Below are 57,671 nucleotides of genomic sequence, written 5' to 3'. Positions count from 1 at the left end.
ACGGTAGGCGATACAGGGTGGTCATGGGCACTTCCAGCTCATACCCCAACCCGTTTACATCCAGAATCAGGTGCGGCGGCTGTTTCTCAGCCAGGGTGCCGCGCAAGCGTCCAATCACGGTTCAGATCCTTAAAGCTTGAGGTCAGATCGAGGCCCGACCATAACGATTGCGCTGATGCTATCAGAGACGCAGGCGCCCGCCACGACTGCGTGCCGTACCAAGGCCGTGGGGCAGCAGGCTGGAACGGGTGTGGGCATGGCAAATGGCGATGGCCAACGCGTCAGAGGCATCGATCTGTGGTTTTGACGTGAGCTTGAGCATGTGCATGACCATCATCTGCACCTGCTCTTTATTGGCCGCACCGGTGCCGACCACAGCCTGCTTGACCTGGGTCGCGGTGTATTCAGCGATTTCCATACCCTCCTCCGCCCCGGCAACAATGGCTGCGCCACGGGCCTGGCCCAGCTTCAGGGCCGAGTCGGCGTTCTTGGCCATGAACACCTTTTCAATGCCCATGGTCACCGGCCCGTAGGTCTGGATCACTTCGCGCACACCGCGATAGACAATCTGCAAGCGCTCGGCCAGCTCGCCAGCGCCGGTACGGATACACCCCGAGGCGACGTAGATGCAGCCACGCGGCGTCTGCTGCACCACGCCAAAGCCGGTGATGCGCGAACCGGGGTCGATACCTAGGATTAAAGTCATAACGCCTGCGGGTTGGGTAAACACATTTTTTGATACAGAGAAGATCCCATGTGGGAGCGGGCTTGCTCGCGAAAGCGGTACTTCAGTCACGCATGTACTGATTGACAGACCGCTTTCGCGAGCAAGCCCGCTCCCACATTTTGGCCTACACCAGCCTTCAGACTAGCTGTTCGGCGACGGATTCCGGGATGTCGGCATTGGAATACACGTTCTGCACATCATCCAGGTCTTCAAGCATATCCAGCATCTTGAGCACCTTTTGCGCGCCATCCAGGTCCAGTTCGGCGCTGGTGGTCGGCAGCATGACGATTTCCGCGTCGGTGCCCTTGAAGCCAGCAGCTTCCAAGGCGTTACGCACCGCGTAGAAGCCGGCAAACGAGGTAAACACGTCGATGGAGCCGTCTTCGTTGGTCACCACGTCGTCGGCATCCGCCTCCATCGCGGCTTCCATCAGTGCATCTTCATCCGTCCCCGGCGCGAAGCTAATCTGCCCCTTGCGCTCGAACAGATAGGCCACCGAACCATCCGTACCCAGGTTGCCGCCACACTTGCTGAACGCATGGCGTACGGCAGCTGCAGTGCGGTTGCGGTTGTCGGTCATGCACTCGACCATTACCGCGACACCGCCCGGGCCGTACCCTTCATAGGTCAGTTCGACCATATCGTCGGTATCCGCCGCACCCGCACCACGGGCCACGGCGCGGTCGATGATGTCGCGACTCATGTTGGCGCCCAGGGCCTTGTCCAACGCCAGGCGCAGGCGTGGGTTGGAGCCTGGGTCACCGCCGCCCTGGCGGGCTGCGACGGTCAGTTCGCGAATCCACTTGGTGAAGATCTTGCCTTTCTTGGCATCCTGACGCTCTTTGCGGTGCTTGATGTTCGCCCACTTGGAATGGCCAGCCATAACACAACTCCGAAATTCTCTAGAAACCTTTCAATCCCACCCCAGGCAGGATTTCCCTCTTTTAAACGCAAAGGCGCATCCGAAGATGCGCCTTTTTGACTGCGTACAACCTTATTGCGCTTTCACGCCGCAGCCTTACTCAGCCTTCGGCGCCTCGCGCAGACGGATGTGCAGCTCGCGCAGTGCCTTGGCATCCACCACACCTGGCGCCTGGGTCATGACGTCCGCAGCACTCTGGGTTTTCGGGAAGGCAATCACTTCACGGATCGACTGGGCACCGGTCATCAGCATCACCAGGCGGTCAAGGCCGAAGGCCAGGCCACCGTGGGGTGGAGCGCCGTATTTCAGGGCGTCGAGCAGGAAGCCGAACTTCTCTTCCTGTTCCGCTTCGTTGATACCCAGCAGGCGGAAGACCGACTGTTGCATTTCTTTGCGGTGGATACGGATCGAACCGCCACCCAGCTCAGTGCCGTTGAGCACCATGTCGTAGGCACGGGACAGAGCGCCAGCCGGGTTGGCTTCCAGCTCTTGCGGCGTGCACTTGGGCGCGGTGAACGGGTGGTGCAGGGCGCTGAAGCTGCCGTCGTCGTTCTCTTCGAACATCGGGAAGTCGACGACCCACATCGGGGCCCACTTGCAGGTCAGCAGGTCGAGGTCATGACCCAGCTTGATCCGCAGCGCGCCCAGGGCTTCGCTGACGATCTTGGCCTTGTCGGCGCCGAAGAACACGATATCGCCATCAACGGCACCGACGCGATCGAGGATCACATTGAGCTTGTCTTCCGGGATGTTCTTGACGATTGGCGACTGCAGTCCTTCAACACCCTTGGCACGCTCGTTGACCTTGATGTAAGCCAGGCCCTTGGCGCCGTAGATGCCGACGAACTTGGTGTAGTCGTCGATCTGCTTGCGCGGCATGCTCGCGCCGCCAGGCACACGCAGTGCGGCGATGCGGCATTTCGGGTCGTTGGCCGGACCGCTGAACACCTTGAAGTCGACTTCCTTGAGCTGATCGGCAACGTCGACCAGTTCCAGCGGGTTACGCAGGTCTGGCTTGTCGGAACCGTAGCGGCGCATGGCCTCTTCGAAGGTCATGTGCGGGAACTCGCCGAATTCCAGGTCCAGCACTTCCTTGAACAGGTTGCGGATCATTTCTTCGGTCAGGCCCATGATCTCTTTTTCATCGAGGAAGCTGGTCTCGATGTCGATCTGGGTGAATTCAGGCTGGCGATCGGCGCGCAGGTCTTCGTCACGGAAGCACTTGGCGATCTGGTAGTAACGGTCGAAACCGGCAACCATCAGCAGTTGCTTGAACAGCTGCGGCGATTGCGGCAGGGCGAAGAAGCTACCGGCGTGGGTACGGCTCGGCACCAGGTAGTCACGTGCGCCTTCTGGCGTAGCGCGAGTCAGGATTGGCGTCTCGACGTCCAGGAAGCCATTCTCGTCGAGGAAGCGACGGATGCTGGTGGTCATGCGCGAACGCAGGCGCAGCTTCTCGGCCATTTCCGGGCGACGCAGGTCGAGGAAGCGATAACGCAGGCGGGTTTCTTCGCCAACGTCAGAGAACTCGTTGAGTGGGAACGGCGGGGTTTCCGACTCGTTCAGCACTTCCAGTTCGTAGCCCAGGACTTCGATCATGCCCGACGCCATGTTGGCGTTGGTGGCACCGGCCGGACGCAGGCGAACCTTGCCGGTGATTTTCACGACGTACTCGCTGCGCACGCGGTCGGCGGCGGCGAAGCTCTCGGCGCGATCCGGGTCGAATACCACCTGGGCCAGACCGTCACGATCACGGATATCGAGGAAAATCACCCCGCCATGGTCGCGGCGACGGTGAACCCATCCGCAAAGGGTGATTTCCTGACCTTCCAGGGTCTCGTTCAGTTGGCCGCAATAGTGGCTGCGCATCATGGTAGTGGTTTCACTTCTCGTAATTCGAAATTCGGTGGAGTTCCTGCTCGGGCACCGCACCTGTTGAGTCAGGCCACGGATAATGCAGGAGCTCGCGCGTAGAGTTCAACTCAGTCTGCTTTGTCGCCGCCCGCCAGATTCTTCTTGGCGCCGGTCTTGAAGTCGGTCTCGTACCAGCCGCTACCGCTCAGGCGAAAGCCCGGCATGGACAACATCTTTTTCAGCTCGGGCGCCCGGCAAGCGGGGCAATCGACCAACGGCGCGTCGCTGATCTTCTGAATGGCTTCCAATTGGTGACCACAGGAAGCGCATTGGTAATCGTACATGGGCATGGAGTATCTCGGCGATCACGTCACTGCTGCGCCACGCCCCGTACCAGCCGGGTGCGCAGCAAAGGGCGAGATTATATCCGTTAAATCGAGGCTGTGCAGCCGTAGCAACGTGCAGCGCACTATATAGAGAACCGCCCAGCCCCTGCACTACCGCGCAACCCGACTACATGAGGCCGGCCTGGCTTGTGGCCGATGCCTGCCCTTTGAGCGCATGAACCACACACACCACCCGGACCAGCCCGCTGAAATTCTTGACTCCGCCATAACGTAAATGCACTTCGCGATCCACGTACGACAGCAGCGCACTGATCGAGCAGGTATTGATCCTGGCAATCTCAGCAAGAATATTCCAATAGACTTCTTCAAGCCGCAGGCATGTCGAGAAACCATTTAATCGGACAGACCGCGACAATGGCCGCGCCAGCGCCATATCAAACCCTTTGACAAAGGGATCAATCTTGATCTTTTGAAAACCGGAAGTTTCCATCACACCATTACCCATACCACGCGACATACACTTGACACTCCCTTGCCAAACGGCTGTTGAATGAACTGCTCTTAGTTGCCGTTGAGCCTATAAAACATCAAGCAGCCACGAGCAGCCAGAAGACGGGGAGTCGGTGTACGTAGGACAAGCCAACGTGAGTATCCGGAAGTGATCAGGCCAAGCCAGTGGCGCCTGCCAGGCACCACTGGCCCGTAGGGTTTATTTGCCTTCGAGCAGCGAGCGCAGCATCCAGGCGGTTTTCTCGTGGATCTGCATGCGCTGGGTCAGCAAGTCCGCGGTCGGCTCGTCGCTGACCTTATCAAGCAACGGGAAGATCCCGCGCGCCGTCCGGGTAACGGCTTCTTGCCCATCGACAAGTTGCTTGATCATGTTTTCAGCGCTGGGCACGCCTTCTTCTTCCTTGATCGAGGATAAACGGGCATAGATGGAATAAGCGCCCGGCGCAGGAAAGCCCAGGGCACGAATACGCTCGGCAATGGAGTCAACTGCCAGCGCCAGCTCGTTGTATTGCTCTTCAAACATCAAGTGCAATGTACGGAATTGCGGCCCCGTGACGTTCCAATGAAAGTTATGGGTTTTCAGATAAAGTACATAGGTATCTGAAAGCAGCCGTGAAAGTCCGTCAACAATGGATTTACGATCTTCTTCACTGATACCGATATCGATTGCCATGTCTATTCCCTTCAATTGATGAAAATTCATTGATCAGGTGCTTACCCACTCTAGCAAGAGTACCCGCCTTGCGCAGCCCTGGTGCCGCAGCAGGCCTGCGGCAAATCGCCGTGTTACAGCGCGCGTAACCACGAGCAGCAGGGCGTGGCGTGGCAAAAAGCAGCCTGACCTGTCTAGGACAAGGGTTTGCCGCACAAATGCCATGATCTTCGCAACGCCTTGAAACGCTTGATTTGAGAAGGCACAGGCTTTGCTGTTAAATAGGCAGCGTGTCGCCACCGCTATTTCCTGCGGCAAGCGGCATAGGCTGATAACCGCGCACGTGCCCAACGCCTCCCATTGTTCAGAAGCGAACCGTGCCAGTCAGCTCTTCCTTGTGATCCGTCTTAACGTGAGTTAATCAAAATGTTGAAAATCGTCCACCTGCTAACGGGCGCTGCAGCTTTGCTGCTGTCCTTTATCCCGAGCCTGCAACCAGAAAGCCTGCCGTACCTGCAACAACACGACGCGCTGTACCTGGCTCTGTTCGGCCTTCTCAACCTGACGCTGGCGCCAGTGATTCCCTACTGGAACAAAGGCACACGCCATCAACTGCAAAACCTGGTCAGCGCATTGCTGGTACTGACTGTCGTCGTACAAACCCTCACCCTCCTGGCCCCCATGCCTGAAGTCGGCGGCCATCCAGCCATCCTGCTCAGCCTGGCCATCGCTGTGGTCGCTATCGTTCTTCACCTGGCCATCAGCTTCTACCGTTCGTCTGCTCCGGCCACTTCGCAAAACTACGACATGACCAACCGGGATACCGGGACCGTCAAGTGGTTCAACACCTCCAAAGGCTTCGGCTTTATTTCCCGGGACTCGGGCGACGATATCTTCGTCCACTTCCGGGCTATTCGCGGCGAAGGCCATCGCGTTCTGGTAGAAGGCCAGCGCGTGGAGTTTTCCGTCATGAACCGTGACAAAGGCCTGCAAGCTGAAGACGTGATCGCCGCCCTGCCGCGTCGCTGATTCAGACCAGGCCCGAAAAAAAACCGCGATGCAGTTGAAACTGCATCGCGGTTTTTTATGGCCGCAAGTTTTCCCCTGCCCTCAATAATGAGGCGGCGGCGCCTCCTCCTCGGAGGATTCGAACTGCCCGCCCATTTCTTCCTGACGCTTGAGCAAGGCAGCCATCTGCAATTGCAGGCGCTCGACCGCACGCTGCTGGGCAACCAGGATGTCATTCAATGTCTCGATGGTGTCGTCCTGGAAAGCCAGGCGGCTCTCAAGGTCCATCACGCGGTCTTGCAGGTCCATGGTTCAATCCTGGGCAAAAGTGAATTCGGGCGGCATCAACTCCCGCAGGCGGGCTCGAATCAGCGCTACCTGGTCGTCGGAATAAGGTACCGCCGGGTGCCTGCCCCAGACCGGTGCGGGCCAGGCCGCATCGTCGCGCTTGCGCACAATCACGTGCACATGCAGCTGGTTGACCACGTTACCCAGCGCACCGATGTTCATCTTATCGGCGCCGAATCCGTCATTGAGCAGTTGCGCCAACGTGGTGGTTTCGTGCCACAACCGGGACTGGTCGCCAGCATCGAGCTGGAACACTTCGCTGATACCGGCAATGCGCGGCACCAGGATAAGCCAGAGGTAGTTAGAGTCGTTGGACAGCAGCAGCCGGCACAGGGGGAATTCCCCGATGGGCAAGGTGTCGTTTTGCAGACGTGGATCCAAGGCGAACACCGCAGGCACTCCGTTCGGCTAGTCAGTTTCAGGCGCCCAGCATACCTGCGAATGACGGCTGCTTCACGGGGCAATCGCCGCACACCCCATGGGCAATCTGCCGACCGCAAGCCAACGCACCAAAATGAGTCTTTTATGCCCCGCATCGGGCAGGACCTATCCGCCGATTACTCACTGCGCAGGGTGAACCGGTAACATTTCTGACGGAAACGTATTTTCACCCGTTCGAAATCCCGCACAACCAACGCCCCGAATTCCAAAAAAAACCACGCAAAAGCCCCGCATCCAGGCGGTTTTCACAGACTCACCACATTTTTCACGAAAAAATGACATCTGCCTGGCAGTTTGAGCACGCTTGTTGCATTCACTCCCATATCGTCGACAACGGCACCTGCCAGGAAGGCGGTGCTTCACGATAAAAAGAACAGTGAGTCAATACACAAACAGGAAGTTTTAAAACTTTGAACAGGGTACTTTGCACCTCTGTCCAGGGTATTAAAAACAGTATTGAAGTTGTCAGTCTGGCTACAAACAGACTGTAGATTTGCGACATGGATCTAGCAATTTACGACAGCCTCGTAAAGAAGCTGAAAGGACAGATGTGCAAGTATCGCCAATTATTGCCAGCGTGCTATAAGTTTGCGCTGTCACAAAAAAGAAAGAGCCGCCCAGACAAAAATACAGGTGGGACGGCAGTACTCTTCCTAAAACCAAAGGAGCAAATCACGATGCGCGTGATGAAGTGGAGCATGATCGCCCTCGCTGTTTCAGCAGGCACCTCACAGTTTGCAATGGCGTCCGCCCAAGATGATGCCAAGGGCTTTGTCGAAGACAGTACGTTCAGCATCAATACCCGCACCCTGTACTTCAGCCGAGATAACCGCAACAACAAGTCGGGTACGAGCTACACCCGGGAAACCGGCCTGGGCTTCAACGGTTTGTACCAGTCGGGTTTCACCCAGGGCACCATCGGTGTGGGTGTTGACGTTATCGGCTTGCTGGGCGTGAAACTGGACAGCGGCAGAGGCCGTAATGGCACCGGCCTGTTCCCGGAAGGTTCGGATGGCCGCTCAGAGGATGAATACTCCAAGGGCGGCGGTGCCATCAAGTTCCGCCTCTCCAATACCGTGCTGAAAGTCGGCGACCAGTACACCACCGCACCGGTATTCGCATCCGACGACAGTCGCTTGCTGCCAGAGCTGCCACAAGGTATCTCGATCGTCAGTAACGAGATCAAGGACCTCAAGCTGGAAGCCGGCCACTTCACTTCCAGCGTTGCCCAGGCGCAAACCTTCAAGGACAGTATCCTCGACTTCCCTGAAACCTCCCGAGGCATCAAGCAAGCCAATTTCGTGGGCGGCACCTACGGTTGGACGCCTGAGTTCACCACCAGCCTCTACTACTCGAAAGTCGAAGACTACTGGCGCAAATACTACGCCAACGTCAACTGGACCCACGCCCTTAGCGATGACCAGTCGGTGGCCGTAGACTTCAACATCTACGACACCAAGAGCGACGGAGCCGGCCTGCAACGCGCCTTCAAAGACGACGTTACCAAACTCGACAACCGCGCGTTCAGCTTGCAGGGTGCCTACACCATCGGTGCACACACCTTCACCCTGGCTGCACAGAAGGTTACCGGTGACGGCGATTACGGCTACGGCATCGATGGCGGCGGTACAGTGTTCCTGGCCAACTCCGTGGCCCGTTCCGACTTCAACGCCGAAGGCGAGAAATCCTTCAAGGCCCGTTATGACCTCGACATGGCCACCTTCGGCGTACCTGGCCTGAGCTTCCTGGCTGCGTACGTCACTGGTAGCGGCGCCAACACCGCCCTGACCTCGAACGGCAAAGAGTGGGAACGCGACCTCGAAGCCAAGTACGTGATCCAGAGCGGCCCGGCCAAAGACCTGAGCCTGCGTATTCGCCAAGCGACTTATCGTTCGTCTGACGGTGTTTACTACGGTTCTTCGTCCATCGACGAACTGCGTTTGATTGCGCAATACCCGCTGAACATCTTGTAATCAAAGATGCCCGAGGGCTTCGGCTCTTAATGAAAAAGCCGCTCACTTTTAACCAGTGAGCGGCTTTTTTATTACACTTTTATTTCTGCGACCTTGATAACTAGCAAGCTAACTATCAAGTTTATTGCCGAGACGAAACCTGACTCTTCAGCCAAGTTAAATCCCTGTACCCGTTTATTTGGCAGGCGCGTCTTGCATCACGCGAATAACACGCTGCGGGAACGGGATATCAATTCCCGCCGCTTTCAAACGGTCACGCGCCAGTTCATTGAACATGAACATCACATCCCAATAATCCGCCGTCTTGGTCCATACGCGCAGGGAAACAGTGATTGAACTGTCGCCCAGGGTCGAAACCACAGCGACCGGCTCTGGGTCCGCCAGAACCCGTGGGTCCTTGGCCAGTTCCAGCAGCACTGCGCGGGCTTTCTGCAGGTCGGCTTCGTAGTCGACACCCACATCAAACACCACCTTGCGGGTTGGCTGGCGGTTGGTGTTGGTGATGATGCCGTTGGACAAGATGCCGTTAGGCACGATGACCGTCTTGTTGTCGCCGGTACGGATCACCGTGTGGAAGATCTGGATGCTATCGACGGTGCCCGCCGTGCCCTGGGCTTCGATCCAGTCACCAATACGGAACGGACGGAACAGCAGGATCAGCACGCCACCGGCGAAGTTGGCCAGGCTGCCTTGCAACGCCAGGCCAATGGCCAGGGTCGCGGCACCAATCGCGGCAACAAACGAAGTGGTTTCGACGCCAATCATCGAGGCCACGCTGACGATCAGCATCACCTTGAGCACGATGTTCGCAAGGCTGGTCACGAAGCCCTGCAACGCCAGGTCGGCATTGCGCAGGGCCAGCAGGCGCCCAACCTTGTGGGTCAGCTTGTTGATCAGCCACCAGCCAATGGCCAGGGTCAATACCGCCAGCAGCACCCGGCTGCCGTATTCCATGATCATCGGGACCCAGGCTTGGGAAGCCTTGATCAAATGATCCACTTCAGCATTCAAGTCCATCTAGATTCTCCTGTTTACCACTGCATATATAGGTCGCCACAGCAATTGAGCCCCGAAGGGCTCAATCGTTTCTGCAGGTGCTGGGGCGTGGGACGTCGAAAAGCCCCGCGGGTTCCCCAAAACCGGGTCAGTCGCGGAAGTTATTGAACTGCAGCGGCATATCGAAGGTCTTGGCGCGCAGGGCGGCAATCGCGTCCTGCAAGTCGTCGCGCTTCTTGCCGGTGATACGCACCTGCTCGCCCTGGATCGCGGCCTGGACCTTGAGTTTGGCATCCTTGACGTGAGCGACGATTTTCTTCGCCAGCTCCTTGTCGATACCTTCCTTGAGCACCGCTTCCTGCTTCATCAACTTGCCCGACGCATAGGCCTCCTTGACTTCAAGGCACTGCACATCGATCTTGCGCTTGACCAGGGCCAGCTTGAGGATCTCGATCATCGCTTCCAGTTGGAAGTCGGCTTCAGCGGTCAGGTTGACCGTCAGTTCCTTTTCCTTGAACTCGAAGCTGCCTTTGCCTTTCAAGTCATAACGACGGTCCAGCTCCTTGACGGCGTTCTCGACGGCGTTGGTGACTTCGTGCTTGTCCAGTTCAGATACCACGTCGAACGACGGCATGTAGTTTCTCCAATAAAAAAGGGGCGCGGCTCAGTAGAGATGGAGCGCGCCTGGCTTGCGGGTAAAATGCCGGGGCATTATAACGATTCTTTACCCTGAGCTGCTTGGCTCACCCAAAGGCCGACGGAGCAAAATTGATGTCCACCACCTGGCATGTCCTCGGCGCCGGCAGTCTCGGTACATTGTGGGCCGCACGCCTGGCCCGCGCAGGCTTGCCTGTCACTCTGATCCTGCGCGACCAGGCACGCTTGGCCCGCTATCGGACAACGCCCGGGCTGGCGTTGATCGAGCAGGGGCATGCCCAGTCGTACCCGGTTAGTGCACAAACATCCGACAGCCCCGAGCCGATTGATCGCCTGCTGGTCGCGTGTAAAGCCTACGACGCACCTGGCGCCGTCGCACAGCTAGCCCGACGCCTGACACCCAATGCCGAGGTGATCCTGCTGCAGAATGGCCTGGGCAGCCAGGATGCGGTTGCTACGCAACTGCCCCAGGCCCGGTGTATCTTCGCCTCCAGCACCGAGGGTGCGTTTCGCCAGAGCGATGGCAGTGTGGTTTTCGCCGGCCATGGCTTTACCTGGCTCGGTGACACTACCCATCCCACGGCGCCGCTGTGGCTGGACGACTTGGAGGCCGCCGGCATTCCCCACCAGTGGAGCACCGATATCCTCACGCGCCTCTGGCGAAAACTGGCACTCAACTGTGCGATCAATCCACTGACCGTGCTCTATCAATGCCGCAATGGCGGGCTACAGCAGCACCAATGCGAAGTAGCGACCCTGTGTACCGAACTCGCTGAACTGCTGGAGTACTGCGGCCAGCCAGCGGCGGCGCAGGACCTGCAGACCGAAGTGGCGCGGGTGATCCAGGCGACGGCAGCGAATTTTTCGTCGATGTACCAGGATGTGGCCAGCGGCCGACGCACTGAAATCCGCTACCTGCTCGGCCATGCCTGCCAGGCGGCCTTGCGCCATCGCCTGAGTCTGCCGCACCTGCAACAACTGCATGTGCGCCTGGCCGGTTACCTGGACGCACGCGGATTGCCCAGCGACTGAAGCACGCGCTACCCTGCCCACTTGATCCTTGCCTGCGAACAACCTGATGCCACTGCGCCAGCGTCTCGAAAATCTCCCCGTTGGGCAGAAACTGCTGGCGGCCCTGCTGGTACTGCTGACCACCGTGCTGCTGGTGGCCAACCTGACCTTTATCAGCGCCGCCTACTGGATCTCCCAGGAAAGCATGGCCCCCCAGGCCCTGCAGGCAATTGGCCGACTGGTTTCCAATCCGGCCCTCGCCGCGCAAGCCCTGGACTCTCCCGCCAAGGCCGACGCCCTGCTCAACGAGCTGACCAGTTACTCGCCACTGCGCGCGGCGGCCCTCTACGACGGCGAAGGCAGCCGCCTGGCGCAGTTGCAACACGGTGACCGCCTGCAATTGCCGGCGCACTATCGTGACATCGAAGCCTGGCGGGTCACCGAGTTTCGCAGCAATCAAATCATCACCCTGCCCCGCCCCGGCCTGCCCTCGGGGCACCTGCTGCTGGTGGCCAGCAGCGAACTGCCGGTGGCCTTCTACACCGGCACCCTGACCGCCAGCCTCGGCATCCTGGTTTTCAGCATCCTGCTGTGGATGGTGATCGCCCGGCAGATCAAGCGCCTGATTACCCGGCCCATCCACGAGTTGGAAGAGTTGTCGCGCCAGGTCACCCGCGAGGAGAACTACGCGTTGCGGGCCGGTCGCGGCAACCATGACGAAATCGGCAGCCTGGCCGAAGCGTTCAATACCATGCTGTCACGCATCGAAGCCCGCGAGCAGCAACTCAAGCGCGCGCGGGACGACTCCCAGGCCGCCTATGACCAGGCACAGGGCCTGGCCGAGGAAACGCGCCATACCAACCGCAAGCTGGAACTGGAAGTCCAGGTGCGCAGCAAAATCGAGAAAAAACTCACCGGGTTCCAGAATTATCTCAACAGCATCATCGACTCCATGCCCTCTGCCTTGATCGCCCTGGACGAGCAGCTTTACGTTACCCAATGGAACCAGGAAGCCAGCGCCCTTTCCGGCACACGCTTGGACCAAGCGCTGAACCAGCCAATCTTCCTCGCCTTCGAACCGCTCAAGCCCTACCTGCCCCAACTCAAGGCCACGGTGGAGCAACATACGGTGGAGCGCATCGAGCGCGTCACCTGGATCAAGGACGACGAGCCCAAGCACTACGCCCTGACCTTTTACCCGCTGATGGGCGGTGCCGGGCGCGGGGTGGTGATCCGCATCGATGACATCACCCAGCGCCTGTCCCTGGAAGAAATGATGGTGCAGTCAGAGAAGATGCTGTCCGTCGGCGGGCTGGCCGCCGGCATGGCCCACGAAATCAACAACCCCCTGGGGGCGATCCTGCACAACGTGCAGAACATCCGCCGACGCCTATCGACAGACCTGCCGAAAAACCTGGAGCACGCCGAGCAGGTGGGCGTGGAACTGGAAACGGTGAACCGTTACCTGCAAAGCCGCGAGGTGCCGCAATTGCTCGACGGTATCCAGCAAGCCGGGGCCCGCGCGGCGAAAATCGTCACCCATATGCTCAGTTTCAGCCGCCGCAGCAACCGCCAGATGGCGCCTTGCGACCTGCCAGCCCTGATCGATCAGGCTGTGGAGATCGCCGGCAATGACTTCGACCTGGCAATCGGCTTCGACTTCAAGGGCCAGGCGATCATTCGCCAGTTCGACCCAGCGCTGGGCCCGGTGCCCGGCACCGCCAACGAGCTGGAGCAGGTACTGCTCAACCTGCTGAAAAACGCCGCCCAGGCCATCCACCTGCGCGAAGACGACAGCGAGCCAGGGCGCATCATCCTGCGCACCCGGCTCAACCCGCCCTGGGCCGAGATCCAGGTGGAAGACAATGGCATCGGCATGAGTGAGAGCGTACGCAAACGCACGTTCGAGCCGTTCTTCACCACCAAGGAAATCGGCCAGGGCACGGGGCTGGGCTTGTCGGTCTCGTACTTCATCATCACCAACAATCACAAGGGCCAGATGGAGGTTCACTCCACCCTGGGCCAGGGCACCTGCTTTACCTTGCGCCTGCCGTTGGCCGGCAGCCAGCTTGCCCCCCTCGAACTGACTCAACTGGAGCACTGACCATGGGCTTTCGCCTGTCGAAAATTTACACCCGTACCGGCGACAAAGGCGAAACCGGCCTGGGTGACGGTCGCCGCGTGCCCAAGGATCACCCCCGGGTGGAAGCCATCGGCGAAGTGGACAGCCTCAACAGCCAATTGGGCCTGCTGTTGGCCGGGCTCGAGGAGCAAAGCGGCCAGCATCCTGCGTTGAAGGATGTGGTCGAAGTACTGACACCTTGCCAGCACCGACTGTTTGACCTGGGTGGCGAGTTGGCGATGCCGGTCTACAAGGCACTGAATGCAGGCGAAGTGGACCGCTTGGAAGCCGCGATCGATCGCTGGAATGAAGAAGTGGGGCCTTTGGAAAACTTCATCCTGCCCGGCGGTTCGGCACTGATTGCCCAAGCCCACGTATGCCGCAGTCTGGCCCGCAGCGCCGAGCGCCGCTGCCAGCAGTTGAATGCACTGGAGCCGTTGGAAGGCGTGGGATTGGCGTATATCAATCGGCTATCGGATTTGCTGTTTGTCGCAGCGCGAGTAATTGCCAGGCGCCAGGGGGTTGCGGAGATTTTGTGGCAGGCGGCGGCTAAGCCGCACTGAGGTTTTGTAGAGCTTTATCGGGCCTCATCGCAGGCAAGCCAGCTCCCACATTTGAATGTACTCACCAATCAAATGTGGGAGCTGGCTTGCCTGCGATGGGGCCATCACTGACGACTCAAACCTCAGGCCAGAACGCCCGAATCCCCGCCACACCCTGCGCTCCGTTCTGCCAGGCCTTCTCCCGCTCGTCAGGCCCAACCCCACCCAACAGAAACACAGGCTTGCTGAAGCCCTTGATCAACTGCGCGGCCTCTTCCCAACCCAATGGTTGAGCATCAGGATGAGTCTGGGTCGGCTGCACCGGCGACAAAGTGACAAAGTCCACGTCCATCAATTCGGCCAATGCCAGCTCCTCGGCATTGTGGCAAGACGCCGCCAACCAGCGATCCTTGGGCAATGGCCGGCCTTTGCTGGCGTATTTGCGCAGTTGCGCCGAAGTCATGTGCCAGCCCGCCGCCGGAAAATCACCGAGCCATTCAAACGGCCCCTTGAGCATCAACTGTGCCTTGCCGGCACACAACCCCACGGCATCCACCGCCAGGTCGCGGTACTTGGGGTCATAGCCATTGGGTGCGCGCAATTGGATCAGCTTGATGCCACCGGCAATGGCTTTCTGAATACCGCGCAACAACACTGGGGTTTCCAGTTCACCTGGGGTGATCAGGTAGTCAGCGGGCAAGCGCGCGGCAGCGACGATTGGCGCGTTGGCGGCTGGAAACTCGTAGTTCTGCAAGTCCCGTGGCGCCACCCATTCGAGGGGTTGCCCTTCTGCGCCATGGGGCTCGCCGGTAAACGCCGAGACCTCCCAGACATCCAGCAACACCTGCTTGTCCGGGTAATCATGCTGCACCTGGATCAACGGCCGCGCCGTGGTGACCTGGATACCCAGTTCCTCCTGCAGCTCTCGGCCCAGTGCGGTGAAAACCGATTCATCGGCCTCCACCTTGCCTCCGGGAAATTCCCAGAGGCCGCCCTGGTGCTGGGTATCTGCACGACGCGCCAGCAAAATCCGGCCATCAATACCGCGAATAACTGCGGCTGCTACATGAACTCGTTTCACGGTATTACGTCCTCTAAGCCGGCGTCTGCCGGGGCAATGCCAATGCCCCGGACAGGTATCAAGTGCGGTATTCGGCGTTGATTTTCACGTATTCGTGGGACAGGTCGGTGGTCCAGATGGTTTCGCTGCACTCACCGCGCCCCAGTTCGATGCGGATGGTGATTTCTTCCTGCTGCATCACCGCCGAGCCCTGGGCTTCGGTGTAGGTTTCGGCACGGGCGCCATGGCTGGCGATGCACACATCACCGAGGAACACGTCGATCTTGCTCACGTCCAGGTTCGGCACGCCGGCACGACCCACCGCTGCGAGGATCCGGCCCCAGTTCGGGTCGGAGGCAAACAGCGCGGTCTTGATCAGCGGCGAGTGGGCCACGGTGTAGCCGACATCCAGGCATTCCTGGTGATTGCCGCCGCCATTGACTTCAACGGTGACGAACTTGGTCGCGCCTTCGCCATCACGCACGATGGCCTGGGCCACTTCCATGCACACTTCAAATACCGCCTGCTTCAACGCCGCGAACAGCGGGCCGTTGGAGGAGGTGATTTCCGGCAGGTTGGCTTTACCGGTGGCAATCAACATGCAGCAGTCGTTGGTCGAAGTGTCGCCGTCGATGGTGATGCGGTTGAACGACTTGTTGGCGCCATCGAGCATCAGGTTCTGCAGCACATCGCGGGAGACTTTGGCGTCAGTGGCGATGTAGCCGAGCATGGTCGCCATGTTCGGGCGGATCATGCCCGCACCTTTGCTGATGCCGGTCACGGTGACAGTCACGCCTTCATGCACGAACTGGCGGCTGGCGCCCTTGGGCAGAGTGTCGGTGGTCATGATCCCGGTGGCCGCGGCCGCCCAGTTATCCACCGACAGGTCGTCCAGCGCGGCCTGCAGGGCGCCTTCGATTTTTTCCACGGGCAACGGCTCGCCGATCACCCCGGTGGAGTACGGCAGCACCTGGCTGGCGTCCACCCCGGTCAACTCCGCCAGCTTGGCGCAAGTGCGCGCAGCCGCAGCCAGGCCAGGCTCGCCGGTACCGGCGTTGGCATTGCCGGTGTTGGTCAGCAAGTAGCGCACCGGGCCTTCGACACGTTGCTTGGCGAGGATCACGGGGGCTGCGCAAAACGCGTTCAGGGTGAACACGCCAGCGATGGTCGAGCCTTCGGCACAGCGCATCACTACCACGTCCTTGCGCCCGGGGCGCTTGATACCGGCCGAAGCGATACCGAGTTCAAAACCGGCAACCGGGTGCAACGTGGGCAAAGGACCAAGACCAACAGCCATGAATGCGCTCCTTAACGATGTGATGTCTGCACCGTCGTCGTCGACGGTGAATAAATGGCAAAACGCCGCGACGGCTGATGCCGGTCGCGGCGCGGGGTATTGCAGCGTCAGGCAAAAATCTTAGTTGATTTCGCCATGGCAGTGTTTGAACTTCTTGCCCGAACCGCACCAGCATGGCTCGTTGCGACCCAGCTTCTGCTCGTTGCGCACAGGAGCCTGGGCCAGGGCCACATCGACCTCTTCACCCAACACTTCCGGCGACTCAAGGCCCGGCGCTTCGTCATGCTGGAACTGCATGCGCGCGGCCAGGGCTTCGGCTTCCTGGCGCAGGCGGGCTTCTTCTTCGATCGGGTCTTCGCGACGCACCTGAACGTGGGACAGCACACGAATCGAATCGCGCTTGATCGAATCCAGCAACTCGGAGAACAGCGTGAACGACTCGCGCTTGTACTCCTGCTTCGGGTTCTTCTGGGCGTAGCCACGCAGGTGGATACCGTGGCGCAGGTGGTCCATGGTCGACAGGTGGTCTTTCCACAGGTCGTCCAGCACACGCAGAACGATTTGCTTCTCGAAGGTGCGCAGTGCTTCGGCACTGGCTTGCTCTTCTTTCTCGTTGTACGCGGCCAGCAGTTCGGCCATCAGTTTTTCGCGCAGGGTTTCTTCGTACAGGTGATCGTCTTCGTCAAGCCATTGCTGGACCGGCAGGTCGACACCGAAGTCGCTCTTCAACGCAGCTTCCAGGCCGGCAACATCCCACTGCTCAGGCAGCGACTGTGGCGGGATATGGGCACTGACGGTGGCGTTGAGCACGTCCTGGCGGAAGTCGGCAATGGTTTCGCCAATGTTGTCGGCGGCCAGCAACGTGTTACGCATGTGATAAATCACTTTACGCTGTTCGTTGTTGACGTCATCGAACTCCAGCAGTTGCTTACGAATATCGAAGTTGCGGCCTTCGACCTTGCGCTGGGCCTTTTCGATGGCGTTGGTCACCATGCGATGCTCGATCGCTTCGCCAGACTGCATGCCCAGGGCCTTCATGAAGTTCTTCACCCGGTCAGAGGCGAAGATGCGCATCAGGCTGTCTTCCAGGGACAGGTAGAAACGGCTGGAACCGGCGTCGCCCTGGCGACCGGCACGGCCACGCAGCTGGTTGTCGATACGGCGCGATTCGTGACGCTCGGACGCGATCACCTGCAAACCACCGGATTCCAGCACGGCCTGGTGGCGCTTCTGCCAGTCGGCCTTGATCTGGGCGATCTGCTCAGGCGTCGGGTTGTCCAGGGATGCCACTTCCACTTCCCAGTTACCGCCCAACAGGATGTCGGTACCACGACCGGCCATGTTGGTAGCGATGGTCAGTGCGCCTGGGCGACCGGCCTGGGCAATGATCTCGGCTTCTTTTTCGTGGAACTTGGCGTTGAGGACCTTGTGCTCGATACCTTCCTTGTTGAGCAGGTTCGACATGTGCTCGGAGGTTTCGATGGTTGCAGTACCCACCAGGACCGGACGGCCTTGGGCCATGCATTCCTTGATGTCGGCAACGATTGCAGCGTATTTCTCGTCGGCGGTCAGGAACACCAGGTCGTTGTAGTCTTTACGCGCCAGCGGCTTGTTCGGCGGGATGACCATCACCGACAGACCGTAGATCTGGTGGAATTCGAACGCTTCGGTGTCAGCAGTACCGGTCATGCCGGACAGCTTGTTGTACAGGCGGAAGTAGTTCTGGAAGGTGGTCGAGGCCAGCGTCTGGCTCTCGGCCTGGATGTTGAGCACTTCCTTGGCTTCGATGGCCTGGTGCAGGCCTTCGGACAAACGACGACCGGGCATGGTACGGCCGGTGTGTTCGTCGACCAGCACGACCTGGCCGTCCTGGACAATGTATTCGACGTTGCGATGGAACAGCTTGTGGGCGCGCAGGCCGGCATACACGTGGGTCAACAGGCCCAGGTTGTGTGCCGAGTACAGGCTTTCGCCTTCAGCCAGCAGGCCGATCTGGGTCAGCATCTCTTCGACGAACTGGTGACCGGCTTCGTTAAGCTCGACCTGGCGGGTCTTCTCGTCGATGGAGTAATGACCTTCTTTGGTCACGACGCCTTCCACTTCCTCGATATGTTGCTCAAGGCGCGGGATCAGCTTGTTGATTTCGGTGTACAGGCGCGAGCTGTCCTCGGCCTGGCCGGAGATGATCAGCGGAGTACGGGCTTCGTCGATGAGAATGGAGTCGACTTCGTCGATCACGGCAAAGTTGAGTTCACGCTGGAATTTTTCTTCCATGCTGAACGCCATGTTGTCGCGCAGGTAGTCGAAACCGAATTCGTTGTTGGTGCCGTAGGTGATGTCGGCGGCGTAGGCGGCACGCTTCTCTTCCGGCGGCTGGAACGGCGTTACCACGCCGACGGTCAGGCCGAGGAATTCATACAGCGGGCGCATCCAGTTGGCGTCCCGGCGAGCCAGGTAGTCGTTCACCGTCACAACGTGCACGCCCTTGCCGGACAGTGCGTTGAGGTAAACGCCCAGGGTTGCCACCAGGGTCTTGCCTTCACCGGTGCGCATTTCGGCAATCATGCCTTCATGCAAGGTCATGCCGCCGATCAACTGGACGTCGAAGTGGCGCATACCCATTACACGCTTACCGGCTTCGCGGGCGACCGCAAAGGCTTCGGGCAGCAGTTTGTCGAGGGTTTCACCTTTGGCTATGCGGGCCTTGAACTCTTCGGTCTTGGCGCGCAATTGCTCGTCCGACAAAGCAACCATCTGCTCTTCGAAGGCATTGACCAGCTGCACCGTCTTGAGCATGCGTTTGACTTCGCGCTCATTCTTGCTTCCAAAAAGTTTCTTTAACAAAGGCGCAAACATATCGGCAGGTTCTTCCACACATTAGGGATGAAGGGGCGCCCCGTAAGTCGCCCGAGCAGCCCTCACGGCCGCATGCGAACGAGCATTCTACCCGGAAACGAGGGTGAGGAAAGTGGCGTTGTTCCACGATGCAGGCACAGCGTTCCGGGAGGGCTTGTTTAAAATAAGGGCTTTTTGCTGACTTTCAACCCATTGGAGCGAGAAGTTACTTATTGATTTAATGGATAAACTGCTGACAAAGCAATGACCACAGTGCCGCACACGCTTTCTGCTACCATGGCGGCTCTGTTACCTAAGGTGTCTAGACCATGGCATTTCGCCCTCTTACGGCCCGAGCTCCCGCCGTGCTGCTGCGCGAAGCCAAGCCTTTAAAAGCCATCTTCGGCCATGCCCAGCGCCTTGGCCACCTGCAACGCCTGCTGGAAAGCCAACTGCAACCGGCGGCCCGCGAGCACTGCCATGTAGCATCGTGGCGTGACGGTACGCTGCTGCTGATTGTCACAGATGGGCATTGGGCCACCCGCCTGCGCTATCAGCAAAAACGCTTGCAGCGCCAGCTCCAGGCATTTGAGGTCTTTGAGAGCCTGCTGCGCATCCAGTTCAAGGTCCAGCCTCCAACCGTGCAGCAAGGTGCGGTGGGGCATACCATGGATTTGTCGGTGAATGCCGCCGAAACCATCCAGGCGACAGCGGACGGCATTACCGATCCGAAGCTGCGCGCGGCGCTGGAGCGGTTGGCCGCTCATGCCAAGCCCAAAACCTGAGAGCGGCACAACCTAATGTAGGAGCGAGCTTGCTCGCGATTGCGAGAGGTCAGTCGATACAGGTATCGACTGAAACTCCCTCATCGCGGGCAAGCCCGCTCCTACAGTTGATTCCATCTGCCGTAAGAACTACTTACGCTTGCTACCGCCCAGCAAAGAACCCAACAGCCCGCGCACCAATTGGCGGCCCATCTGATTGGCAGCCTGCTGCATCGCCGACTTCAAGGCCTTGCCCGCTGTAGTTCCCAGGAACGCCCCGGCTTTGTCGGTGAAACTCGGCTCTTCTGCGGCAGGCGCAGCACCCGCCTCCGGCCCCAGTTCCTTGCGCGCCATCAGCACTTCATAGGCCGACTCACGATCGACCGGCTTGTCGTAGCGCCCCAAGAGCGACGAACTGCCGATCAAGGCCGTGCGCTCAGCGGCGGTCAATGGCCCGATCCGCGATTGCGGCGGCGCTACCAGCACCCGCTGGACCACCTCGGGCGTGCCTTTTTCCTGCAGCGTGCCCACCAGCGCCTCACCGGTGCCCAGCTCGGTCAACACCGCCAGTGCATCGAATGCCGGGTTCGGCCGAAAACCATCCGCCACCGCCCGCAGGGATTTCTGCTCCTTGGTGGTGAATGCCCGCAGGCCATGCTGGATACGCAAACCCAATTGGGCCAGCACGTTGTCCGGCAGATCGCCCGGCGACTGGGTGACAAAATACACACCCACCCCTTTCGAACGAATCAGCCGCACCACTTGCTCCAGACGGTCCTGCAAAGCCTTGGGCGTATCGGCAAACAGCAGATGCGCCTCGTCGAAAAACAGTGCCAGCAACGGCTTGTCGGCATCCCCGCGTTCCGGCAACTGCTCGAACAACTCCGCCAACAACCACAACAGGAACGTCGCATAGACCTTGGGCGACTCGTGCACCAGGCGGCTGGCGTCCAGCAGATGAATGCGCCCTCGCCCATCGCTGGCCGGTTGCAGAATATCTTCCAACTGCAGCGCCGGCTCACCGAACAACGCTTCGGCGCCCTGCTGTTCGAGCACGGCCAAGCGCCGCAGCAAGGCCTGGCTGGAGCCGGTGGTCATCAGGGCGGCGTCATCGCCCAGCAGTTCGGGGTGGAACTTGAGGTGGTTGAGCAGAGCCTTGAGGTCCTTGAGGTCCAGCAGCAGCAAGCCTTCGCGATCCGCCACTTTAAAGGCTGCATACAACGTCGACTGCTGGCTGTCGGTCAGTTCCAATAGGCTGCCCAGCAGCAATGGGCCCATTTCGCTCAAGGTTGTACGAAGCGGATGACCGGACTGACCATGGATATCCCACAGAGTTACCGGATAAGCCTTAGGCGCGTAATTCAGGAACGGCATACCGGCAATACGCTCGGCCACCTTGCCCTGGGGGTTGCCTGCGGCGCCGAGGCCACACAGGTCACCCTTGATATCAGCGGCGAACACTGCGACGCCAGCATCACTGAACGCCTCCGCCAGCCGCTGCAGCGTCACAGTCTTGCCCGTGCCGGTGGCACCAGCGATCAAGCCATGGCGATTAGCCAGGCGCATGGCCTGGGCGATGGGCTGACCTTCGAGATCTGCGCCAATAAGAAGTTGCGAGGAGTCAGACATTTTGTCACCCATGGTTAATCTTTAGCGCTGCACGGTCGATACAGACAAAGCGAGAGACCCAAAAAGTCTAAAAAAGTTAGACCGGATAATTCCTGCAGGAGCAGATGGAAATATCACACTTTATTTAATGCTGCCATTTGCGCGTCTGCATAAAAGACGCGCCTCGGACACTAAGACCTTAGCGGACACGACGAGCCATGAATAAAAATCTGCGCTTCAGCCACAAAATCCTGCTTGCAGCCGCCCTTATCGTCATTGCCGCATTTGCGTTGTTCACGTTGTACAACGACTACCTGCAACGAAACGCAATTCGCGACGACCTCGACAGCTACCTGCATGAAATGGGCAGCGTGACTGCCAGCAATACCCAGAGTTGGCTGGCCGGGCGCATCGTCCTGGTGGAAAACGCCGCCCAGAACATCGCCATCAACTCCGAGCCGGCAGTGGTTGCCAGCCTGCTGGAGCAGAAAGCCCTGACGTCATCGTTCATGGCCACCTACCTGGGCGACAGCAAAGGCGGCTTCACCATTCGCCCCGATGCGAAGATGCCCGACGGCTTCGATCCCCGCGTGCGCCCCTGGTACAAAGGTGCCCAGACCAGCAACGGCTCGACCCTGACCGAACCTTATATCGATGCAGCCACCGGCCAGTTGATCATTTCCATCGCCACCCCCAGCAGCAAGGCTGGGCAGAGTGTCGGTGTGGTCGGCGGCGACCTGAGCCTGCAAACCCTGGTGGACAACATCGGCGCGCTGAGCTTCGGTGGCATGGGCTACGCGTTCCTGGTCAGTGCCGACGGCAAGATCCTGGTACACCCGGATAAAAGCCTGGTGATGAAAACCCTGGGCGAGGCGTACCCGAACCAGGCCATCAAGATCAGTGCCGACTTCAGCGAAATCGAGGTTGATGGCAAAACCCGCATTGTCACCTTCGCCCCGATCAAGGGTTTGCCGTCGGTGAACTGGTATATCGGTCTGTCGGTAGATAAAGACAAATCCTTCGCCATGCTCAGCGAATTCCGCACCTCGGCCATCATTGCCACCGTGATAGCCGTAGCGATCATCATCGCGCTGCTAGGCATGCTGATCCGCGTGCTGATGCAGCCGCTGTATGTAATGACACGCGCCATGGAAGACATCGCCGATGGCGAAGGCGACCTGACGCGCCGCCTGACTATCCAGAACCATGACGAATTCGGCATCCTCGGCAAAGCCTTCAACCGCTTTGTGGAGCGGATTCATACCTCGATTCGCGAAGTGTCTTCCGCCACCGGCCAGGTCAATGAAGTGGCACTGCGCGTGGTCAGCGCCTCCAACTCGTCGATGGTCAATTCCGACGAACAGGCCAACCGCACCAACAGTGTCGCGGCAGCAATCAACCAGTTGGGCGCCGCCGCCCAGGAAATCGCCCGTAACGCCGCCCAGGCCTCGCACCAGGCCAGCGATGCACGGCACCTGGCCGAAGATGGCCAGCAAGTGGTGGAGCGCAATATCAAGGCCATGACACAGCTGTCCGAAATGATCAGCGCCTCAAGCAGCAATATCGAGGCGCTCAACAGTAAGACGGTGAATATCGGGCAGATTCTCGAAGTGATCACCAGTATTTCCCAGCAAACCAACCTGCTGGCGCTCAACGCCGCCATTGAGGCTGCGCGCGCCGGGGAAGCCGGCCGTGGGTTTGCGGTGGTGGCAGACGAGGTGCGCAACCTGGCCCATCGCACGCAAGAATCGGCGCAACAGGTGCAAAAGATGATCGAGGAGCTGCAAGTCGGCGCTCGGGACTCGGTCAGCACCATGAGCGAAAGCCAACGCCATAGCCTCGACAGCGTAGAAATCGCCAACCTGGCAGGTGAACGCTTGAGCAGCGTGACCCAGCGTATCGGTGAAATCGACGGCATGAACCAATCGGTGGCTACCGCGACCGAGGAGCAGACCTCGGTGGTTGAATCGATCAACATCGATATCACCGAAATCAATACCCTCAACCAGGAAGGCGTGGAAAACCTGCAGTCCACCCTGCGCGCCTGCTCCGACCTTGAGCAGCAAGCGGCACGCCTGAAACAACTGGTGGGGAGTTTCCGTATCTAAACCGGAGTACAGCGCAAATCAACTGTAGGAACCGGGGCTAGACCTCTCCTACATTCAACCTGCGTTGTTTCTGTCAGGGCCGGGCTTGTCGTGCGGCTCTGACTCTTTCTGCAACTGCTCCCACAATCGGGCGGCGTCGGGAAAGTCCGTGCCGTCCTCGGCATCCAAGTCATCCGGGTCATAGCGGCTCAAACACCCCTCGCCCAAGGTAGCGGGCGCCTTGGACGTGGCTTTATCCAGGGGATCACTCATCGTTGGATCCTCATCGCTGACACAAATAAAAAGGGCCTGGGTGATTTAACGCCCAGGCCCTTTTTGCTTCAACTAAAAACAGTCGGTCAGAACACCACGGTCTTGTTGCCGTGTACCAGCACGCGGTCTTCCAGGTGATAGCGCAGGCCGCGGGCCAGGACCATCTTCTCGACGTCGCGGCCGAAGCGCACCATGTCTTCAATACTGTCGCTGTGGCTGACGCGCACCACGTCCTGTTCGATGATAGGACCGGCGTCCAGCTCCTCGGTGACATAGTGGCACGTTGCGCCGATCAGCTTCACGCCGCGCAGGGAGGCTTGGTGATACGGCTTGGCGCCGACAAACGACGGCAGGAAGCTGTGATGAATGTTGATCACCTTGCCTGCATATTCGCGGCACAGTTCCGGCGGCAGGATCTGCATGTAGCGCGCCAGTACCACGACGTCCGCTTGATGCTGCTCGACCAGGCGCGAGACTTCGGTGAAGGCCGGCTGTTTGTTCTGCGAGTCAACCGGCACGTGGTAGTAAGGAATACCGTGCCACTCAACCATGCTGCGCAGGTCGTCGTGGTTGGAAATCACGCAGGCGATTTCACAGTCCAGCTCATCGCTGTGCCAGCGGTGCAGCAAGTCCGCCAGGCAATGGGACTCGCGGCTGGCCATCAGCACCACACGTTTTTTCTGCTCGGTGTCGGTAATGCGCCATGTCATCGAAAACTCTTCGGCGATGGGCGCAAACGCCTCGCGAAATGCCTCAAGACCAAAGGGCAGCGTGTCGGCACGAATTTCGTGACGCATGAAAAACCAACCACTGAGATTGTCCGAGTGATGACTCGCTTCGGTGATCCAGCCGTTGTGGGAGGCCAGAAAGTTACTGACTTTAGCGACGATACCAACCCGATCCGGGCAGGCAATCACCAGACGAAAAGTGCGCATTAGGGGCAAACTCCAGAACTTCGCAAAGGCCGCCATTCTAGCGATACCGTAGAAAAACTGCAGTATTCCTCAACGCTTATTCGAGCGATTGCTGGCGGTATCCCTAAACAGCGTACGGTTTTTACCCCAGCACTATGTCAACACAAGCATCTGTTACCGCAATAAGCCAAGATCTAATGAGAATATCTTTAGCCGGTCGAGCGCACTAAATAATGCACTCAGCGTCTCTGACTACAAACGTTCAAAGTAAATTACATAAAACAGAGCTTAAATGTTTACTTGGGGAAACTGTCTGACTATTATTAGGCCACTATCCCTGTCCCTCAGCGCCCCGCATAAGGTAGTCCACATGTCCCTGATCAACGAATACCGTGCCACCGAAGAAGCTATCAAAGAGCTGCAAGCCCGTTTGAAGAATCTGTCCCAAGACGACAAACTGCAAACCGAGCTGGAATTCGAAGGCAAATTGCGCACCCTGATGGGTGAATACTCCAAATCCCTGCGTGACATCATCGCGCTGCTGGATCCGGAATCGAAAGTTAAAGCACCTCGCGGCGCAGTAAAAGTTACCGGCACCAAGCGCGCCCGTAAGGTCAAGCAATACAAAAACCCGCACAACGGTGAAGTGATTGAAACCAAAGGTGGCAATCACAAGACTCTGAAAGAGTGGAAAGCCAAGTGGGGCGGTGACGTGGTTGAAGGCTGGGCCACCCTGCTGGGCTAAGGCTCGCTGGGTCGTCACCTGATTCGCGACACAATAAAAAACGCCAGCTTGCTGGCGTTTTTTATTGCCCGCTGTTTATCAAGCGCTGATTACAGGCTCAGGCGCTGACGTAAAGCATCAGCATATTGCTGCCATTCATCCAGTACCTGACGCTGAAACGTTGTAGCACTAACGTCCAATTCAAGCCTGGCCTTATTAAAACTCTCCAGGGTATTGGGTGCACCGTAATCCGCGTCTGACAAGCGTTGCTGACAGAATAGTTTCCAGCGTTGTTGCTCTTCGTCATCCAAGGTGTACGCAAAGTTACGGGCACGATAGCGAAACAATAATTCCGGCAAACGATGATCATCAAAAGGCCACTGCTGGCGTGCTAGTTGCGCAGGTTCGGCAGCCCGGACTTGTTCACATAAACGCCGATCACGATCGCCAATAAAACCATCGTAGAGCTGTTGTTCCGGATCGGCGGTTGCGGCGAAATCTTCTTCGGCATAAATCGCCGGCAATTTATCCCGCCAAAGTTCCTGTGCGTCAGTTAGCCGCAGCGCCCGGGCCTGATATTCACCCATGTCCAGATTCAAACGCTGCTGGTCTTGCGCCCGCAACACACTCAGCGGTGCGACCACCGGGCAGCGGTTGATGTGGACTAATTTGAGCGGCACCGGCAACTCGCCTTCAGCCAACTCATCGCGCCGGGTGTACAGACGCTGGCGCAGTGTTTCGGCATCCAGGTCCAGCAATCCCTGTGGGTCGAGCCCCAGGTCACAGACAATCAACGCGTTGCGATTGCGCGGATGCCACGCCAACGGCAGGACCACCCCCAGGTAATGGCGCTCGGCGGAAAAACGCCCGGAAATATGCACCATGGGCTGCAACAGGCGGATTTGATCCATGACCCGCTGCTTGCTGCGCAGTTGAAACAGCCAATCGTACAACTTCGGTTGTTTTTCCCGGACCAGGCGCGCCAATGCGATGGTGGCACGCACGTCGGCCAATGCCTCGTGGGCCTGGCCATGGTCGATCCCATTGGCCGCCGTCAGGCGCTCCAGCTTGAGGGTCACGCGCCCGTCCTGCTCGGGCCAGACGATGCCATCGGGCCGCAGGGCATAGGCCGTGCGCAGCACGTCGATCAAATCCCAACGGCTGTTGCCGCCCTGCCATTCCCGCGCATAGGGGTCGAAGAAATTGCGATACAGACTGTAGCGGGTCATTTCATCGTCGAAGCGCAGGGTGTTATAGCCCGCGCCGCAGGTGCCAGGGGCAGCCAGCTCGGCATGTACGCGCGTCATGAAGTCGGCTTCGGCCAGGCCTTTTTCCGCCAGTTGGCCGGGGGTAATGCCCGTGATCATGCACGCCGCGGGGTGCGGCAGGATATCGTCGCTGGGCTGGCAATAGAGGTTGACCGGCGGCCCTATCTCATTGAGGTCAAGGTCGGTGCGAATCCCGGCGACCTGCAGCGGGCGGTCGCTGCGTGGGTTGATGCCAGTGGTTTCATAGTCGTACCAGAAGATCGAGGTCACGGGCTATTCCTGTGCTGAAGACCGACAAAGTCTAGGCGCTGGACGCCGCCCGGGGCCAGCGCAACGTGCACTGGATAAACATTCAGTGAAACCTTGGCGCATTTTCAGGTGTTACTTCCATCGACGACACTGCTAGCATCGGCCTCTCAATTTGCCGGCCGCCCCAGAAGGTCGCCCATGCCCAGCCACACCGCACTGCCAGGGAACGCAATGCCCACCGCCCCATTGGACACTCGCTACCAGATCGAGACCCCGGAAGGTATAGACCTGCCCTTGCGCCCCGCCGGGCTGATGCCCAGAGCACTGGCATTCGGTTTCGACCTGGGACTGCGCGGCCTGATCCTCGGCATCCTGTTCATCGCCCTGGCGTTTCTCGGCAACCTGGGCATCGGCCTCGGCTCGATCCTGCTGTTTTTCGTCAGTTGGTGGTACATGGTGCTCTTCGAAGTGCTCAACCAAGGCTGTTCACCGGGCAAGCAGGTCATGGGGCTGCGCGTGGTGCAGGATGACGGCACGCCCATTGGCTGGTCCGCGTCCTTGATCCGCAACCTGCTGCGTTTTGTCGATATGTTGCCGTTCGGCTACTTCCTCGGTGCCATCAGTTGCCTGCAACATCCCCACTTCAAGCGCCTGGGTGATATCGCAGCCGGTACCCTGGTTGTTTACCGCGAACAGCCCCTGGCTCGCCCCCAGTTGCCCCAGGCCCCGGCCTTGCGCCTGCCCTTTGCCCTTGAGTTGAACGAGCAGCGCGCAATCCTGGGTTTTGCCGAACGCCAGGGCGAACTGTCCGCCGAGCGGACCCATGAGCTGGCGGCGATTCTGGCCACGCCCTTGCAGGTTTCCCCGGCACGCGCCGTGGAACAGCTCAATGGCGTGGCCCGCGGCCTGCTGGGGCCGACATGAAACAAAGCCTGTTCGAAACCCGTCACCAGCCGCACTGGCAAGCCTTTGCCGCGCAACTGGCACTGCTTGAACAAGGCAAGGCCAAGGCCCACGACCTGACGCGCTTCCCCCATGATTACCGACGCCTGTGCCAACACTTGGCGCTGGCGCAGGAGCGCGGCTACAGCAGCTACCTGGTAGACCCGCTGCAACAACTGGCCCTGCGCGGCCATCAACAACTGTACCGCCATCGCAGCCAGCTCGGCGCCAAGACCTTGAGCTTCCTGCTGGCCGACTTTCCCCGGACGGTGCGCGAGCAATGGCGCTTCGTGCTGGTGGCCAGCCTGTTGTTCTTTGGCAGCCTGGTCGGCATTGGCCTGCTGGTCTATCTGTTCCCCGACCTGATCTACACCATCGTCAGTACCGAGCAAGTGACCGAGATGCAAGGCATGTACGACCCCGACGCCAGTCGCCTGGGGCGCGCGGCCGAGCGGGCATCGAGTGAGGACTGGATGATGTTCGGCTACTACGTCATGCACAACATCGGCATTGCATTCCAGACCTTCGCCGGCGGCTTGCTGTTCGGCCTGGGCAGCGTGTTTTTCCTGTTTTTCAATGGCCTGATGATTGGGGCCGTTGCCGGGCACCTAACACAAATCGGCTACGGGCAGACCTTCTGGTCCTTTGTCATCGGCCATGGTGCCTTCGAACTGACAGCCATTGCCCTGGCCGGCGCGGCAGGCCTGCAGCTGGGCTGGGCGTTGATCGCTCCGGGAGCGCTGCCCCGGGGTGAGTCACTGCGGCTGGCAGCCCGCAAGAGCGTGCAAATGATCTGCGGCGTGATGGTATTGCTGCTTATCGCAGCTTTTATAGAAGCCTATTGGTCCTCCACCACCGCAGTGCAGCCCTGGGGCAAATACCTGGTGGGCGCTTCACTCTGGGCGCTGGTGATCGCCTATCTGGTATTTGCCGGCAGGAGTCGTCATGCGCCTGAGTGACGCCAGCGTGGTGATTCGTCCTCGCTCCTCGTGGGAAGCCATGGACCTGGGGGTATTACTGGCCCGTAAGCACCGCGTGCTGTTGATGAGCAGTTGGGCCCTGGTGAGCCTGCCAATATTTATCCTGATCAGCCTAGTGCTGTGGGATTACCCGTCTGTAGCCGTGCTGGTGTTCTGGTGGTTGAAACCGGCCTTTGAGCGCTTGCCGCTGTACATCCTGTCCAAGGCGCTGTTTGGCCAGACGCCCACGCTCAAACAGGCGCTGCGCCAATGGCCGCACCTGCTCAAGGGGCAACTGCTGGCCAGCCTGACCTGGAGGCGCTTTAGCCTCAGTCGCAGCTTTACCATGCCCGTGGTGCAACTCGAAGGCCTCGCAGGCCTGGCCCGCCAACAACGGTTGGGGATCCTGCAACAGCGCAACGCTGGCGCGGCGCGCTGGCTGACACTGATAGGCATTCACCTGGAAACGGCGCTATGGGTGGGCTTGATGGCGCTGTTCTACCTGTTCCTGCCACAACAGGTAGAACTGGACTGGGACTGGCAACAATTGGCGCTGGCCAGCAGCCAGGATTGGCTATGGCTGGAGCACCTGAGCAATGCCTTCTACGCCCTGATCCTGGTGTTCTGGGAGCCCATCTACGTGGCGTGTGGATTCAGCCTCTACCTCAACCGGCGTACCGTGCTCGAAGCCTGGGACCTGGAGTTGGTGTTCCGCCGCCTGCGCCAGCGCCTGGAAGCAGCAGTGGCCGTCCTGCTGCTGGCGGTCGGCCTGCTCGTGATCGCGCCAACGCCCCAGGCCATGGCCAATCCACCGGTCGACTCGAAACCATTGAGCACGCCGCAAGCCAGCCAATCGATCAAGCACCTGCTGGAACAACCCCCGTTCAAGAATCCGGAAACCGTTACCCGCTACCGTTTCGGCGAGGACCAGGGCACCAACAAAAACAAGCCCGGCGCCGATGCCAAGTTGCCTGCCTGGCTTGAATCCTTTCTGAACAACCTCAACAGCGACACATTCAAGTCCCTGGCCCTGGTGATGGAGGTACTGCTCTGGGGCCTGCTGATCGCCGGGATTACCCTGCTCGCCTGGCGTTATCGCGACTGGCTGCAGGCCTTTGTCAGCCGTCGCCGCGCCCCGCGGCCCAAGGCGGAGCAGCCCGAGCCGTCCCAGCTGTTCGGCCTGGACATGGACGTGGCAACCCTGCCCACAGACATTGCCGGTGCCGCCGAACAACTGTGGGCCACCAAGCCCCGCGAGGCCCTTGGCCTGCTGTATCGCGGCCTGCTCAGCCGGCTGCTGCATGACTTCAACCTGCCACTGAAAAACGCCGACACCGAAGGCCAGGTCCTGGAACGTGTGCGCCACTTGCAGCAGCCGCAATTGCTGGCATTCAGCGACGACCTGACCCGGCACTGGCAAAACCTCGCCTACGGCCATCGCGTGCCGCCTGCCCTGGCCCAGCAACAGCTCTGCGCAGATTGGCGCAGCTTGTTCGACAGCGAGGCCGCGCGATGAAACGGCCGCTGATCTGGTTCGCGCTGATCCTGGCTTGCCTGCTGACAGCCGGGGGCTTCTACGCCTGGCACAAGGCGATTCCCTACAACGAAGTGGTCGACCGCGGGCCGTCACCCGAAGCCCAGGCCAACCCCTACCTGGCTGCAGAGCACTTCCTGGGCCAGCAAGGCCTGGCCGTCGAACACGCCCTCAGCCTGGAGCGCCTGGCCACCCTGCCCGCCAAGGGCACCAGCCTGCTGTTGCTCAGCGAGCGCAGCAACATGACCCCGCACCAGGTTCACCAACTGCTGGAATGGACCCAAGCCGGCGGCCATCTGCTGTTGGTGGCCGAAGCCATATGGGATGCAGAAACCCAGGACAGCGGCGACCTGCTGCTTGATCGCCTGCAGTTGCGCCAGGCCTTCAGCGATGACTTCGATCAGCCGCCCAGCGCCCGCAAGGGCAAGAAACCTGACCTGACACGCCTGTATGTCGATAACGAAACCGCACCGGCGTTTTTCAGTTTCGACACGGACTACACCCTGATCGACCCCAGGCACCTCGCCCAGTTTTCGGCCAACAGCGCCAAGTCCAGTCACCTGATGCAACTCAATCTCGGGCATGGCCGCGTGACCGTGATCACCGACAGCGAGCTGTGGAAGACCCCGGCCATCGGCTTGCACGACAACGCCTGGCTGCTCTGGTACCTGACCCAGGGCAGCGATGTAACCCTGCTGTCCAACACCGACGTCGAAAACCTGTTCAGCCTGTTGCTGCGGTATTTCCCCCAGGCCCTGGTGGCACTTGCCGCCCTGATTCTGCTGGGGTTGTGGCGTGCCGGCATACGCCTGGGGCCGATCCGGGCGCCCGCCCCGAAAGCCCGCCGCCAATTACAGGAACACCTGAATGCCAGTGCCGATTTCCTGCTGCGCCGCAGCGGGCAAAACAGCCTGTTGCAAGCCTTGCAGCGTGACATCCTGCGCACCGCGCGTCGCCGCCACCCCGGATTCGAGCAACTAGATAGCGACGGCCAACGGCAGGTACTTGAACGCCTGACCCGCCAACCGTCTTCAATTATCAGCCAGGCCCTCGGCCCTCTCCCGGCAAAGCGGCTCTCCAGCGCCGACTTCAGCCGCCAGGTGGCTTGCCTGCAAACCCTCAGGAATGCCCTATGAGCGACTCTCCAGTGGATGTATCCACCCCCCTCGACACCGGGCGAGCCACCCAACTGGCCCAGGCTTTGCGCACCGAGCTGCGCAAAGCGGTGATTGGCCAGGATGCGGTGATCGATGACGTACTGACTGCGCTGATCGCCGGCGGCCATGTGCTGCTCGAAGGGGTCCCGGGCCTGGGCAAGACCTTGCTGGTACGCGCCCTGGCCCGCTGCTTTGACGGCGACTTCGCGCGCATCCAGTTCACCCCGGACCTGATGCCCAGTGATGTTACAGGGCATGCCGTGTACGACTTGCACACCGAGCAGTTCAAGCTGCGCAAAGGCCCCTTGTTCACCCACCTGCTGCTGGCGGACGAGATCAACCGGGCCCCGGCGAAAACCCAGGCCGCCTTGCTCGAAGCCATGCAGGAACGCCAGGTCACTCTGGAGGGTGAAGCCCTGCCCATCGGCCAACCCTTTATGGTGCTGGCCACCCAGAACCCCATCGAACAGGAAGGCACTTACCCGCTACCGGAGGCTGAACTCGACCGTTTCATGCTCAAGGTACGCATGGACTACCCTGACGCCCAGCAAGAGCTGGAGATGGTGCGTGAAGTAACTCGCTCCTCCCGCGCCGACATGCTCGACGTACAGCCACTGCGCACCGTGCTCCAGGCCGAAGATGTGCTGATGCTGCAGCAGGTCGCCAGTGAATTGGCCCTGGATGAACAGGTGCTTGACTACGCCGTGCGCCTGGCACGCACCACCCGCACTTGGCCCGGCCTGGCCCTTGGCGCCGGTCCCCGCGCCTCCATAGCCCTGGTGCGAGGTGCCCGCGCCCGGGCGTTGCTGCGTGGTGGCGAGTTCGTGATCCCGGACGACATAAAGAGCTGCGCGCTGGCGGTGTTGCGCCATCGGGTACGCATCGCCCCGGAGCTGGATATCGAAGGGCTGGAAGTCGATCAGGTGCTTGCCCAGTTGCTCGACCAAGTGCCGGCGCCGCGCCAGTGACTTGCCCATGAGACCCACTCGCCTGTTGCTGGCCTGGCTCGCGGTGCTGCTGGGTCTGGGCATCGCCCTCGGAACAGCCATGGCCCTGCAACTCAAGGTGCCAGCCGCCCTGCACTCCGTGGCATGGGGCCTGCTCCTGGCGCTGCTTTTGCTCGCATTGCTCGATGCTGTCCGCCTCAAACGCCGCCCCTCGCCACGCCTGCGGCGGCAGATGCCGGGCAGCCTGGCGCTGGGGCGCTGGAGCGAAGTGCGGATTACCCTGGAGCATGACTATGCACACCCCCTGGCCCTGGAGGTGTTTGATCATGTGCCGGATGGGTTGAGCGTGCAAAACCTGCCGCAGTCCATCGCACTGCGCCCCAGCGAACACAGCGAGCTGGGCTATCGCCTGCGCCCCTTGAGCCGTGGGCACTTCAGCTTTGAGCGTTGTGAGGTGCACCTCCCCAGCCCTCTAGGGTTATGGACCGCAAAACGCCTACTGCCACTGCAGGATGACACGCGGGTCTATCCGGATTTTGCCCGCCTGTACGGTGCGCAATTGTTGGCGGTAGACAACTGGCTCAGCCAACTGGGTGTACGTCAGCGCCAGCGGCGCGGCCTGGGCCTGGAGTTTCACCAACTGCGGGAATTTCGCGAGGGTGACAGCCTGCGCCAGATCGACTGGAAAGCCACGGCACGGCAACGCACGCCGATCGCCCGGGAATACCAGGATGAGCGCGACCAGCAGATTGTCTTCATGCTCGATTGCGGCCGGCGTATGCGCAGCCAGGACGGCGAACTGTCGCATTTCGACCACGCCCTCAACGCCTGTCTGCTGCTCAGCTACGTGGCCTTGCGCCAGGGCGATGCGGTGGGCCTGTGTACCTTCGCCTGTGACCAGCCGCGCTATCTGGCACCGGTCAAGGGCAGTGGCCAACTGAACCAGTTGCTCAACGCGGTCTACGACCTGGACAGCACCCGGCGCGCGGCCGATTACCAGGCCGCAGCCAATCAGTTACTGGCTCGTCAGAAACGTCGAGCGCTGGTGATCGTCGTGACCAACCTGCGTGATGAGGACGACGAGGATCTGCTGACTGCGGTCAAGCGCATCAGCCGCCAGCATCGGGTATTGGTGGCAAGCCTGCGCGAAGAAGTACTGGATCATCTGCGCCAGGCCCCTGTGCAAACCCTGCCGGAAGCGCTGGCCTACTGCGGCAGCGTCGACTATCTCAACGCCCGGGAAGAACTCCATGACCGTCTGAAGGCACAGGGCTTCGCCGTACTGGATGCTCACCCGTCGGATTTGGGTGCGGATCTGGTAACGCGTTATCTGGGCTGGAAAAAAGGCGGCGTGCTATGAAGGTGCACCTTTTACAGGTATCCGTTCAACGATCAGCACGGGGCCGACAACGTTCGTCGCGCTAGGCCGAGGCCTGCTGGGGAACAAAACTGAAGTACTGCGACAGTGCCAGGATCAATTGCCCGTACTCGGCAGGTGCCTGTAACAGCATGAAACCCGAATCATAATGCTGAGGGTTGATGTCTTCACGGCTCCACAGGCACCTGGCAGTGAAGTCAATTGCATGCACATCTCCCTCAAGCCCGGGGATCTTCAAGCACAGCTCGAAATCCACGTTGATCATCATCGGTAGCTGACTGACCAACATCAGGCCTTCGCTGGAAATGTTCCCCAGATAACCGATGGGTTTGTCCGTGAAGCGGTTGAACACCTGCAAGCAACAAGGCAACTGGTGCCGCTCAATCCGTCGATTGGTAAACATGATGCCATCCAATGGCCATGATTTTGGCCGTTCAGTGGTTCGGACCGGAGCGTTATCAACAACACCCCACTCTCCATGGTTCTCGGTGGGACAGCAACCTCCGCCCTGGCACTTTACCGCCGCCGAATCCGAGAATTGCATCTGTTTGGATTGAAAGTTGTACAAACAGACATCCAAAGGATAGCCCAACTCCGTCAAGAGACCAGCTATGAAATGATAGACGCCATCACAATGCGGCTGGCCTTGCTCGTGCGGGGCTTGCACCTGGGTAATGCCCCAGTTGTTGCAGCGTATCCAGGCGTGCACGCGCGCGGAACGCGTATTCGCTCGACGGGTACTGGCTGATGATGAACTGATACGTCTGCACCGCGTCCACAAACAACTTCTGCCGCTCCAGGCACTGCCCACGCAGCATCGAGACCTCCGGCTGCACGTAGCGCCGTGAGCGGCTCTCGCGGTCGACCTGGGACAATTCCAGGGTGACCCGTTCGCAGTCGCCTACGTTGTAGGCACGGTAGGCGTTGTTCAAATGATGGTCCATCGACCAACGGGTGCAGCCGACAACACTGACGGCCAGGGCAGCAATGATCAAAACTCGCATGGGGTGTTCTCCTGTCTTGAGCAGTGTATCGACCCTTGGGCGAAAATCTTCAGGGTTGTTCGTCCCGCTCCTTAGAGTGAAAACAAGCGAATCGATAATAAGTAGTGCAAACGAACAATGACTACAGCCAAAGAGCATAGTAGCCTTCCCCAGCGCTAGAACTCAGGAGTCCGTGCATGTCCGTCCGTCGTACCAAAATCGTCGCCACCCTTGGCCCGGCCAGTAACTCGCCGGAAGTCCTCGAACAGCTGATTCTGGCTGGCCTGGACGTTGCCCGTCTGAACTTCTCCCACGGCACCCCGGACGAGCACAAGGCTCGCGCCAAGCTGGTACGTGACCTCGCCGCCAAGCATGGCCGCTTCGTCGCGCTGCTGGGTGACCTGCAAGGTCCGAAGATCCGGATCGCCAAATTCGCCAACAAGCGCATCGAGCTGAAGATTGGTGACAAATTCACCTTCTCCACCAGCCATCCGCTGACCGAAGGCAACCAGCAGGTTGTGGGTATCGACTACCCGGACCTGGTGAAAGACTGCGGCGTCGGCGACGAACTGCTGTTGGACGATGGCCGAGTGGTCATGCGCGTCGACACCGCCACCGTCACCGAGCTGAACTGCACCGTGATCATCGGCGGCCCGCTGTCCGACCACAAAGGCATCAACCGTCGTGGTGGCGGCCTGACTGCACCGGCCCTGACCGAGAAAGACAAGGCTGACATCAAGCTCGCCGCCGAAATGGAAGTGGACTACCTCGCCGTGTCCTTCCCACGCGACGCTGCCGACATGGAATACGCCCGCCAACTGCGCGACGAAGCCGGCGGTACTGCCTGGCTGGTCGCGAAGATCGAGCGCGCTGAAGCCGTGGCCGACGACGAAACCCTCGACGGCCTGATCAAGGCGTCCGACGCAGTGATGGTTGCCCGTGGCGACCTCGGCGTAGAAATCGGTGACGCGGAACTGATCGGCATCCAGAAGAAAATCATCCTGCACGCACGCCGCCACAATAAAGCGGTGATCGTTGCGACCCAGATGATGGAGTCGATGATCCAGAACCCGATGCCAACCCGTGCCGAAGTGTCCGACGTGGCCAACGCCGTGCTCGACTACACCGACGCCGTAATGCTCTCGGCGGAAAGTGCCGCCGGCCCGTACCCGCTGGAAGCGGTCCAGGCCATGGCGCGGATCTGCGTCGGCGCTGAAAAGCACCCGACCAGCAAGACCTCCAGCCACCGCATCGGCAAGGTGTTCGAAAGCTGCGACCAGAGCATCGCCCTGGCCGCCATGTACACCGCCAACCACTTCCCGGGAGTGAAGGCGATCATCGCCCTGACCGAAAGTGGCTACACCCCGTTGATCATGTCGCGCATCCGCTCCTCGATCCCGATCTACGCGTTCTCCCCGCACCGCGAAACCCAGGCCCGCGCGGCCATGTTCCGTGGCGTGTACACCGTACCGTTCGACCCGGCGTCGTTGCCGCCTGAGCAAGTCAGCCAGGCTGCCATCGACGAACTGCTCAAGCGTGGCGTCGTGGAGAAAGGCGATTGGGTGATCCTGACCAAGGGTGACAGCTACCACACCATCGGCGGCACCAACGGCATGAAGATCCTGCACGTTGGCGACCCAATGGTCTGAGTGACCTGCTGAAAGCAAAGGCCCTGTCATGTGAGTGACAGGGCCTTTTGCATTTCTAATCAGGGTGAGGGGGTGGTTGCACTGGCGCTTTCGCGGGCAAGCCCACACACACTTCAAATGCATCCCCATGTGGGAGCGGGCTTGCCCGCGAAAGCGTCAGTCCAGCCACTTCGATTTCAGCGCCGGGCAATAAACCCCGACAACGCCGCAATCGCCTCCGGCGACCTCAACCGCTGGGTAAACAGCGCGCCCTCCTCCTCAATCACCTGGCGCAACTGCTCGCGATCAACGCTCTTCATCAACTGCTTGCTGATTTGCACTGCACCCGGCGCCAGAGTCTCGAAGCGTTCGGCCACCTCCCGCGCCTTGGCCAAGGCTGCCTCACCACTGTCCAGCGCTTGCGTGGCGATGCCCCACTGTGCCGCTTGCTCGCCGCTGAACCCTTCGCCCAGCAGCAACAATTCGGCAGCCTTTGCATGCCCAAGCAAACGCGGCAGGATCAGGCTGGAGCCGAACTCCGGGCACAGTCCCAGGTTGACAAACGGCATGCGCAACCGGGCATCACGGCTGACATACACCAGGTCGCAATGCAGCAACAGCGTGGTACCAATGCCCACTGCAGCGCCCGCCACACCGGCAATCACCGGTTTGCGGCAATTGAGCAGGCTCTTCATAAAGAGGAACGGTGGGCTGTCCAGGTCCGTGGGCGGTTGCTGCAGGAAGTCGCCGATATCATTGCCGGCGGTAAAACACTCGCTGCTGCCCTGGATCAGCACCGCATTGACCGTGTTGTCGGCATCGGCCTGCTCCAACGCCGCGGCCAACTGGTGGTACATCGCGCGGGTCAGGGCGTTTTTCTTGTCGGGGCGATTGAACTGCAGAATCAGCAGCCCACGGTCACGTTGCAGCACAATGGCATCGGTCATGGTGAGTCTCGCAGATAGGCGCTCAACCACGGGGCAGGAACACATCGGCCAGCAGTTGATTACGCGGCAAGCCCGCCAGGAACAGGCGCTTGGAAAAGGCCTCGACACTGCCGGGATGCCCGCAGAGTAAGGCCAGGGTTTGCCGGGAAACAAGCCGCAGTTGCGCCAAAGCACCGGCCAACTGCGCCGCTGTCCACAGCTCGACGATGAGGTTTTCATGGCTGGCGGCCAGTTGGGCCAGGGGCTCGGCCAGATAATGCGCATCCGTATCATGGGCCAGGTGAATCACGCGGATGACGCCCTGGTGATCCTGGCGCAAGGCCTCACGCAACACGCCCCACAACGGGCCCAGGCCAGTGCCGGATGCCAGCAGCCACAGCGGCCGGGATTGCCAGTCCGGGTCATAGTGCAACGCCCCACCGCGCAATTCGCCCAGGCGCAGTTGATCACCGGCCTGTAACTGCCGGGCAAGATCGCTGAACTCGCCGGGCAGGCGGCAATCGAGATGGAACTCCAGGAACGGATCTTCCCCGGGCAAGCTGGCCAGGGAATAAGGCCGCGCCACCGTACCCGCCCATAGCACCAAGTGCTGCCCGGCCCGGTAACGCAGGCCTCGCTCCGGTTGCAGGCGCAGGCGCAGCACCGTCGGGTGCAGCCAGTCCGCGCTCAGTACCGTGGCCGCCGTGCCGTCGCGCAATGGGTCAAAGGCCTCAACCTGCACATCACCTGTAACCTGGCACTGGCAGGCCAGGCGCCAGCCATCCTGGCGCTGGGCCGGGCTCAGGGCGTCGGGTTGCTTGTCCTCGACCTCACCCCGGCAACGCACCAGGCAGGCATGGCAACTCCCCGCCCGGCAGCTGTAGGGCACGGCCACACCGGCCTGGTTCAAGGCATCCAGCAGATTGCTGCCGGTGGAGACCGACCAGTGGCGTGCGCCGACGTGCAGTTCAGGCATAAAACTCTTCAGCTGTAGGAGCGAGCTTGCTCGCGAATGTCGCTAACGATAACGCGGGCTGCCTGACGAAACCCACCAGATTCACGTTTTTCGCGAGCAAGCTCGCTCCTACAGCTAAATCGAGCCGGCCATTCATGACCATCGTCGGGTGTATCAGCCACCGCGCCGGGTTATACTGCCGCGCCTTTTTAGCGTCGCGCCAGCACTACCCGGCGTGCCTTGGAAAAGGTGGCTCCAGCGACCGATACACCCATCTGAAGCCACCTTTATTGAATGTTCCCTTATAGAGGAGCGCGACTCATGACCGTGATCAAGCAAGACGACCTGATTCAGAGCGTTGCCGACGCCCTGCAATTCATTTCCTACTACCACCCCGTTGACTTCATCCAGGCGATGCACGAGGCCTACCTGCGCGAAGAATCGCCGGCCGCCCGTGACTCCATGGCCCAGATCCTGATCAACTCGCGCATGTGTGCCACCGGCCACCGCCCGATCTGCCAGGACACCGGGATCGTTACCGTGTTCGTACGCGTCGGCATGGATGTACGTTGGGATGGCGCCACCATGGGCCTGGACGACATGATCAACGAAGGCGTGCGTCGCGCCTACAACCTGCCGGAAAACGTCCTGCGGGCCTCGATCCTCGCCGATCCGGCAGGTAGCAGGAAGAACACCAAGGACAACACCCCAGCGGTCATCCACTACTCCATCGTTCCGGGTAACACCGTGGAAGTGGACGTGGCGGCCAAGGGTGGTGGTTCCGAGAACAAGTCGAAAATGGCCATGCTCAACCCGTCCGACTCGATCGTCGACTGGGTCCTCAAGACCGTGCCGACCATGGGTGCCGGCTGGTGCCCACCGGGCATGCTCGGCATTGGTATCGGCGGCACCGCCGAGAAAGCCGCGGTGATGGCCAAGGAAGTGTTGATGGAATCCATCGACATCCACGAGCTGAAAAAGCGCGGCCCTTCCAACCGTATCGAAGAAATGCGCCTGGAGCTGTTCGAGAAGGTCAACCAACTGGGGATCGGCGCCCAGGGCCTGGGTGGCCTGACCACCGTGCTCGACGTGAAGATCATGGATTACCCGACCCACGCCGCCTCGTTGCCGGTGTGCATGATCCCCAACTGCGCCGCCACCCGTCACGCACACTTCGTGCTCGACGGTTCCGGCCCGGCCTCGCTGGAAGCGCCACCGCTGGACGCCTACCCGGAAATCGTCTGGGAAGCCGGCCCGTCGGCCCGCCGCGTCAACCTCGACACCCTGACCCCGGAAGAAGTGCAGAGCTGGAAACCGGGCGAAACCGTGCTGCTCAACGGCAAGATGCTCACCGGGCGCGACGCGGCGCACAAGCGCATGGTCGAGATGCTGAACAAGGGTGAAACCTTGCCGGTAGACCTCAAGGGTCGCTTCATCTACTACGTCGGCCCGGTCGATCCGGTGCGCGAAGAAGTGGTTGGCCCGGCTGGCCCGACCACCGCCACGCGGATGGACAAGTTCACCCGCCAGATCCTCGAGCAGACTGGCCTGTTGGGCATGATCGGCAAATCCGAGCGCGGCCCGACCGCCATCGAAGCAATCAAGGACCACAAGGCCGTGTACCTGATGGCCGTTGGTGGCGCGGCTTACCTGGTGGCGCAAGCCATCAAGAAATCGCGTGTGGTGGCCTTCGCCGAACTGGGCATGGAAGCGATCTACGAGTTCGACGTCAAAGACATGCCGGTCACAGTGGCTGTCGACAGCAACGGTGAGTCGGTACACATCACTGGCCCTGCCATCTGGCAGAAAAAGATCAGTGAGAGCCTGGCGGTAGAAGTGCAGTAAGCACCCTGCGCTGAAAAAAGCCACGCTACCTGAATCGGTAGCGTGGCTTTTTTACACCTGTTTCTGTGCCATTGGGTTCGGTTCTACTGCTGGTCGTAGGGACTATTCACACTTAACGACGCGCTCTGGCCCGAATAATAAGAGGTATAGACCCAACCATCGCGGGATGTTTTCTGGTGATACACCACCCCATCTTTGGTGAGGGTCACGGGAAAGCTGGGCAGGATTTCTCCGGTAAACGCCGAGGCAACACGCATACCCTTGTAATAGTACTGTGCAGTTCCACCCATTTGGACCGGCCCGTAGGTTTCCGAGACAGTGCCCTTGTTATGCGCCAGCCAAATCGGCAACACCCGGGAGGTGACATCCCAGGCGGCCACCTTCATTTCCAGCCCGGCATTCACATCGGCACTCGCCTCGGAGCAATCCACCGTCCAAGTCAGCCCGGCTTGCTCCATGACCCGCGCAGTATGACCGACCGGCTGCAGGATCATGCCGTGATCGGCAGCATCGGGTAACCAATCCAGCGTCACCTCCTTGCCGATAATTTCGGTATCAGCCTCAGGCACCACCAGGATCGTGTGCGTTGCCCCCCTACACAAAAGCAAGGGCTCGCCGAAGGATTTTCCACGGAACGCATCCAGTCTGACCTCTACCAGATCCCCCAGGTCGTCTGAAAGCAGTTTTCCCTGCAGGTACCAATCCGGCAGGCTGGGGCTCATCAATTTCAACCCGAAATGCCCTTCGTCACCCAACAACGAGGTGACGGACCAGGACACACTCTGCCCGTCAACGCTGCGTGGCTCTCCCAAGGGTGGAGAAAACACCAGGCCCAAGGCTTGTGCGCCGGCAAAGTCTTCCAACGTGACGGTCGAGCCCAACAGCGGACTGTCCTCGTTGACTTCCAGCTCCAATACATACCGCCTGCCACGCCGCAGTTGCAGGCCGGCAAAGGCCAGATCAACAGTCTTGTGGTTTAGATAAAGTACGAAGTGCTGATCCCATGGGTTGTCCTCAAGCGCAGTAACGGTGAACCCGACCTGGGTGACAACGCCTTCGTTTTCGCCAGTCATATCAGCGATAACCTGATGCACACCTTCAGTCTGTGGCCGGTAGAGGTATTCAGCCCATCCGAATCTATCGGTGGTGGTGATCGACCATAAAGCCTCCTCCCCATCAACGACCCAACGCACTTGGAGCCCGGCCTGACCTTCTTCGGTTTCAGCGTTCAGCACCTGAAAACGTAGCAATGCTCCCTCATCTTTTCTGACAACGGGTTGAGCCGACACCGGGCTGATCTTATCAATCAGATACCGCGCATCTACCACCTCGAACTCGCGTACAGCCGACCATTCGGATGTGTCCCCATCTACAGCCTGTTGCACTTGAACCCCGTGCCGCCCTAACGCCCAATCAGCCGAAGCACTCCATCGCCAGGACCTGACACCCGGGATCGTCGCCAGCACGTTACTCAGATCATTGACATGGCGTAGCAACAATTGCCCCCCCGTCACCCCGGTGCCGGTGAATTGTGGTTTGCGCGATACGCGGCTGTTGTGTGTAGGCGTCCTGATTTCCGGCGTTTGTGGCCGAGGCATTACGTGAAAGGTATGCGGCTCGCTCCAGGGCGATTGCGGCCCAGTTCCTTTCTGCTGTTTGGCCTGAAGTGCCACGGGGCCTGGTTTGAACGGTTCTTCGATGACGAATTCGAGCGTCCCGTCCTCTTCGGTCACTTGTCCGTGCAGGACCAGCTCACCCTCACCCCGTAGGCTTACCAGCGCCCCAGGCAGGCCTTTTATGCGGATAAGCGGGCGGGACGACGACTGCGACCCCGCTAGCGGCAGTTCGAAATACGGTGCGTCGGGTACCGGTTCTCGAATCACGATAAAGACACAGGGCTCGCTCACTACAGACGCAACGCCTTCCACCACCTGGTTCGCAGTCACCTTGTTTGCGTCGTACGGCCAGTCCTGATCAGGTGAGAACACTGCCTCCTTATCCCCGATCACGAACGTTCCGGAAACCTGATGCCCGTTTTCATCAACCAGATTCAAGGTCGCGCCTGCCGAATACACCCCCGTGATCAACAGCGTTTGCCGCAGGTTGTTTGTCTCAGCCAGCGGGACAATCGCCAGCCGGGGTGGCCTGACTCGGAATATCCGAAGGGCCTCCTCAGAGACCAAATCCTGTAAATACACCCGCACCACAATTTCATGGACTCCCGGGCCGTGAGGTAGTGCTTCATGCGCTGTCCAGTGCCCGTCAGGCAAGGGCACGGCGTGCGCCACTTCGACGCCGGTGAGCGGATCGTTTACCACGACAGACGCACCTATGCCCGGCCAGCCACGACTGCCGGAAAGAATGGCTCCGATATCAATGACCTGATCATGTTGGGGATACTCGATGATTGGCGCTTGGATCCGTACCTCGAAGCGACACATCTCACTGGGCTCGGACATGACGTCATTGACTGTCTGAACGGCATAAACCTGATTGACCTTCGCCCAGTTTTTAGACGCAATGAACTGCCGAATCGAACCCTCTTCGGAAAACACGCCAGGTACGGATTGATCGTTCTCATCAAACATCGCCAGCAGCACGTTGCCGCTACCTACATGACGAACCGTAAGGGCCTGGGCTGGCATGGCCGGGTTGGTTGGAGGAAGAATTTCAACGCGATCAGGACGCAGATAGAACCCACGCACCGGCCCTGGGCGGGACTCAATACCTTGTCGCACCTGCATGAGCTGCTTGTGTTTGAACCCGGGTGCCGACCAAGTGTGAATGCCATACCACTGACCGCCCTGCACCGGCCAAGATGCAATGCGCTCGCCATCGGTGTCGAGCAGTACCACCGTAGCGTCCGATACGCCCGTTCCGCTCAACTCAAATTTCAGCGGGTAGTACTCGCCCTCCGCCGGGTCAATGAGTTGCGGGACGGGCGGGCGAGCAATGAAATCGACCGGCGTACTGGGGTTGGAAACGATATCCCCCAATTGCTGGGTCACGGTGATCCGATTCTCATGAGGCCAGGGCTGTGCAGGCACAAACTGGCGAGAAGACCCGCTCCCTGTCATGTGCCCGGTCACTGCATGCCCCTTGTTGTAGACACGCACGGCCACCGCTTCGGAATAGAGCCCCGTAATCTCGAGCATTTGATCCGATTCGGCAGGATGGGCGGGTTTTCCAACTAAGGGAACAGCCAATGAAATATAAAAATGACGAACCGGCCCCGGAGCGGATTCAACGCCATTGACGACTTGCACAACACGCTTTTGCTTGAACCCCGGTATCCAGTGATAGATTCCTGTCCAGAGGGTACCGATGGCCCGCCAGCTCCCCACCACGCTGCCGTCCAGGTTCAACACCTTGACCAGAGCGTTCGGATGACACCGCCCTGTCATTTCGAAATCCTGCTCGTAGTAGCCTCCCTCTTGGGGCGTATCGAATTGAACTGTAAAGGGTCTGGCCGAGAACACGCACATCTCGCTGGGCAAGGACTCTGTGTCATTGACCACCTGTGTCGCCCAGACCTTGTTGGTTCCCGGCGCCCAGTCCAGGTCAGGCACAAAGGTGTAGGTCTCACCGTAGCGGGTAAAGATGCCAGGAACATGATGTCCATCGAGAAACACCTTCACATTCTCGACCGCCGGGTGAACACCGACCAGTGTCAGCGCCTGCGTGGCGTCTGCCGGGTTCGGCGGCTGAATGATCGTCAAAGGCAGCGGTTGCACACAAATCACTCGGGCCTCACTGGCGTCGGAGGCAACCGAATTAACGACCTGGAACACCTTTACCGTATGTTTACCGAATGACCAATCCTGGGCCGGCGTAAACACACGCTCACTGCCGGTTCCCGTAAAAATACCCGGAATTGGCGTGTCATCGTCCCTAAGCATCTGCAAGGTCGCGGCACTCGGATACACATGACTGATCTGCAGCGTCTGGGCTGGCGCTGCCGGGTTGACCACCAGCGCAATCGAGGGCGGGTCAGGCTTGATAAAAAACACACGGGCCGGGCTTCTCGCAGAGTCGACATCATTGACCACCTGCATGACCTGCACCCGTGCCTCTCCGGGCACCTGCCAGCGGTGCCGGGCTATCCAGCCATTCCCATCCACCTGCGCCTTGACCAGGATATTGCCGTCGATGGCGAGTACATAAACAGTCGCCCCCACGCGACAAGTGCCGCTCAAATGCACCTCGAACGGCTGGTGCGACTTATCCACTGGCTCATTGATCACCGGCGCCAGCGGGCTGACGAAAAAGGTCACGTCATCGCTTCGATTAGACGTCACGCCTGCCACCTGCTGGGTCACCCATACCGATTGCTCTCCCAGCGTCCAGTCTTGAGCGGGCGTAAACAGATAGCGAGAGCCACTGATGAAATTACCCGTCACCTGACCTGCGACGTTATAAACCTTCAGCGTAGCGCCAGCCAGGACCCCGCTGATTTGCAACGACTGCCGGGGACTAGGAATAATGGGTTCCAGCAGCACCGGTTTGGGCGGTCGACTGTAAAAGCGACGCTCCAGGAGGGTGGAGAGCAAGCCTCGCCATTGGACATACACACGAAGCGTATGCTCACCCGGCTGCAGCGATAACGCCGTTGAAGTCCAATTCCCATCGGCATCAGGGATGGCCGAGCCCACTTCGTGGTCAATATTGCCGGCGTACAGCACGACCCTGGATCCTGGCCCAACATAGCCTCGCTGCCCGGAAAACGAATCGCCTATATCGACAACCCCGTACTGTGCTGGATAAAGCACCGTCGGTGCTGCAAACACCACATTGAAGGTCACACTGTCGCTGGGATCCGATACAAAACCGTCGACGGTCTGCGTCGCGCTCACCGATTGAGCGCCAATCGGCCAGGCAAGTGTGGGCGTGAACTGACGCGTGCTCCCTGTCCCCGAGAAGGTGCCGGCAACCACGGTGGCGCCCCGGGAAACCGTCACATGGCCCGCCTTGGCATGCACTGCGCTGATCGTCAGCACCTGCGAGGGCAGCGCCGAATGGGGTGGTTGACTGAGTGTTGGCTTGCTCGGCCGGACGGTGAACTTTATGTCCCGCGCCCACAAGGACGCGTGCTGAGGGTTCTTACCCACCTGTCTTGCCGTAATTTCGTAGGCCTGCACGGCCCACGGGCTGTTTGCAGTGACTGACCATGTGCCCTGCGCTTGTACCGTCGCGCTCAACTGAACCCCGCCTCCACCACCGGTATGAAAAACCTCGATGGTTGCCCCCGAAAGACCTCTGCCACTCACCATGGGCCGACCATCGGCTAAAACCGTCACTTCAGTGATCACGGGCACCAGCAGCACGGTGAAGCTCACCGGTGCCGATACTGAAGTCATCCCGTTCACTGTTTGCCTTGCTTCGAGAATCAGGGGATCAGCCGACCAGAGGTCCCTCGTCAGTAGCACGCTCCAACTACTCTGCTGCACGACCGTCGTGGCAAACGGCACATTGAAGCCCCGCTGATAAATGCCGATTAGCGCGCCGCTCACACCGCTCCCGCTCAATATGGGCCGGGCAACCGTAACCAGGCCAGGATTGTTGAGGCCTGGCGGGGCGGGTGCCACGGTAACTATTTTTTCATCCGACCAGTCGGAATAAGCGCCGGTCAGCGGCTCGCGCTGTCGCGCGACGATACGGTACGAACCTGCGGCCCATGCACGGGTTGCCGTCGCCTCCCATGTGACCCCCGATTGCACGGTCGTCAGTTGGACACCACCACCACCACCGACAAAAAAGATTTCGATAGTCGCGCCCACCAGGGCGCCTCCTCCTGCGACGGACGGTACGCCGCCGACACTCACGCTCACACCTGTGATCATAGGCTTGAGCAACAATACGAAACTGACCCGGTTGGAAAAACCAGACGTTTCGCCGCCCAGCGTTTGCCGCGCGAACACCTCATGAACTCCCTGGCCTATCCAAGAACCAATCGTAATACTCCACGTCCCATCCCGCACTTGACCGGTCCCTAAAGGCGGCCTGATTCCGGCTTGGTACAGCGGCAATAAATCGACCTGCGCGCCCGTTACCCCGGTACCGCGAAGGGTGGGATAAGGCGTCCACTGCGTGCCTGGGCGGGTTATGACCGGAGGCGCCAACACTTGAAATACCGGCGTTACATAAGCCCAGGGGCTATAGGATGTCGCTTGGAACTCAACCCTTACCGAAATAATGGAAACTGCCTCCGCTGGAACTTCCACGGTGGCCCTCACCTCAGAACGCCAATGCGCCAATAAAAAATAAGAGGTGAAAGAGTTAGCGACTCTGCGCATATGCTGCTTGCCAGCGCTATCCCTATAAATAAGCTCCACATTCCATTTATGTATCGGAGTGCCCAATGCCCACCCACTGGCCCTAATGACAAAACGCCGTCCCACACTTGCGTTGGCTCTGGGCTCGCTGATATCAGGGGTCGCCCAAAAAAACAGCGGGCCTATCCCTCTCTTACCGTCAGGCTGACGTGCTTGCACAGTGGTGTTGGCGCGAGTGTCGCTCATGGCAGGGTACTCCGGTCGCTAACGCCTTCATCGATGTCGCCGGTATATACCGATGCGCGCCCCTTCAGCACCTGTGAAATCTACCAGTTACGACGAATGGCTAAACTCGCGACCTGTCAAGTTTCACAGGTTACAAGCGATTTTTTCTCCACTACCTTGGACCTCGACGTCTCAGTTCCCTTCTCCCGTTCGGATGAGAACCCATGGCCAGCACACGCAACGTTCTGCTCAAGCACCTAGTCGCTGCTGACGCCCAGCCGGTCAAAGGCCAAATGACGTTCGAGGCGGCCCTCAAAGTAATGGACGTGACGTCGGTCTTCGATATCGTTCGATTGTCCCGACCGGACTTCATCCGACAGTTGGCCCTGCACAGCAACGCCAATGGTGCGCAAGCCTACGACAACGCCATGGCCTACGCCTCTGTGCTCGCGCGCCTATACCGCGAACACCGGACGTCGTCGGGCGCATCCCACCCGCTGGCACAGCGCGACGGCGTCAGGGCACTGGTGCCCTATGGTCCGACCTACGCCAATCTATTCAAGGAAAACTGGAGTGAGTTCTGCAAAGTCGGAGCTCTGGCCGCTAACAACTCACCCGGCGCCTATCTGAGCGCACTTCGCGTGTTCATCAAGCAACTGGAAAACACCAGCAGCGATACCTCTCGCCTTTTGCTGGACCGGCGTAGGCCAGACCTCAAGGAGCTGTTGATCACCCACGAGAGCACCTTCACCCCCCGCCCAATGCTGGAGATCGTCAACCAGGTGCTGGGCGCTAATCTGCGTCAATATCTGCAACGCGTACCGGCAGACCAAAACAAGACGGTGCACACGGTACTGACTGAACGCCAGTACCCCTTCGAGCTGCCCTACAACTACTACCACCAGCAATGCCTACTGGGCCTAGCGGGAAACAAACCTCGGCTGGGTGAGCTCAGTTACCAGATCAGCGACCGGCTGCCGATTGAACAGAACGCCTTCAACCATTACGGCGCCGTGCAACATCCGTCGATGCGGGCCCAGCAATTATTAAATGGGCTGAGTCCACAACAGCAGGCACTGTTGATCGCAGCTTCGCCATTCAGTCATTTTTACCTGAACCGCACTCACCTCGTCGCAGGATGGAAAAGTCCGGCCAACTGTCATCTAAGCCCTCATGCTCCTTTCCCGATGGCTTATCTACTGCCGACGGGACAGCCGGATGTCGGCGTAATCACACCGGCATTGAACGTCCCTGTGTTAGCCGCCAGCGGTTCGAATAATGTCCCTCTGACCTTTCGAAAGCCCGGACAGACCTCAACACATACCGCGACGATTCAATTTGCCAACGCCACCCCTGATAACACCACGCTTTACCGATTCAACTCGCTACAACAGGCGTCACAGGCGAGCCTGTGCGTTAACTTCAAGGCCGTTGGCACGCTCCCCGTACCCACTGCAACAGGCTATACCGCCACATTCGATACACTCATGGCGACGGGTACGATAGCGGCCCCTGTCAATACCGCCAGGCGCCGCTTCACATTGAGCCTGGATGAGCAATACCAGGCGAATGCCCAAGAAAAAGCTTATTTCCTAAGCCTCTACGGCATTGAAATCTCAGGCGCCAATGCCGGCACGCTCACCGACCTCAACATCTTCATGCAACATACGCAGCTACACGCCGAGCAAGTGGAGATGCTGTTGTCGCGGCGCACCTACGCGGTACGCCTGTCGCCCAACTGCCTCAGCAAAAACCTTCAACACCTTGGCCTGCGCGGCAACAGTGACTGCCCTTTTCCCCATGCAAACCACTATGGGGCTTGCTACGTCAACGGCCAGGGTACGGATGGATCCGAGCCGGGCAGCACAGACCTCTCACGCAGGCGCAATCAGTTCGACAACGCCATGGATCTCGTACAGGAGGAAGTCGGTGACGGTAAGACCTGGCATCTGACCAAGACCTCCCTGGACCGTTTTGACCGCCTGCAACGCATGATTCGCCTGCAGCGCTGGACCGGCATCGCCTTCTGCAAACTCGACACATTGGTCGTCAGTGCCATGCGTGCCGAAGGTAAAGAAAACCTGGATTTGCAACTCAACGACAATACCCTGCGGGCACTCGGCGTCTACCGTCACCTGAATCAACGCCACGGCATCGACCCTCAGGAGTTTGCCGCGTTCATGCATTACCTCACCCCCTACACGACGGTCAGGGATGAGCTGGCGTTGTTTGACCAGGTGTTCAATGCGGTCCAGCTCTTCGACACGCCGCTGGTGCTGGACCATGGCGTATTCACCGTCACCGACACGGCATACGCCGCGCGTAAAACCGTGCTGCAACTGTGCGCGGGCCTGGGCTTGAGGCCGACCGATGATGAGTTCCTGCTGATCGCCGCCCACACGCGTAGCCTGTTGGGCAGTCTCAAGCGCGACCTGGCGACCGTGTCCTCGCTGTATCGCCAGGCACGTATCGCCAGGCTCTTTGGCTGTACGGTTGCCCAGTTACTGACGCTGGCCGGCCTACTTGGCGGCCAACCGTTCAGAACCGCGCTGGCCAGCGGTGCGCTGCGCGCCCCCGCCAACGTACACACGCCGGATATTCTGGACGTTTTGATGCAGTTGCAGTGGGCCTTCGACTGGCTCGCCGACAGCCATCAAACCATCGCCCAATTGCAGCAGCGCCTGGGAGCTCCCGTACCGTTGGTACACATTCACGGCGCTACACAGGACACCGCGCCAACCCCGAGCGCCGAGCCCGAACCTGTAACGGATGATATGCGTGCCCGCCTGAACACGCTGCAGGCCGATACCGTTCGCAGCGCGGTCACCGCTGCCGAGGTCAAGACATTGAACCTGCCCGCGTACAACACTGACAATGCGCCAATGGACTGGCTTGCCTTACTGAACGGCGCACACATACTGGACGCCGCAGGCCTGCTGCCAGGGCTTGACCGTGAGTTGACCCTGGTGGACGAACCCCAGGTTTGGTTAAGCCGTTCACTTGACACACTGCTGGCCGCGCAAAAACTCAGCGATGCCGCCAAGCAGTCCAGCAAGCAGCAACTCCTCGCCCTGCTGCTGAACGCCCATGACCGGCAAACCCAACTACTGGCGGATCTTTTCCAAGAAGTCGCCCAACTGCCGGCAGAACGTGCCGTGGCCGTGATCAACTGGGCGAAAACGTCGGTGTATGCCGTGCTGCTCGATGCCCAAGACAACGATAACGCGCTGATAGAGCAGGTCCAACGCATTACCCGGCACGCTGAAATCGTTGTGCAACTGCGCTTGAGCAACCGCGCGTTACGCCTGTTTGTCTGCAATCCCCAGTGGCTGGGCGACTACTCACTCACCAACAGCGAGCCCAGCCTGGCGGATCTGTACCTGTTCGAGCGCTTGAGTCATTGGTTGTATGCACAGGACAAACCCGAAGACACCCTGCTCAGCTACTTCAGCCTCGCCAACCCCGTGCTGAAGCGCCCGACAAAAAAAATCCGTCAACAACTCGCCACCGACGCCAATCTGGAGCTGGCTCGGCTACTGGGTTGGTCGACAGAAGAGGTCGCAGTACTCACCGCGCGCCTGCCCGATGCCATTGCCAAGTCGATGGCCCAGGTGGATTGGGTGCGCCGCTGTCAGGCAGCCTGCAAAGCCAGTGGGCTATCGGCCAAAGCGCTGCTGCAAGCCACCGCGTTGCAGGTCGACAGCAGCCTGGATGACTGGAAAATGCTGGGCGACGCCGTGACGGCCGCCAATACCCAAATGCAAGCGTGAGGTGGAACGATGGCGACTTCCTTCGACGGCACACTCAACGAATCCCTGCGCGATGCCATGCTCGCGATGTATTTGCACGAAGCCGTGCCGAAGGATGCCTACATCATCGAACAAAACCTGGTCGATCGTATCAAGACGCCCAGCGACCTCTACGAATACTGGTTGCTGGATGTATTGGTCAGTCAAAACGTGCCCACCAGCCCGGTCGCATGCGCAATTGCCAGTCTGCAACAACTGGTCAACAGCATGATGTTGAACATGGAACCCGGTTATCGAGACAACAGCCTGAGCACCGAGCAGGTCGACACCTGGCAGACGGTGCTCAATCACTATCCGATCTGGGCAGGGTTGCAGCAATTGCAGGATTTTCCGGACATCTACCTGGACCCGACGCTGCGTAAAACCAAGACCGATAGCTTCAAGCAGTTTGAAGCCGACATCACTCAGGCCAAAATTCAGCCTGACACCATCATTTCAGCCCTCATGGCCTACCTCGCGCGGTTCGAGGAAATTGCCAACCTGAACATCTGCAATGGCTATATCGACGGTGACGATTTCGCCAACAGCACCTACTACTTCATCGCCCGATCGCCGGCCGAAAATGCTTATTACTGGCGCTCACTGGATATGCGTCAACGTCCGGCAAAGGCCGCGGCGTCACGGGCCGGTGAGGCTCCCTTCAAGTATGACAAGCCGTCGCCCCATGCCTGGACAGATTGGCAGAGGGCCAATGTACCGATCTCCGATAAAGTCCTTGAACATACGATTCGCCCCTGCTGGTTCAACAATCGGCTGTTCGTGGTGTGGGCCCAGGTGGAGTACCCGGACACAGAATTTTTCAGTCCACAGGCGCGGGAAGGCACAGCTCAGGAAACCAGCAAGCCCTACCCGCTGTTCCGCCTGTACGCCAGCTACAAGAAATACGACGACAGTTGGAGCACCCCCCGTGTGTATGCCGAACACACCTGCAAGACACCTGGCCTGATCATCCAGACGCCCGAAGAGATTGCTGCACACACCCATACGATCGCGGTCTACGACCACTCGACCTCTCCTGAGTCACTAGTACTGATGGTGTACAGCGGCTACCGACAAAACGCCGACCCTAGCGGAGACAAAGATCAATACGACTTTTTAAGGTCGGTGCGTGTCGACAAAAATTACAAAGTCACGCCATTGTTTCCCGCCGCTGGCAGCGTTCTGCCGCCTTTTTCCGAGGAAGCTCTGGAACAAGACTCGAACAGAGATCACGTGCTGTTGATCGGCCATACCTTCGCCAGTAATCAAAAAAATCAAGGCCGCTTTCAATACTGGCTCCCTTCCAGCGTCCCGGTTTTTGGCTCCCTCGTGCACGGCAATCCACCTGTCGATTCGACACTCTGGAATTTTGAGCAACTGCAATCGAATGTCAAAACGCTCGAGAAGGACGTTGATATTGCCTATGACCGGAAAAACTCAAACATCGAATTGAACGTGCGCCTTCAAGGCAGCTTCGAGCATGTAAGAGAGGAGAATTTCATCCTTTTCGAAGACGATCAAAACACGCGCCCGGTTCTGGAAATAAAACTGACCTTTAACGAAACCAGCTTGCACAAGGGGTCGTATACGCTACTACCCGGTTCTGAATTGATACCTCTCGACAGTGATTTTTTTGACCGCCAAGGTGGGGTCTACCTAATTTACGTTTACGCCTCTCGAATCGTGCACGCCATAATTCTCGCAAATGACGGGAAAGATAGGTTTGAGTTGCCCCGTACAGCTGCGGGGCAAACAGCCTCCCTGGCGGGTAAACGTTTGGCAAAAAAAGGCCTTGAGCTGGCGAAAAAAAACCAGGCGTCATTCGATGTAGCGCGCCTGAAACCCGATGAATCCTATCTGGCCGTCAGCAAAAACAGGCATCACACAAACGCGGGGCCGTTTTTTTACCAGTGTTTTGTCGGCCATCCGCTGGATGTCCAAACCAGCACACTCCCTACGACCTTTGCGCAAATACGCCCGCTGTACGCGAGCGGCATCGAACCTGCCTTGCGCAAAGATTCCTGGCTTAGCTACAGCTTTTCCATCGACCAAGTCACCCATCAGGCCGGCGGCTGGCCAGTGATTTGGCCCGAGAAACAAGAAGACATCAAAATTCCGTTGATCTATGGAGTATTGATCTATGAAGAACGTGCAGCGTTTCCCCCCATGCATCTGGTGGGTGGTGCATTAAAAACTGCGGCCATTACCTGGGGCGCCGAACTCAACACCGAGCTTCAGATCGCTCCCAGCATCAACAGCCTGACGGACCCGACCCAAGGTGACAGTCCGTCCCTGGGCAGGGCGCAGTTCATTGACTTCACCGGCTCCGCCATTGCGTTCAGCGATGGCGAGTTGAGCCACAAAAAGCCCCTGCGGCGTGACCCCATCCGCATGAACACGACCTTCGTGCGCCATCTGATCGGCTTGGCCGAATCCAGTATGGAGTCCCTGCTCAACTGGAATACCCAGCATTTGCCCGAACCGCCGATCGGGGGCAGCCTCGGTGCCGAACCCATGGATTTTTCCGGCGGGTATTCCCTGTACTTCCTGGAGTTGTTCCTGTACTTGCCATGGCTGGTGGCCCACCGCTTGAATCAGGAACAACAGTACGACGACGCTAAACGCTGGCTGGCCTTTTTGTTCAACCCCGCGCGCCAAAGCAATGAGCAGGGACACCCGGGATACTGGCAGTCCGTACCACTTGAAGAGGCGGTATGGCCGACCCAGCCAGATCCCAGCCAGGCGGTGCTTTATCCCTACGACCCACACCGGATTGCCCTGAGTTTCCCGGTGCATCTGCGCAAGGCGTTGTATGGGCTCTACATCGATATCGAATGCAACCAGGCCGATGCCGCTTACCACGAGCTCACACCCGACGGGTTGGCGCAAGCCAAGCTGCGCTACACACATCTGCTCGATATGCTGGGACCACGCCCAGATGTAAGACAGGCAGACGACTGGGTGCCGGTGACGCTGGATCAACTGAGTACCAGCATCAATCCACACCTGCGCACGTTCGAGCAGCAGTTGATCAATGCTCAGCAATCACTGCACAAGCATCCGCCGGTACATGTCGGCCCCGCCGCGGCCTCGCCTCAGGCACCACTGCTGTGTCTGCGAGCGTTTACGGCGACGCCCGAATTATCCGCCCTCGACAACCCTTACCTGCGTCGTCCATTCAACCCCGAACTTATCCGGCGCTGGGAGCGGATAGAAAGTCGCCTGTACAACCTGCGGCATAATCTGAACATAGACGGCACCCCCTTGAATCTGCCGCTGTTTGCCAGCCCGCTCGACCCTCGCACGCTCCTCAGCGCCCAGCAACAAGGGCTCATCGGCCCAGGGTTGAATCGCTCGCTGACGCCACAGATTCCCCATTACCGCTTCAGCGTCATGTTCGCCCTTGCCCAAAATGCAGTCGACGGCGTGATTCAATTCGGCACGACCCTGCTCTCGTTGATCGAGCGCAAGGAGCAGGCGCAATACCTTGAGTTGCAACAGCGACAGGCGTGGAATCTGGCACGCGTTGCCGTTGATATCCAACTGCAACTGGAAAAAGTAGATGAGGCCAACCGAGAGGCTATGCGAGCCTCCCTGCACATCGTCCAAGGACGCGTCAGCTATTACGACAAGTTGATCAACGATGATGTAAGTGTGGGGGAAAGGCTCGTCGGCGGCCTGCTGCTCAATGCCCGGGTGGCAGAGACCGGCCTGCCAGCGCTGGGTGCTGAGGCTGAATTCTCCAAGCTACCACCGAATATTTTTGGTTTTGCCGTTGGTGGCCAACGCATGGAAGGCGTCTCGCAAGTGCCCATGTATCTCTTGCAAGGGCTTTCGAGTGCCTTGCACGGCCAGGCCGAGGTCCTTGCTCAACATGAACAATTCCGGCGCCGTACCCAGGAGTGGAACCTGGCGCGCGACCAGGCAAAACTGGAGTCGAGGCATATCGAGATGCAACTCAAGGTCCTCGAAGAACAACACCGCGCGACACACTTACAACTGCTCCAGGCACAAACCGCGCTCAACCAGGCCCAAGCCACCCATGCGTTGCTGCTGGGCAACCAACGGTTCAGCCAGTCACAAACCTATGACTGGCTCAACAGCAAATTCAGCGGTTTCTATTACAGCGCCTTCAACGCAGCGCAATCCATCTGCCAGGCTGCCGAAGCCTGCTGGCAATACGAAACCTGCCAGTTCGACCAGACCTTTATCCTTCCTGGCGCGTGGAACAACAGCTACCGCGGTCTGGGTGCAGGTGAGGCGCTGAAAATGGGTTTGCAACAGATGTACCGCGAATACGTGCAGCACAACGTGCGGGATCTGGAAATCCGTAAAACCCTGTCGCTCAAAGACCTCAAGGCCAGGGACCCGGACTCCACGCTCAACAAAAGCTGGGAAGAGGTCAAAGCAGCACTGCTCAACACCGGCAGTTGCGAATTCGAAGTGACGCAAAAAATGCTCGACGATGACTACGATGGGCAAAACCATTACCTGCGCCGCATAAAAACCATCAGCGCGTCCTTCCCTGTCGTGCTCGGGCCTTATGAAGACATCAGGGCAATTCTGACGCAGTCCTACAGCAAGGTTGAACTGTTACCTTCCGTGGGCACAAACATCAGGGAAAACCTGAAGGCCAACCAACAGATCGCGCTTTCCCATGGGGTTAACGATGACGGTCAGTTCCAACTCAACTTTCAAGATGAGCGCTACCTGCCGTTCGAATACACCGGAGCCGTTTCCCGTTGGCGTTTGACCTTTCCAAACGCGCCGGCACAAAGAGGGGCCCTGAACTCGCTGACCGACATCATCTTTCACCTCAGCTATACGGCAAGATCCGGCGGGAGTATGCAATGACGGGGCAAACACCGCTGCAGATTGAATCGCCCGCCCTACCCAAAATGGGCGGCAGCGTCCAGAGCATCGGCAAAGGCTGGGGGGCCATCGGCACCGGGGGTGAGGCCGGCCTGAGCGTGGCATTGCCGATTTCCCAGGGACGAGGGTTTGCTCCGACACTGGAGTTAGGCTACAGCAACCAGGCCGGCAATAGCATGTTCGGCATGGGATGGACCGTGAACGTCAATGCCATCACCCTGCGTACCACCCAAGGGGTGCCGCACTATGACGGTACCGACCAGGTGGTCGGGCCCGATGGCGATGTATGGATGCCTGAGCGTGCCGATGACGGCAGCCTGATTGCCAGCACCATCTCGACCTACAACGGCGTCTACACCGGCGCGCCACACCAGGTGGTGCGCCACTGGCCCAGGGTAGAAGGCGAACATGCGCTGATCGAACATTGGTCCTGCGCCGAGGATCCGTCTGGGTTCTGGCTGGTGCACAGTGCAGACGGCGGCCTGCACCTTTACGGCAAGAACGCCGAGTCACGCCGCTTTGCCCCCCTAGCCCCGGAACATGTCGGTGCCTGGTTGATCTGCGAGAGCCTCAACCCCTTCGGCGAACATATCGTCTATGAATACAAACACGAACAGGACCCCCCTGCCCCGCCGGACATGCGCGATTATCGCGCCCAGCGTTACCTCAAGCGTGTCCACTATGGCAACGCAACAGCCTACGAGCATCTATACGGCTGGATCGAGGACAGTTGGAAGCAGCAACACTGGCACTTTCACTTGGTATTCGATTACGGCGAGCACAGCACCGACCCGCAGGCCGCCCCCACCTTTGACGAACAGCGTGCCTGGCCCGCGCGCGCCGACCCCATCTGGAGCCAAGCCTATGGCTTTGAAATAGGTACCCGGCGCCTGTGCCGGAACATACTGATGTTCCACGCATTTGCCGGTGAACTGGGGCCGGTGCCGGTGCTCGTGCAGCAACTGATGCTGGAACATCGACAGAGCCCGTGGGGCTACAGCCTGCTGGCCGCCACCCATGCGCTGGCATACGACAGCCTCGGACAGGCGGAGCGCCGGCCACCGACCGAGTATGACTACACTCCCTTCACCCTGTCCCCCAGCGCCCCAGGCTGGTGCCGGTTCGACGCGATGCCGGGGCTCGACGACGGCTATTCTTACCAACTGGTGGACTTGTACGGCGAAGGGCTGCCAGGAGTGCTGTCTTGCCAAGACAAGGCTTGGTATTACCGCGAACCTCTACGTGACGCCACCGGGGGCGACCAGCTGCGTTATGGCGAATGGGCGCGCCTGGAACATATCCCCGTCGCCAATACCGGCAAAGCAGTCCATCAATCACTGGCCGACCTGACCGGCGACGCCAGGCTCGACTGGATCGTGTCGGCGCCCGGCATGCATGGCTACTTCACGCTGGACCCCGATCGCGAATGGTCACACTTCGTGCCCTTCAACGCGTTTCCCAAGGAATTTTTTCATCCTGCCGCGCAGATGGCCGACCTGATCGGTAACGGCCTGAGCGACATGGTGCTGATCGGTAGCCGCAGCGTGCGCCTGTATGCCAACCGACGTGACGCGGGATTCGCGCCGGGGCTCGATGTACCTCATCCGCAGGACCAGTACGAGGGCGATGAGCTACCGCTTGCAGGTACCAGTCCCACGCAGTTGGTGGCATTCGCCGATGTGCTGGGAAGTGGCTCCGTGCAGTTGGTGCGCATACGCCACGATGAGGTCAAATGCTGGCCGAACCTGGGGCACGGGCGTTTCGGCAAAGGGTTTGTGCTATGTACGCTGCCCTTCAACTCTACCCAGTTCAATGCTGAACAGATACGGCTGACGGATCTTGACGGTTCCGGCGCGGCCGATCTGATTTGCCTGACACCCGATGCCGTCAAAGTATTCATGAACCACGCGGGCAGCGGCTATCTCAGCACCCCGGTGGAACTGCCTTGGCCCGACGGGGTGCGCTATGACCGTTTCTGTCAGGTCAGCACCGTGGACCTGCAAGGCATAGGATGCGCCAGCCTGGTGTTGACCGTACCCCATATGACACCGCGCCATTGGCGTTACGACTT

At 59.5% G+C, this 57,671-nt stretch carries 42 protein-coding genes and 1 pseudogene (2 of these 43 cut by a window edge); 20 read left to right on the top strand and 23 right to left on the bottom strand.

From position 1 onward, the window contains the following. From ruvA to HKK57_RS16285, 7 genes are all read right to left on the bottom strand, one after another. Positions 1–118: the 5' end (the start) of a Holliday junction branch migration protein RuvA gene (gene ruvA, locus HKK57_RS16315; protein WP_029300310.1), read on the bottom strand. Its footprint begins 494 nt before the window's first position; the window shows 118 of its 612 coding nt (coding positions 1–118); its start codon is at positions 116–118; its stop codon lies beyond the left edge, outside the window. 63 nt (positions 119–181) lie between these two features. Continuing rightward, entirely contained in the window at positions 182–706 is a 525-nt protein-coding gene (gene ruvC / locus HKK57_RS16310; protein ID WP_005790910.1) for a crossover junction endodeoxyribonuclease RuvC, read from the bottom strand. Positions 707–863: 157 nt separating this feature from the next. Further along, positions 864–1,610 carry a YebC/PmpR family DNA-binding transcriptional regulator gene (locus tag HKK57_RS16305; RefSeq protein ID WP_029300315.1) on the bottom strand — a complete coding sequence of 249 codons (747 nt, stop codon included), beginning with the start codon at positions 1,608–1,610 and terminating at the stop codon, positions 864–866. Between the two features lie 135 nt (positions 1,611–1,745). After that, positions 1,746–3,521 carry an aspartate--tRNA ligase gene (aspS, locus tag HKK57_RS16300; protein ID WP_029300316.1) on the bottom strand — a complete coding sequence of 592 codons (1,776 nt, stop codon included), beginning with the start codon at positions 3,519–3,521 and terminating at the stop codon, positions 1,746–1,748. Positions 3,522–3,631: 110 nt separating this feature from the next. After that, positions 3,632–3,853: an FmdB family zinc ribbon protein gene (locus tag HKK57_RS16295; protein WP_029300317.1), complete on the bottom strand. Its 222-nt coding sequence runs from the start codon at positions 3,851–3,853 to the stop codon at positions 3,632–3,634. Positions 3,854–4,016: 163 nt separating this feature from the next. Beyond that, complete coding sequence (locus HKK57_RS16290) at positions 4,017–4,367, bottom strand: ribbon-helix-helix domain-containing protein (RefSeq protein WP_029300318.1); 351 nt, start codon at positions 4,365–4,367, stop codon at positions 4,017–4,019. A 192-nt stretch (positions 4,368–4,559) separates the two neighbouring features. Then, positions 4,560–5,033 carry a Dps family protein gene (locus HKK57_RS16285; protein ID WP_029300319.1) on the bottom strand — a complete coding sequence of 158 codons (474 nt, stop codon included), beginning with the start codon at positions 5,031–5,033 and terminating at the stop codon, positions 4,560–4,562. A gap of 405 nt (positions 5,034–5,438) precedes the next feature. Here HKK57_RS16285 and HKK57_RS27160 point away from each other — a divergent pair, with 405 nt between their 5' ends. Further along, the gene (locus HKK57_RS27160; RefSeq protein WP_029300321.1) at positions 5,439–6,041 is read left to right on the top strand and encodes a cold-shock protein; all 603 of its coding nucleotides are present in this window, start codon (positions 5,439–5,441) and stop codon (positions 6,039–6,041) included. A gap of 81 nt (positions 6,042–6,122) precedes the next feature. On the opposite strand, the gene HKK57_RS16275 is transcribed toward HKK57_RS27160, so the two are convergent. Then, positions 6,123–6,329 (bottom strand): SlyX family protein, encoded by a 207-nt coding sequence (locus tag HKK57_RS16275; protein WP_029300323.1) that lies wholly within the window; start codon positions 6,327–6,329, stop codon positions 6,123–6,125. Between the two features lie 3 nt (positions 6,330–6,332). Beyond that, the gene (locus HKK57_RS16270; RefSeq protein ID WP_029300324.1) at positions 6,333–6,758 is read right to left on the bottom strand and encodes an HIT domain-containing protein; all 426 of its coding nucleotides are present in this window, start codon (positions 6,756–6,758) and stop codon (positions 6,333–6,335) included. A 728-nt stretch (positions 6,759–7,486) separates the two neighbouring features. Between HKK57_RS16270 and HKK57_RS16265 the strand changes: the two genes are divergently transcribed. Further along, entirely contained in the window at positions 7,487–8,782 is a 1,296-nt protein-coding gene (locus HKK57_RS16265; protein WP_029300325.1) for an OprD family porin, read from the top strand. 174 nt (positions 8,783–8,956) lie between these two features. On the opposite strand, the gene HKK57_RS16260 is transcribed toward HKK57_RS16265, so the two are convergent. Together HKK57_RS16260 and HKK57_RS16255 are read right to left on the bottom strand one after the other, a co-directional pair. After that, the gene (locus HKK57_RS16260; protein ID WP_029300326.1) at positions 8,957–9,799 is read right to left on the bottom strand and encodes a mechanosensitive ion channel family protein; all 843 of its coding nucleotides are present in this window, start codon (positions 9,797–9,799) and stop codon (positions 8,957–8,959) included. 127 nt (positions 9,800–9,926) lie between these two features. After that, positions 9,927–10,412: a YajQ family cyclic di-GMP-binding protein gene (locus HKK57_RS16255; protein ID WP_029300327.1), complete on the bottom strand. Its 486-nt coding sequence runs from the start codon at positions 10,410–10,412 to the stop codon at positions 9,927–9,929. Between the two features lie 137 nt (positions 10,413–10,549). Here HKK57_RS16255 and HKK57_RS16250 point away from each other — a divergent pair, with 137 nt between their 5' ends. The 3 genes from HKK57_RS16250 to HKK57_RS16240 are packed head-to-tail and all read left to right on the top strand — an operon-like array spanning position 10,550 to position 14,131. Further along, the gene (locus tag HKK57_RS16250; protein WP_169390423.1) at positions 10,550–11,467 is read left to right on the top strand and encodes a putative 2-dehydropantoate 2-reductase; all 918 of its coding nucleotides are present in this window, start codon (positions 10,550–10,552) and stop codon (positions 11,465–11,467) included. Positions 11,468–11,513: 46 nt separating this feature from the next. Beyond that, positions 11,514–13,550: a sensor histidine kinase gene (locus HKK57_RS16245; RefSeq protein WP_169390422.1), complete on the top strand. Its 2,037-nt coding sequence runs from the start codon at positions 11,514–11,516 to the stop codon at positions 13,548–13,550. 2 nt (positions 13,551–13,552) lie between these two features. After that, on the top strand, positions 13,553–14,131 hold the full coding sequence (locus HKK57_RS16240; protein WP_070994437.1) for a cob(I)yrinic acid a,c-diamide adenosyltransferase: 579 nt from the start codon (positions 13,553–13,555) through the stop codon (positions 14,129–14,131). A 115-nt stretch (positions 14,132–14,246) separates the two neighbouring features. Here the strand turns inward: HKK57_RS16240 and HKK57_RS16235 are convergent, their stop codons facing one another. The 3 genes from HKK57_RS16235 to secA form a co-directional block, all read right to left on the bottom strand. Beyond that, positions 14,247–15,191, bottom strand: a complete 945-nt coding sequence (locus HKK57_RS16235) for a Nudix family hydrolase (RefSeq protein ID WP_029295488.1) — start codon at positions 15,189–15,191, stop codon at positions 14,247–14,249. A gap of 58 nt (positions 15,192–15,249) precedes the next feature. Then, positions 15,250–16,467, bottom strand: coding sequence for a bifunctional glutamate N-acetyltransferase/amino-acid acetyltransferase ArgJ (gene argJ, locus HKK57_RS16230; protein ID WP_169390421.1), 1,218 nt, complete (start codon positions 16,465–16,467; stop codon positions 15,250–15,252). 120 nt (positions 16,468–16,587) lie between these two features. After that, on the bottom strand, positions 16,588–19,323 hold the full coding sequence (gene secA, locus HKK57_RS16225; protein ID WP_029295483.1) for a preprotein translocase subunit SecA: 2,736 nt from the start codon (positions 19,321–19,323) through the stop codon (positions 16,588–16,590). A 308-nt stretch (positions 19,324–19,631) separates the two neighbouring features. On the opposite strand from secA, the gene HKK57_RS16220 reads away from it, so the two are divergent. Then, positions 19,632–20,087: a DUF721 domain-containing protein gene (locus tag HKK57_RS16220; RefSeq protein WP_029295480.1), complete on the top strand. Its 456-nt coding sequence runs from the start codon at positions 19,632–19,634 to the stop codon at positions 20,085–20,087. Positions 20,088–20,216: 129 nt separating this feature from the next. On the opposite strand, the gene HKK57_RS16215 is transcribed toward HKK57_RS16220, so the two are convergent. Continuing rightward, positions 20,217–21,695: a helicase HerA-like domain-containing protein gene (locus tag HKK57_RS16215; protein WP_029295478.1), complete on the bottom strand. Its 1,479-nt coding sequence runs from the start codon at positions 21,693–21,695 to the stop codon at positions 20,217–20,219. A gap of 197 nt (positions 21,696–21,892) precedes the next feature. On the opposite strand from HKK57_RS16215, the pseudogene HKK57_RS27360 reads away from it, so the two are divergent. Further along, a pseudogene (locus HKK57_RS27360) lies at positions 21,893–22,924 on the top strand (cache domain-containing protein); the annotation flags it as partial. Between the two features lie 93 nt (positions 22,925–23,017). Continuing rightward, on the top strand, positions 23,018–23,782 hold the full coding sequence (locus HKK57_RS27355; RefSeq protein WP_371923390.1) for a methyl-accepting chemotaxis protein: 765 nt from the start codon (positions 23,018–23,020) through the stop codon (positions 23,780–23,782). 54 nt (positions 23,783–23,836) lie between these two features. On the opposite strand, the gene HKK57_RS16205 is transcribed toward HKK57_RS27355, so the two are convergent. Both HKK57_RS16205 and purU read right to left on the bottom strand, forming a co-directional pair. Further along, positions 23,837–24,034, bottom strand: a complete 198-nt coding sequence (locus tag HKK57_RS16205) for a hypothetical protein (RefSeq protein ID WP_169390420.1) — start codon at positions 24,032–24,034, stop codon at positions 23,837–23,839. An 86-nt stretch (positions 24,035–24,120) separates the two neighbouring features. Next, positions 24,121–24,969, bottom strand: coding sequence for a formyltetrahydrofolate deformylase (gene purU / locus HKK57_RS16200; RefSeq protein ID WP_029295472.1), 849 nt, complete (start codon positions 24,967–24,969; stop codon positions 24,121–24,123). Between the two features lie 349 nt (positions 24,970–25,318). Between purU and mvaT the strand changes: the two genes are divergently transcribed. After that, positions 25,319–25,693, top strand: coding sequence for a histone-like nucleoid-structuring protein MvaT (gene mvaT / locus HKK57_RS16195; protein ID WP_029295469.1), 375 nt, complete (start codon positions 25,319–25,321; stop codon positions 25,691–25,693). 89 nt (positions 25,694–25,782) lie between these two features. On the opposite strand, the gene sbcB is transcribed toward mvaT, so the two are convergent. Continuing rightward, positions 25,783–27,210 (bottom strand): exodeoxyribonuclease I, encoded by a 1,428-nt coding sequence (gene sbcB, locus HKK57_RS16190; RefSeq protein WP_092237847.1) that lies wholly within the window; start codon positions 27,208–27,210, stop codon positions 25,783–25,785. A 210-nt stretch (positions 27,211–27,420) separates the two neighbouring features. Here sbcB and HKK57_RS16185 point away from each other — a divergent pair, with 210 nt between their 5' ends. Genes HKK57_RS16185 through HKK57_RS16160 form a run of 6 tightly spaced genes read left to right on the top strand, consistent with a single transcriptional unit; the run spans position 27,421 to position 34,088 of the window. Beyond that, on the top strand, positions 27,421–28,113 hold the full coding sequence (locus tag HKK57_RS16185) for an RDD family protein (RefSeq protein WP_032866952.1): 693 nt from the start codon (positions 27,421–27,423) through the stop codon (positions 28,111–28,113). Continuing rightward, entirely contained in the window at positions 28,110–29,090 is a 981-nt protein-coding gene (locus tag HKK57_RS16180) for a stage II sporulation protein M (RefSeq protein ID WP_029295464.1), read from the top strand. The genes HKK57_RS16185 and HKK57_RS16180 overlap by 4 nt, the downstream gene beginning before the upstream one ends. Next, positions 29,077–30,606, top strand: coding sequence for a DUF4129 domain-containing protein (locus HKK57_RS16175; RefSeq protein WP_169390419.1), 1,530 nt, complete (start codon positions 29,077–29,079; stop codon positions 30,604–30,606). The genes HKK57_RS16180 and HKK57_RS16175 overlap by 14 nt, the downstream gene beginning before the upstream one ends. After that, positions 30,603–31,760 (top strand): DUF4350 domain-containing protein, encoded by a 1,158-nt coding sequence (locus HKK57_RS16170; RefSeq protein WP_169390418.1) that lies wholly within the window; start codon positions 30,603–30,605, stop codon positions 31,758–31,760. Before HKK57_RS16175 ends, HKK57_RS16170 begins: the two co-directional genes overlap by 4 nt. After that, positions 31,757–32,749, top strand: coding sequence for an AAA family ATPase (locus HKK57_RS16165; RefSeq protein WP_070994442.1), 993 nt, complete (start codon positions 31,757–31,759; stop codon positions 32,747–32,749). The genes HKK57_RS16170 and HKK57_RS16165 overlap by 4 nt, the downstream gene beginning before the upstream one ends. Before the next feature lie 7 nt (positions 32,750–32,756). Beyond that, the gene (locus HKK57_RS16160; RefSeq protein ID WP_154906709.1) at positions 32,757–34,088 is read left to right on the top strand and encodes a DUF58 domain-containing protein; all 1,332 of its coding nucleotides are present in this window, start codon (positions 32,757–32,759) and stop codon (positions 34,086–34,088) included. A gap of 61 nt (positions 34,089–34,149) precedes the next feature. Here HKK57_RS16160 and HKK57_RS16155 read toward each other — a convergent pair whose 3' ends face one another. After that, a complete protein-coding gene (locus HKK57_RS16155; RefSeq protein ID WP_029295457.1) occupies positions 34,150–34,509 on the bottom strand; it encodes a PilZ domain-containing protein in 360 nt (119 codons plus the stop codon). A gap of 226 nt (positions 34,510–34,735) precedes the next feature. Continuing rightward, entirely contained in the window at positions 34,736–35,110 is a 375-nt protein-coding gene (locus HKK57_RS16150; RefSeq protein ID WP_029295455.1) for a hypothetical protein, read from the bottom strand. Between the two features lie 176 nt (positions 35,111–35,286). Between HKK57_RS16150 and pyk the strand changes: the two genes are divergently transcribed. Continuing rightward, positions 35,287–36,738, top strand: a complete 1,452-nt coding sequence (pyk, locus tag HKK57_RS16145; RefSeq protein ID WP_029295454.1) for a pyruvate kinase — start codon at positions 35,287–35,289, stop codon at positions 36,736–36,738. Between the two features lie 176 nt (positions 36,739–36,914). On the opposite strand, the gene HKK57_RS16140 is transcribed toward pyk, so the two are convergent. Both HKK57_RS16140 and HKK57_RS16135 read right to left on the bottom strand, forming a co-directional pair. After that, on the bottom strand, positions 36,915–37,664 hold the full coding sequence (locus HKK57_RS16140; RefSeq protein WP_029295453.1) for an enoyl-CoA hydratase: 750 nt from the start codon (positions 37,662–37,664) through the stop codon (positions 36,915–36,917). A gap of 22 nt (positions 37,665–37,686) precedes the next feature. Then, complete coding sequence (locus HKK57_RS16135) at positions 37,687–38,619, bottom strand: iron-sulfur-binding ferredoxin reductase (RefSeq protein ID WP_169390417.1); 933 nt, start codon at positions 38,617–38,619, stop codon at positions 37,687–37,689. A gap of 300 nt (positions 38,620–38,919) precedes the next feature. On the opposite strand from HKK57_RS16135, the gene HKK57_RS16130 reads away from it, so the two are divergent. Beyond that, positions 38,920–40,443, top strand: coding sequence for a fumarate hydratase (locus tag HKK57_RS16130; RefSeq protein WP_169390416.1), 1,524 nt, complete (start codon positions 38,920–38,922; stop codon positions 40,441–40,443). An 83-nt stretch (positions 40,444–40,526) separates the two neighbouring features. On the opposite strand, the gene HKK57_RS16125 is transcribed toward HKK57_RS16130, so the two are convergent. Further along, a complete protein-coding gene (locus HKK57_RS16125) occupies positions 40,527–46,361 on the bottom strand; it encodes a hypothetical protein (protein WP_169390415.1) in 5,835 nt (1,944 codons plus the stop codon). Between the two features lie 803 nt (positions 46,362–47,164). Between HKK57_RS16125 and HKK57_RS16120 the strand changes: the two genes are divergently transcribed. The 3 genes in view from HKK57_RS16120 to HKK57_RS16110 are tightly spaced (at most 9 nt apart) and all read left to right on the top strand, a layout consistent with a single transcriptional unit that may run on beyond the window. Further along, positions 47,165–50,710 (top strand): Tc toxin subunit A, encoded by a 3,546-nt coding sequence (locus HKK57_RS16120; RefSeq protein ID WP_169390414.1) that lies wholly within the window; start codon positions 47,165–47,167, stop codon positions 50,708–50,710. 9 nt (positions 50,711–50,719) lie between these two features. Continuing rightward, entirely contained in the window at positions 50,720–55,582 is a 4,863-nt protein-coding gene (locus tag HKK57_RS16115) for a neuraminidase-like domain-containing protein (protein ID WP_169390413.1), read from the top strand. Continuing rightward, a protein-coding gene (locus HKK57_RS16110) for a SpvB/TcaC N-terminal domain-containing protein (protein ID WP_169390412.1) crosses the window boundary here: on the top strand, positions 55,579–57,671 show its beginning. Its footprint extends 2,512 nt past the window's final position; only the first 2,093 of its 4,605 coding nucleotides appear in the window; it begins with the start codon at positions 55,579–55,581; its stop codon lies off the right edge, out of view. Before HKK57_RS16115 ends, HKK57_RS16110 begins: the two co-directional genes overlap by 4 nt.

This window comes from Pseudomonas sp. ADAK21 (assembly GCF_012935735.1).
GTDB classification, from domain to species: domain Bacteria; phylum Pseudomonadota; class Gammaproteobacteria; order Pseudomonadales; family Pseudomonadaceae; genus Aquipseudomonas; species Aquipseudomonas proteolytica.
This window is presented reverse-complemented; position numbering and strand designations above follow the sequence as displayed.

What these genes read in the sequence shown, in the direction of transcription:
- ruvC (WP_005790910.1), bottom strand. Translation starts at nt 706, where the DNA reads ATGACTTTAATCCTAGGTATCGACCCCGGTTCGCGCATCACCGGCTTT.
- HKK57_RS16305 (WP_029300315.1), bottom strand. Translation starts at nt 1,610, where the DNA reads ATGGCTGGCCATTCCAAGTGGGCGAACATCAAGCACCGCAAAGAGCGT.
- aspS (WP_029300316.1), bottom strand. Translation starts at nt 3,521, where the DNA reads ATGATGCGCAGCCACTATTGCGGCCAACTGAACGAGACCCTGGAAGGT.
- HKK57_RS16295 (WP_029300317.1), bottom strand. Translation starts at nt 3,853, where the DNA reads ATGCCCATGTACGATTACCAATGCGCTTCCTGTGGTCACCAATTGGAA.
- HKK57_RS16290 (WP_029300318.1), bottom strand. Translation starts at nt 4,367, where the DNA reads ATGTCGCGTGGTATGGGTAATGGTGTGATGGAAACTTCCGGTTTTCAA.
- HKK57_RS16285 (WP_029300319.1), bottom strand. Translation starts at nt 5,033, where the DNA reads ATGGCAATCGATATCGGTATCAGTGAAGAAGATCGTAAATCCATTGTT.
- HKK57_RS27160 (WP_029300321.1), top strand. Translation starts at nt 5,439, where the DNA reads ATGTTGAAAATCGTCCACCTGCTAACGGGCGCTGCAGCTTTGCTGCTG.
- HKK57_RS16275 (WP_029300323.1), bottom strand. Translation starts at nt 6,329, where the DNA reads ATGGACCTGCAAGACCGCGTGATGGACCTTGAGAGCCGCCTGGCTTTC.
- HKK57_RS16265 (WP_029300325.1), top strand. Translation starts at nt 7,487, where the DNA reads ATGCGCGTGATGAAGTGGAGCATGATCGCCCTCGCTGTTTCAGCAGGC.
- HKK57_RS16260 (WP_029300326.1), bottom strand. Translation starts at nt 9,799, where the DNA reads ATGGACTTGAATGCTGAAGTGGATCATTTGATCAAGGCTTCCCAAGCC.
- HKK57_RS16255 (WP_029300327.1), bottom strand. Translation starts at nt 10,412, where the DNA reads ATGCCGTCGTTCGACGTGGTATCTGAACTGGACAAGCACGAAGTCACC.
- HKK57_RS16250 (WP_169390423.1), top strand. Translation starts at nt 10,550, where the DNA reads ATGTCCACCACCTGGCATGTCCTCGGCGCCGGCAGTCTCGGTACATTG.
- HKK57_RS16245 (WP_169390422.1), top strand. Translation starts at nt 11,514, where the DNA reads ATGCCACTGCGCCAGCGTCTCGAAAATCTCCCCGTTGGGCAGAAACTG.
- HKK57_RS16240 (WP_070994437.1), top strand. Translation starts at nt 13,553, where the DNA reads ATGGGCTTTCGCCTGTCGAAAATTTACACCCGTACCGGCGACAAAGGC.
- argJ (WP_169390421.1), bottom strand. Translation starts at nt 16,467, where the DNA reads ATGGCTGTTGGTCTTGGTCCTTTGCCCACGTTGCACCCGGTTGCCGGT.
- secA (WP_029295483.1), bottom strand. Translation starts at nt 19,323, where the DNA reads ATGTTTGCGCCTTTGTTAAAGAAACTTTTTGGAAGCAAGAATGAGCGC.
- HKK57_RS16220 (WP_029295480.1), top strand. Translation starts at nt 19,632, where the DNA reads ATGGCATTTCGCCCTCTTACGGCCCGAGCTCCCGCCGTGCTGCTGCGC.
- HKK57_RS16215 (WP_029295478.1), bottom strand. Translation starts at nt 21,695, where the DNA reads ATGTCTGACTCCTCGCAACTTCTTATTGGCGCAGATCTCGAAGGTCAG.
- HKK57_RS27355 (WP_371923390.1), top strand. Translation starts at nt 23,018, where the DNA reads ATGGTCAATTCCGACGAACAGGCCAACCGCACCAACAGTGTCGCGGCA.
- HKK57_RS16205 (WP_169390420.1), bottom strand. Translation starts at nt 24,034, where the DNA reads ATGAGTGATCCCCTGGATAAAGCCACGTCCAAGGCGCCCGCTACCTTG.
- purU (WP_029295472.1), bottom strand. Translation starts at nt 24,969, where the DNA reads ATGCGCACTTTTCGTCTGGTGATTGCCTGCCCGGATCGGGTTGGTATC.
- mvaT (WP_029295469.1), top strand. Translation starts at nt 25,319, where the DNA reads ATGTCCCTGATCAACGAATACCGTGCCACCGAAGAAGCTATCAAAGAG.
- HKK57_RS16185 (WP_032866952.1), top strand. Translation starts at nt 27,421, where the DNA reads ATGCCCACCGCCCCATTGGACACTCGCTACCAGATCGAGACCCCGGAA.
- HKK57_RS16180 (WP_029295464.1), top strand. Translation starts at nt 28,110, where the DNA reads ATGAAACAAAGCCTGTTCGAAACCCGTCACCAGCCGCACTGGCAAGCC.
- HKK57_RS16175 (WP_169390419.1), top strand. Translation starts at nt 29,077, where the DNA reads ATGCGCCTGAGTGACGCCAGCGTGGTGATTCGTCCTCGCTCCTCGTGG.
- HKK57_RS16170 (WP_169390418.1), top strand. Translation starts at nt 30,603, where the DNA reads ATGAAACGGCCGCTGATCTGGTTCGCGCTGATCCTGGCTTGCCTGCTG.
- HKK57_RS16165 (WP_070994442.1), top strand. Translation starts at nt 31,757, where the DNA reads ATGAGCGACTCTCCAGTGGATGTATCCACCCCCCTCGACACCGGGCGA.
- HKK57_RS16160 (WP_154906709.1), top strand. Translation starts at nt 32,757, where the DNA reads ATGAGACCCACTCGCCTGTTGCTGGCCTGGCTCGCGGTGCTGCTGGGT.
- HKK57_RS16155 (WP_029295457.1), bottom strand. Translation starts at nt 34,509, where the DNA reads ATGTTTACCAATCGACGGATTGAGCGGCACCAGTTGCCTTGTTGCTTG.
- HKK57_RS16150 (WP_029295455.1), bottom strand. Translation starts at nt 35,110, where the DNA reads ATGCGAGTTTTGATCATTGCTGCCCTGGCCGTCAGTGTTGTCGGCTGC.
- pyk (WP_029295454.1), top strand. Translation starts at nt 35,287, where the DNA reads ATGTCCGTCCGTCGTACCAAAATCGTCGCCACCCTTGGCCCGGCCAGT.
- HKK57_RS16140 (WP_029295453.1), bottom strand. Translation starts at nt 37,664, where the DNA reads ATGACCGATGCCATTGTGCTGCAACGTGACCGTGGGCTGCTGATTCTG.
- HKK57_RS16135 (WP_169390417.1), bottom strand. Translation starts at nt 38,619, where the DNA reads ATGCCTGAACTGCACGTCGGCGCACGCCACTGGTCGGTCTCCACCGGC.
- HKK57_RS16130 (WP_169390416.1), top strand. Translation starts at nt 38,920, where the DNA reads ATGACCGTGATCAAGCAAGACGACCTGATTCAGAGCGTTGCCGACGCC.
- HKK57_RS16120 (WP_169390414.1), top strand. Translation starts at nt 47,165, where the DNA reads ATGGCCAGCACACGCAACGTTCTGCTCAAGCACCTAGTCGCTGCTGAC.
- HKK57_RS16115 (WP_169390413.1), top strand. Translation starts at nt 50,720, where the DNA reads ATGGCGACTTCCTTCGACGGCACACTCAACGAATCCCTGCGCGATGCC.